Origin of the sequence: Pimelobacter sp. 30-1, from assembly GCF_018831735.1 — a bacterium.
Lineage (GTDB): Bacteria > Actinomycetota > Actinomycetes > Propionibacteriales > Nocardioidaceae > Nocardioides.
Map to the genome: position 1 here is coordinate 1 of NZ_NHTS01000009.1, position 51,936 is coordinate 51,936.

A 51,936-nucleotide genomic window follows, 5' to 3' on the forward strand; every position below is an offset into this window, starting at 1 on the left:
GCCTCCCCGCGCACGTGCTACCGGATCGTTACACGCCCGCTACCCGAAGCCCCGTCTTAACAGCGGGCGCGTCGTCAATCTTCCCTGCATCTCGACACCGACGAAGTGCCCGGTCGGGCTGCACCTGCCGGGCACTGTCGCGGCCGCGATCGGCCAGGTGAGCGGCCCCCGGCGGGCGCCGCGGCGAAGTTTCCGGTTCTTCTGCGGCCCCGCGACGGGGCGTGCTGTACTTGGCGCCAGAGCCCCAGGTGACCCGAGACGCCTGGGGCTCTCCCCTTGCATCGGGCACCCCATCGGGCCGGCTATCGCCCGAGCCGTCCGGCCGCGATCCCGCCGGAGAAACGAGAAAGCGGTCCCCGTCCTTACTCGAGGACGGGGACCTGTTTCTGACGCGGAGCTAGGGGGTGACGCCGACGCCGCGTGGGCTCATGTAGGTCGCGACCGGAACGATGCTCAGGTGCCAGGTGGTGCCCCACTCAGCGAAGGTCGAGAAGCCGCCCGGCCCCTGCTTCTCCGCGGCCACGATCGCCTCCCCGTCGCGGGCCATACGTGCGATCCACTCGGCCGGGTGGTCGTCGCCGAGCTCGCCATCACGACCACCGGCGGCTCGGCGACGAACTCACACCCTCGGGAGCCTCGGTGAGGCGACCCCAGACGTTCTCCATGCCCTTGCCCGTCACTGGGTCAGCACCTGTGCCTCGCCGATGCGGATCGGCAGCGGGTCGGTGGTCAGGTCGAACTCGATGGTTCCGGACTGGCCGCCACCGGTCCACTCGACAACCCAGTGGCTCGTGGCAGTGACCTGGTAGGCGCCGTCGGGCTGGCCCGTCGACATCTTCGCGTAGCGGTGCCCGCAGGTCGGCGAGTCCTGCTTGCCGTAGTGATCGGCGTACGGGGTGCCCTTTCCGGTGCAGTTCACCTTCGTCCCGTCCCCCATGTCCCACACGATGCTGGAGACGCTGGCGGTGGCACTGACCGACACCGACCCCTCGCTGGCCGATGCAGTGATCGGGCCGAACGTGTCGTCGGTGGGGCTGTCGACCCACATCCACACCGGCAGCCCCACGAGGCCGACCCGGTTTGGGCCAGACTCGGGGACAATACCGATCTTGATGGGGTCCAGGTCCATCGAGGCAATCGCTCGCTGGGCGAGCACTACCGGGTCGATGCCGACTTCACCGGTCTGCACCCAGGTGTACTCCCAGGACGACCCGGGCGGTGGGAAGTAGCAGACGTGCCAGGCGCCGTCTTCCTTCGTCTGGCCATCCGGCGGAACAAGATCCTCGCCCAGCTCCTCAGCAGACGGTCCGATCCAGCACTCGTGCAGGCTACTCCACACCGACCCTCCGGGGCCGGTGCACGGAATCTCGCGGCCGTTGTAATTGCAAGTCGACGAGCCACCCATGTTGCCACTGCCGTTGTCACCGCCATTGCCGCCGCCGTCCTCGTCTTCACAGACGACCTCACCGGTCTCCTCGTCGACGTCGCAACCATCAGCGTTTGCTGCGGGCGCCACGGCAACTGCGACTACGAGCGACGCCCCAAGCATTGCCAGAAGAGCGAGAAATCGTCTCAGCATGACTCGTCCCACAGGAGATCTGACTCGGACACCTTCCACGTGCCCTTGTCCTTGATGAGGGTGTACTTGACCGGCACAGGGTTGCGAAGAGGGTTGCCGTCCGGAGCGGTGTAGTCAGGCTTCCGCACGTTGCCCTTCACCTTCACCGTCACGCCAGAGCGGTCCTCGCAGTCGGTGATCTCGATCGAGTTGCCCCGGTTTCGGGGCTCACCGAGCGTGTGGACGAAGCTGCCGGTCTTGGTGACATCTGCCTTCTTCATGCCGACCACGGTTTCCTGCAGTTCGAGGAACTCGTCGCCCGTCGCGACCGGGTTGAGGGTCTTGAAGTCGATCGTCCGCTTACGGTGCGCCAGGTCCCTCACCTCCAGGTATCGCGTCAGCTGCGCGGCCGCCTTCTCCTCATCTGTCTTCGGAGTCGGCGAGCTGGTGGGCGTCGTCGGTGATGGGGACTGGCTCGGGGTCTCCTGGCCCTCAGGGTCAGTGTCGTCGCCGCCGCAGCCGGTGAGAGCCAGGGCGAGGGCGAGGGCCACTCCCCCGAGTGCGGAGTGGTGCTTCCTCATGCGGTGTCTCCTCCTGTGGTGGGCGGGGCCATGACGGATCGCTGGTTGACGTCGTTGGCGATGTGCTCGAGGTGTTCTTCGGCGGCGTCGACGAGCTCGGCGAGCGAGCCGTTGTCGGCCGGGTCGAACCCGAACTTCTTGTCGGCGTTGTAGAGGGTTCGGATGGTGTCGCGCACGAACACGGCCCGGGCAATACGGCGGGCGTCGAGGTCAGCGTGGTCGGCGCCGGCCGCGGCGTAGCGGCCGGTGAGCTCTTGGTCGAACGTTGCCATGTGCTGGTGCTCCCTTCCCCGAGTCAGCTCGCGAGCCAGCCGTGCGTACGGATGATTGTCTTCGTGCGCTCCGACAGCTCCATGGGCGCGTCGCCGTCGTCGGACCGGTTGCAGATCTCCTCGCGCAGGATCCGGTCGGCCTCGAGCTGGTCGCCCTCGGCCTTCATGACGTGGGCCAGGCACAGGCGGGTGCTCTCACCGTCGGGGTCGGCCCGGTTGGCGACGTACGCCGCGGAGCGGGCCTTGACCAGGTCGCCGGCGGCGAGGGCCTCGGTGACGACGATGAGGGCGACGTCGGCGATCCAGCCGCCCGCCATGAGGTCGACGCGGTCGGGTTCGTTGGCCAGCCAGGCCCACCCTTCCTCGCGCAGCTGGCTGAACGGCTGAGCCTCGCCGACCAGCTCGAGCGCGGTGCACAGGTCCGCGACACCTTCGGCGCCGCCGCGGGCCTGGCCGCGCTTGCGGAGCCGGAGGAACAGGTCGAGGTCGACGAGCAGGCCGTCGTCGACCTGGTAGACGTTGACCCCGGTGACCTTGGCCGCCGGTGCCTTGTCCGCGTAGGGCAGGTGGTCCTCGCCGGTGCGGGGGTTGGTGCCGAGCCAGTCGCGCACGATGTTGGTGTAGTCGCGCACCTTGCCGTCGGAGATCGAGAACGCCTCGCGGATCTGCTCGCGGGTGGCGCCGTGCTTGCGGTGCAGGGCGAGGAAGGCCAGCAGCTCGGTGAAGTACGGCTTGCGCTTGGCCAGCGCCTTGCCGTGGGTGCGCGCGGTGACCGGGCCGAGCAGGGTGAGCCGCGGACGGTCGCAGTCGGTAGAGAACCAGTCGGCAATGTCCTGGTCGAGGGTGGGGTCCTTCTCCTCGACCTCGGCGCGGACGTGGGCGGGGACCTTGGGGGCCAGGGCCTCGAGGTCCTCCTGCACGATGGCGCTCTCGCGGATGTACTCCTCGTCCTCCCCCTCGAGCAGGGAGGACATCGGCTCGTCGACGGCGTCCTCGGGGGTGTTGCGCGGCAGGGTGTACTCGCGGCGCAGGGCTCCGGAGGAGTCGGTGTAGGCCTCCCAGCCGTCGGTGGCGGTCTCGTCCACCGGGGTGTCGACGTACTCCGGGGTCTCGCTCTGGGCATAGACCAGGGCGCAGCCGCGGGCCTCGTCGCTGGTGAGCCCGACCGCGATCAGGTTGAGGCCGGCGTGCTCGAGGACGACGCGGCCGGTGTTGGTCATGTGCAGCACTGCACCGGGAGTGTTGGGCCGCTCGCCGGCGACCACGATGGAGGTCGCGGACTGACCGACGTGGTCGTTGACCAGTTGGAGCAGCTGCTCGAGGTCGGCGGGGTCCCCGGCCGCGGCGTCCAGCAGCAGCATCCGTGCGGGCCAGGTGTCGTCGTCGACGCTGCCGGTGCGGGCCGTGGACACGTCGGTGTCGTGTCGCTTCGCACGGTCGACTGTGGTCACCGCCGCGGCGAGGATCTCCGCGGTTGCGGGCGTCCCGGCCGCGCCGGTCGGGTAGTAGGTGATCCGCTCGTCCATGACGACGGTCTCTTCGGCCACGCCGATGCAGTCGACCTGGACGCGACGCGACCACGGGTTGACGGCCAGCTGGGCGGCGAGGTGGCGGGCGAAGTCGCGGCCGTAGGTGGGGTCGCCGCTGATGGTCAGCGTGGAGAGCTCCTCGCAGTTCAGCAGCCAGGTCTCGCCGGTGTCGCTCATGCCGATGGTGGCCAGCAGCGGGTAGGGCGGTTCGACGTTGCCGGTGTCGGGGCCGAGGACCTCGAACGCGGTGTCGGTGGTGACGTGCCAGTGGGTCTGGTCGGGGCTGCCCACCCAGGGAGCGGGTACGGCGGCCGGAGCGCTGAGGTGCAGCGTCAGCTTGCCGTGCGCGAGCTCCACCGCGGCGAGCGGCGGCATCGTGGTGCCCTGGGCTCCGACCGCGGCCGCGAGACGGCGCAGGGCCTCGTCGGCGAACTCCACGGTGGCGGCCGCGGCTGTGCCGGTCGCGTTCAGGGTCATCTCCACCGGCGCGAGCTCGGGCGGCGGGGCGGCGATAGCGCGTCCGGGCGGCCGGTTCCGGAAGGCGGAGCGCCGGCGCGACCGCAGGGCCATGAGGAGGGCTCCGGAGAGCAGGACGCCCCCGCCGGTGAGACCGGCGAGGACCCAGGGTGCCTCGAGGATCGAGTCGTCGGTGTCGTCGACCTGGTCGACGTCGGCGGCCGGCGCCGCCGGCTCCTCGGCCTGCGGGACCTCGGGTGCGGCGGTCTCCGGCGCCGGGGTCTGTTCGGCGGCCGGCGGGGTTTCCTCGGCCGGCGGGTCGACCGGCGGCTGCTCGTCCTTGGGCTCCGCGGGGGTCTGCGGCTTGTCCTCGCGCGGCTGCGGCGGGTGCTGTCGGTCGTCGGCCGGCGTCTCGGCGCCGGGGATGTTGAGCTTCCAGCCCACGTCGATCACGTCGGGGTCGGTCAGGTGGACTCCGCCGGGCTGGGTGATGGACGTGGAGGCCTTGTAGATCTCCGGCCACCGGTCGGCGTCTCCGAGCTTGTCGTGCGCGATGTCGCTGAGGGTGTCGTTTGGCTGCACGGTGTAGCCGTGAGCCGGTGCTGCGTCGGCGGGCGCCGGCAGCTTGAGCACCCATCCGGGCTCGAGGAAGCTGGGCTGGTTGCCGAGCAGGTCGCGGTTGAGCTCGGCGATCTCCTTGTAGCGGGCTCCGTCGCCGAAGTGGTCCTCGGCGATCGACCAGAGGCTCTCCCCCGGCTTCACGGCGTGGTCGACGGTCTTGGGGCCCTGGCGCTCTTGCGTCGTCTCGGCCTTGACGTCCTGGCGGGCGGGTGCCTGCTGCGCACCAGCGTGGTCGGCGCCGGCGGTGACGTGCCCCACCGTCGCCGGGGCCGCGGCCGCCGAGCTGATCGTGGTTGCCTGCGCGGCGATGGGGGCGGCGATGAACAGCAGGGCGGCCAGGCCGATCAGGTTGCGGGCGCCGGCCTGTGGGAGACGGAGGCCCGGCAGCTGGGGTGCCTGGACCTTGCGGAGCGCTGCGATGGCCTCCACGACGAGGCTGAGAGCCATGAAGGCCCACGCGACCCAGCCGATCACCTTGAACAGGCCGAGGACGAGTGTGCCGTCGTCGGGCGCCAGGAGCGCGTTCTTGACGCTGTCCAGGGTGGGCATCTGCTCGGGGATCGGGCTGGCGCCGATCGCGAGGAAGAGGGCGGGCAGGCCGAGGACGATGCCCAGCACGGCGAGCGAGGCGGCGAGGCCGGTGAGTCGCTGGCCGATGGTGGGGTGGGGCGTGGTCATCGTTCGATGCCTCCTTCGGCGCGGATGAGCCGCGCGGACGCCTCCCCGGTGACCTGCATGGAGTCCAGGCCGATGATCCCGAGGAACTTGCTGGTGTAGGTGTCGGTGGTGGTGACGATCAGGGTGTCGCCGTTGACGACGCGCGCGGTCCCTTCCACGCCGGCGGCGTGGAGGTAGTCCTGGGCGGCGGCCTTGGCGGCGTTGATGTCGACCCGGAGGTCCTCGCCGCGCACTGCCGTGGAGCCCTGGACCTCCTGGGCGCCGGTGCGGGCGGCCTGGGCTGCGGCGCTGCGGGCCTGCTGCTGGGTGTGGACCTTGCCGCCGAGGTCGACGGCCATCCCGACGAGGATGATCATCGCGAAGGACGCGGTGGCGAACCAGACGCTGATGGAGCCGCGCTCATCGCGCGCACGTCGCGTTCCGAGGCGGCGCAGGTGGCTGATCATCGGCGCTCCCGGTAGGCGTCGACGGGGCTGCTGGCGGTCGCGGTGATCGTCCTGGTGCCGGGCAGACCGGGGATGGCAAGGTCGGCGATGTCGACCTTGCAGGTCACCGTGGCGGTCACCTGGGCGGTGGTGCCCAGCGGGGCGTTGAACGCCGCGGCGTTGACCGTCACGTTGGTGGTCGCGCACTGCAGGCCCTGGTCGTTCAGGCTGCTGTTGGCCGCGGACTTGCCGGAGCTGATCGCCTCGCTCTGGGTCCGCTCGATGGACGCTGCTCGAGCTGCCTCGTAGGCGGCGGCCTCCACCGACTGCTTGGCGATCTCGACGCGTCCGCCGAGGATGATCATCGCGATGAACAGGCCGAAGGCCGGGACGCCGATCGCGGCCTCGATGGCCACGGATCCGCGCTCGTCCCGGCGCCGTCGGGAATCATGAACTCGCCAGGTCATTCGGTCAGCCTCTCGACCGGGACGCTGGCGCTCTGCCTGACGGTCACCTGCCAGCCAGGGATCACGCTCAGCGACTTGCCGGTGACGATGATCGTTGCCGTTGTCGTGGTCCGTGATCCGGAGACGCTGGTGGAGGTCATCACGTCGGATCCGCCTGCGTCGTCGAGGAAGGTGTTCGCCGTGGCGACACCGGACTCGCGGGTTCCGGTCTCGCTGCCTGCCTCGCGGGCGCCCTCTTGCGCGGCCGCGAGCGCTACCTGCTTCGCGTGGTAGTACAGGGCTCCCTGGAGGCCGAGGAACATCAGCAGGAACAGCGCGGGCATCAAGAAGACCATCTGGATAGTCACTGACCCGCGCTCGTCCCGGCTGCGGCGCTGAGAGCTGGCGAACATGACGGAACTCGGTCCTGCCTACTTGATCTTGCCGGACTCGCTGGTCACGAAGGCCTTGATGGCTGCGACGACGATGGCCACGATCGCGATGGCTGCCACCGCCCAGAGCACTTCCTGAATGGTGACCGAGCCGCGCTCGTCGCGCTGCCTGGTCGCGCGGTCCTCGAGGGATGCGAGCACGGTCATGGCCGCCATCTGGAGGGCGATGAAGAGCTTCAACATCGGGGTTCTTCCTTCCTGGTTTGGTTTCGGTTGCGGTCTGGGGTGACCCGGGGTGCGAGGGGTCGGTGTTAGGTCGGTCAGGTGGCGAAGCGGAGCATCGAGGGGGTGACGAGGATCGCCATGAAGACGATGCCGAGCAGGCTGGCCGGGATGTACATGCGCTCGGAGGCGGCGTTGGCCTTGCCGAGCTCGGCGCTGAGCATCGCCGAGCGAAGCGCCGCGGCGCGGGCCCGGAGGTTGTTGTAGATCTGGGCTCCGTCCTGGCCGGACTGCTGCATGATGTCGGCGAGGTCGTCGAGCTCGGGGACGCCGAGCTCGTCGGCCAGGCTGTGCAGGGAGTCCCATGGTGCGCGGGTCATGTAGCGGGCGCGGCGCAGCTCGCTCTCGATGCGCTTGAACACCCACTTGTCGCCGACCTCGGCGGCCGCGCGCAACGCCTGCTGACCGCTGGATCCGTCGCGGACGCCGGTGGCGACCATGTCGATGTAGGCGCCGAGGGCCCTGTTGAACTCGATGCGGGCCTTCTTGGCGTCGTCGGTGGCGTTGTAGTTGGGCATGAACCAGAACAGGGCAGCCAGGGCCAGCGACCCGAGCGTGGGGATCGCGAACGGCAGCGGCAGGCCGATCAGCGAGAAGAAGGTGGCCAGCAGCGGCGGCATGACGAGGCCGAGCAGGGCCCAGACGACCTTCTCGCCGTAGAACCGGGTCTCACTGATCTGCAGGATGGCCAGGTCCTTGCGGGGCGTGTGTGCCCACGCGCCGCCGGGCAGGTTCTTCATCGCCCACAGGCCGATCCGATCGACGGCCGAGCCGGTGTCGGTGCCGGCCTCGTCGACGCCTGGGGTGCCGCGGCGGGGCACGACGCGGTCGGGCGAGAGCCGGTCCAGCGCGTCGACCAGGTCGGGGTCGGAGGGCGCGAGGCGCCACACGAGCAGGGCGAGAGCCAGACCGAGGAGGGTGCCGCTGGCGAGCGCGAGCTGCAGGCCGGTCATGCCAGTGCTCCTTCCTTCTCGCCCGGTGCTGTGCGCTGGGCGGCGCGGTGGGCGTTGCGGGCCTGGAGGTCGAGGAACCGCGGGAGCGGCTTGGCAACGGCCATCCGTCGCATCCAGAGCAGGGTGGCCACGTACGCGGTGAGCAGAACGGCGAGGACCACCTGACCCAGCGGAGTGCCGTAGGGCTCGATGTAGTCGCCGGTGAAGGCGAGGATGCCGAGCACGCCGAGGGTGATGACGGTGACGGTGCGGGCGGTGGTGCGGGGCTTGGCCTGGTCGGCGGCGATCTGGCGGCGGGCGCGGACGTCGGCCGCGACGGTCTCGGCGAGGGCATCCAGTGCTTTCGACAGTCCGGCCTGTCCGCGGCCGCTGGCGGCCAGGATCAGCTGGCTGGCCACAACGTCGCCGGTGGAGTCGTTGAGGTCCTCGGCGAACGCGCGCAGGACGTCCTCGGTGGAGGAGGTGTTGTTCCACAGCCGCGAGACCATCAGCCCGACCTCGCGTTCGATCGGCTCCGGTGTCGACTGCAGCGACTTGATGAGCGCCGAGCGCAGCGACTGCCCGGCGGTCAGCTTGCCGGACAGCGACCGGGTCCACTCCTCGAGCGCCTCGAGCTTCTCGATGCTCGCGGCCGCCGGCGGGGGCGTGAGCAGCAGCGGGATGCCGACGATCGCGGCCGGGACGAGGACGATGGCGATCACCCAGCCGGTCACCAGCGCGACCAGGAGGCCGGCCACGGCCCCGCCGATCATCAGCATCCGGGTACGACGGTCGAGCCGGACGAACCAGCTGCCGAGCCGTCCGAACGGGGTGGTGGTCCGGGCCGGCTTCGGCGGCTTGGGCGGCGCCGGGATCATCGCGTAGACCATGCCGATCAGGCCGATGACGATGAGGGCGCCGAACACGGCGGGCAGGAACCCCGATGACATTGGGCTCATGAGGTGGCCACCCCCGGGTTGGCCTGGGACTCGGCCTTGTACGCCTCGAGGTCGAATCCGTGGCGGGCCAGCTCCTGGGCGAGGAAGTTGTCGAGCTTCCCGGTCGCGACGGCCTGGCCGAGCTGGTTGGGCGCGAAGATCGGGGTGGTGGCGTACCCGCGGGCGGCGTCGATGCTCGGCTGGACGACCAGGACCTCCTCGACCCAGCGCTGCTTGCGGAAGGTGCCGTCGCCGTTGGGGACGACCTCGGAGCGCAGGTACATCACGATGTCGATCGCTGCGGCGAGCTTGCTGATAGCCAGCTCGCGGGTGACCTGCGGGCCCTTCTCCATGGCGCAGGAGACGAGCTTCTCGATGGTGTGCTCGGCACTGCGGGCGTGGGTGGTGCTGATCGAGCCCGGACCGGACTCCATGGCCTTGAGCATGTTCCAGACCTCCGGGCCGCGGACCTCGCCGACGATCTGGCGGGCGAGGTTGAACCGGAAGGAGTGGTGGATGGCCTCCTCGAGGCTGAACTCACCGGCCTGGCGGCCGTCGATGCCGACCTCGCCGGATCCGGGGCGGTGCTCCCAGGCGTGGACGATCTTGTGCCGGTCGACCAGCTCGTGCAGGTGCAGCTCGAACTCGGTCTCGAAGGTGCCGATCATCTCCCAGGGCGGGATGCACGAGCACAAGGCGCGGACCCAGGTGGTCTTGCCGGAGCCCTGGACGCCGGAGACGACGATGCTCTTGCCGGCGCGTACGCAGGCGGCGAGGAAGTCGGCCAGGACCGCGGTGCAGGCCTTGCGGTCGTAGACCATCTCGTCCATGGAGACCTCGCGCATGCCGTGGCGGCGGATCACGACCGAGGTGTAGGCCATCACCCAGGAGCCGGCCGCGAGCCGCGCTCCCCCGGGCAGCCGGAGGTCCAGGTGCGGGCGGGCTTCGGTGAAGGGGCGGTTCTGCCGGGCGCCGAGGTCGGCGAGGAATTCGCGCAGCTCGTCCTCGGAGTCGGCGATCGGGTCGGCCTCGACCAGGGTGCCGTCGACCAGCTCCAGCCACACTGCGCAGACCGGGCCGCGGGCGATGACGATGATGTTCTCGACGTCCTCGCGCTCGACCAGGGGCTGCAGGCGGCCCAGACCGAACAGGGCGGCGTGGAGGGCGGCCTTGAGTGCCTTCTCCTGGTCCTTGGTCCACGGGGGCCGGCCGGTGGAGACCAGCGTCTCGGCCTCGGACTTGATCAGCTCCTCGATGACGTCGAGGCCCATCTGCTCGCGGTCCTCGTCGGTGACCCGGCCACCTTCCTTGTCGAGCCGGGCGGTCAGTCGCGAGGAGATCTCGGCGCGGTACTGCGCGATCAGCTCCCAGTCCAGCTCGACCCGGCCGTCCGCGCCGGGGACGTTGTGGTGGTGCTCCTCCGGTGCGGGCGCCACGAGCGGGCGCAGGCTGAACTCCGAGCGAGCACGGCCCGGAAGCTCCTGCTCGCTGGTCCAGGCGCCGGCGAAGATCGGCAGGGAGGTCGGGTCATGGTCCTCGACGACCGGCGGCGGGGGCGGCGGGGTGCCGTTGGTGCTGCGGCCGCGGGCGAAGGGCGAGGTCTGCTCCCGGTTCGCGGCGTGACGGGCCTCGAGCCACTCGTCGGCGCGCAGCGGGTCGCGGCCGTTGGGGTCGTGGTGGTGTCCGTTGGTGCTCATGCGTGGCCTCCGTTCGTGGGAGCGAGGGCGGCCTGGTTGGCGCCGAGGATGGACTGGATGGCCGCGGCGCTGGCCCGGTAGCCGCGCAGCAGCCCGGAGGACTCGAACTTGCGGGGCTTGCGGGCGCCGTGGGAGTAGACCTCGGCCACCTCGGGCTCCCATTCCACTGAGGCGACGACGGGGAGCTGCAGGGCCTTGGCGATGTGTCGGGCGCTGTAGGGCCGGACTCGGGCGCCGGTGGGCATCGCGGGCCAGCGTCGCTCCTCGTCGACGAGGAGCACCCCGAGCCGCGACAGGCCACCGACGCCGGCGAACTGTGCCCGCAGGGTCTTGGCCCAGCTGGTGGCGCCGGCCAGGGCCGGCAGCGAGCTGCGGGTGACGAGCAGGGTGAGGTCGGAGGCGGCGATGAGTGGCTGGGGCCAGCCGGCGAGGCCGAGCCGTCCGGCGTCGACGATGACGTCTTGGCCGTTGCGCTCCAGGGCGCGCAGCTGCTCGGTGAGCGGCTCCCACAGGGGCAGCAGGCTGGGGGCCTGCTCGTGGGCCCGGATGCCGGGCAGGAACCACGCCGAGCGCTCGGCCGGGGCCTCGGGGTCCAGCAGCAGCGTCTCGCGCGGCAGGGCCTCGGCCAGCGTTCCCTCGCGCAGAGAGAGGGCGAGGTTGATCAGCCCGCCGGTCGGCTCCTGGGTGCCGTGGAAGAGGCCGGCGAAGACCGAGGAGGAGCCGGTCGGGTCGGCGTCGACCAGGAGCACCGGTCGGTGCCAGTTGAGCGTCAGCCCGAGCGCCGTTGTGGAGACGCCGGGCGAACCGCTCGCGGAGGCCAGGACGATCAGCGCCATGCCTCAGCGCTCCCGGGCGTCCAGGACGAGCGCGACTCGCCCGGTGGCGGCACGGGCAGCCAGGTCGGCGGCATCGGACTCGGGCACCGAGACGTCGACGACGGTCTCCCCTGTCTCCTCGACCCGGCTAACACCAACGACGACTGCCTCGACGGTGACCGGGTCCTTGTCGGTGACCTCGCCCTGATCACCGGGCGTGGTGACGATCCGGACGGCGTCGCCGCTATAGAGCGGCTCCGAGGGCATCTGGCCGGGCGTGAGGCTGATGCCCACCAGGGACTCCCCCTCCCCCGGCACCAGGTTGTCGGTGACGGCCTGCTCGCTGAGCAGCGTGCCGGCCCACAGGTCGACCGCGGCGCGGCTTCCCTCGAGCTCGGCCTTCTGGCTGCCCGGGACCGGAGTCAGCGCCGGGTCGACGCTGACCCGCACGACGGCGAGGTCACCGGCCTCGATGATCTCGCCGCGCTTGATGTCGTTGCTGACGACGAGGACCTCCTGGGTGTCGTTGACCGAGGTGAAGGCGAACGCGGTGCCCAGGGCGCCGGCCGCGACCAGGGCGGCCATCAGGGCGAACACCCACGGCCGGCGTCGTGCCTTGACCCGCGCGGTCGCGACGGGCGCAGGCGGCGTCTGGGCCTTCGGCGGCGGGGGCGGTCCCCCCGCGGTGGTCTGTGCGGTGTCCAGCGACATCAGTTCCGAGTCCTCTCGTCTCTCGATCACCTATGTGTCAAGACGGGCCTGGGCGATCACGATGACCCAACTTGCGAACACCACACTAGTGCAGTTGTCTCGCTGAGTGGGTTGTCCACGGGTGGCAGATTCCGAGATGTCATCGCCCGATCCCTCTGACGGGTGGTCGCGGCTCACTCCCCCGATGGAACTGAGCGTCTACGCGCCGAACGGCCTGGGCCCCATGGGACCACGCATTCGGTCTCCCTGAGCGACGATTGTGCCCTGCGTCACCTAGGGCTGAACCTCCGTTTTGCTACTCAGTCGCCGGCTTCGGGGTTGCGCCGGCGCCGGCGGAGCCGTTGCGCCTCGTTGAAGGCGGCGGCGACGACGTCGGCCGGCTCGCCGAAGACCTCCGCGAGAGCCTCGATGACCGGCGGCGGTGGGAGGCGGGTCCAGCGCCCGACCTCCCAGGAGTAGTAGGTCTTCACGGCCATGTTCGTCCGCGCGGCCAGCTCGGACACGGTCAGGCCGGCCTTGAGTCGGAGTGCCCGCAGGTCGGGGATAACGCCGTCGAGGTGGATCAGCCGCAACGTGGGGATGTCCAGGGCCCGCGCGAGCTTGACCAGGAAGTCGGGCCGGGGCACCGACGTGCCCAGCTCCCACCGCGAGACGCGCTCTCCCCCGGCCGCGCCGACGAGTCGCGCCAGCTCGTGCTGAGTCAGGCCCGCGTTCTCGCGGGCAGCCCGCAGCGCTGAGGGGTCGATACCGGAAACCATCGCCGACGAACACTAGCGTTGTTCGTCGGGCGCGAAGGTCAGTCAGCCAGGGCGGCGCGGAGGGCGGCGCGAATGAGTTGGCTGCGGCTGTCGGCTTCGGTCTTGTCGACAAGGGCGTCGATGACCTTGAGGTTGGCCTCGGTGGTGTCGAAGTTGATCGTGGTGCGCTCCTCGACCTGCGAGCGCGCTGCGCTTCGGTCAGGGAAGAGTCCCCCGCTCGTGCGGGGGGCGGGCTTCTCGGCTTCCACTAGTTCCTTCAGGCGATGCGCGTTCGATTCGATCGCGTTCAGGATGAACTGGACCTGGGTGACCTTCCGGTCCGTCTCCAGGCTCGCCCGCATCTGCGCGGCCAGTCGCAGGGGGATGCTGATCGTCGTCCGCTTCATTCCTCCCGTGCTGGCGGAGCTGGCTTTGGGGCGGCTGGCCCTCTTGGCCTTGGGCTCGTCCGGAGCCTTCTCGCTGCGGTCGGCCTCCGGACGCGCGGCGTCACTGGGCGCTGTCGCCGGCGCCTCGGTGACCGGCGTGGGGCGGCGGGGCGGCGGGCCGTCGATGCGGTCACGAACTAGGCCGAGGGCCGGTGCCAACTTCGGACGGTCGTTCACGCTGTCGCCGCCTCTTCGGTCCTAGCGGCCGCGGCCTCTTCGGCGTTTCCGATGCGTCGGAGGAGTTCATCGGCCAGCAGCACGTAGTCCTCCGCCAGCGCCGGCGCGGATCCGGCGATCCGTTCCGGTCGGCGGCCCTCCTTCAGTGCCTTCCAGTAGGGCTCCGCGTTGTGGACGACTTCGGCGAGCTCATGGATCAGCCGCCCCTTCTCCCGAGCGTCGTCGGCTGCGGCCTCGGCGTGCCGAATGACGGAGTCGAAGAGCAGAGAGCCGTCCCCGAGGACGTCTCGGACGTCCTCACGGGCGAACCGGCGGCGGGCGGTGGCTGATGCGCCCATACCGAAGAGGACTGCACCCAGGACGTCGATTTCAGGGTTCACCTCGCGGATGGTGACGACCTGCTCGGCCAGGACTCGGAGGCCCTCGATGCTGGAGCGGTCTGACTTGGTCGGGATCACGATCCATCGCGCGGCAGCGAGTGCGAGCAGCACCAGGGCTGAGCGTCGGGACGGCGGGGTGTCGATGATGACGAGGTCATAGTCCTGGGTGATGCCGGCCAGGGCGTCGCGCAGGAGTGTGCGGCCGTCCTCCCCTCGACGCTGTCGCCCGAGCACGAGGTCCTCAAGGTCGTCGAGCTTGCTTCCGCCGGGGATGACGTCCAAGTTGGGGCGTACCCCCTGGAGGACGGGATTGAGCGTCCCGCCTGTGAGGAGCGTGTTCACGAGGTGAGCGCCGTTGTCGGCGCCCTCGTTCTCGGAGAAGCCGAGGTCGTGCCCGAGGTTGGCTTGGGAGTCGAGGTCGATCAGCAGGGTCCGCCATCCGGCCTGTGCGGCAAGGCCTGCGACGTTGGCAGCGCAGCTGGTCTTCCCGGTTCCGCCTTTGCCGGTGGCGAAGGTGATCACGCGCGACAGATCGGTCATGGGGCGATTCTCCTACGAGCGGCGTTAGCGGCGGCGTTACGACACGCCGTATGTGTTGCGTACCGGCCCTCGTACGCGCCGCGCTAGGTGGCGCGTTAGTGCGGTTCGTCATGTGTGCCGCTAGTGCTCCCGCTACGAGCCTCCGTCACTTGCTCCCCTACTGGTCCCGCTACTTTGGCCGCTACCGCTTTGCGCTAGGCGCCCCGTTATCCTGACCCGTTATGCGGTCGCGTAGCGGGCGGCGTATGTGTCCCGCTATGTGTCCGCCAGTCGCGGGACTCTGGGCAGGTCCGGGCGCACGGCGGGGGCGTCGGACGCAACGAAAGGAGCGCAGGACGGTCTCCAACGGCCTTCTCTCGGGCGTTCGGCACCGCGAAGGCACCCGGACATGGTCTGGCTGCCGATCGGCCCTCAGATCAGCAGCCAACGCGAAGCCGTCTGTCCGTCGGCCATGGCCCGGGGGAGTGGCACCCGGGACGCGGAGCGCCCCTTAGCTCGCCGCCGGCTGACCCTGGCCCAGCTCGCCAAGCAGGTCGCCCTGCCGCTCCAGGAACGCCGAGTCCCGGGCGGCAGGGCCGTCGGGGAGCAGCGCCGCCTGCTCCATCAATGCCGTCCGCGGGCCACCCGACACAGCCTTCTCGCGCTGCGACGTGAGGCCGAAGCGCACTCGGTGCCGGTTCCATGCCGCGATCGATGCGCCGCGCTCGGCGGGGGAGAGGCCGCGGAAGCGGTGCTTTCGTTCCAGACTCCGCGCGAGGTACTCGTCGGCAGGAAGGCTCCGTACCCACGTCTGATAGGCCAGCGACTCCTCGATGCCCGCGCGGCCGCGTCGTTCTGCGAGACGGGCTTTGAGTGCCTCCTGTTGGCTGATCGACATCTGGTCGAACTCGAGCCGCTTCGCCGCCGCCCGCTCAGCACGTGCCGCGGGGGAGAGGTTGTCCCACCAGGCCTTCTCCTTCGCACGCTGAGCCTTGATGGCCCGGGCACGTCCCGCGGTCCAGCTCGACGTCACGCCGGCTCGGTAGGCCGCGCGTTCCGCTTCGACGGCTGCGAGCTGCCGGCCGTACGCCTCACTCGCGTCCTGCTCAACCTGGACGGATCGGGGCCTGGTGGCTGCTTCCCAACGCCCGTTCTCGTCCACGCGAGCCATCCCGGCCTTGCTCAGCGCCACCAACGCCGTCTTCGCGGTGGCCTTCTGTGACTTCGAGGGGTCATCGGCAGGTGTCTCTGTCAGCCCTGCCTGCACTACCAACTCTGGGAGCTCCAGGGGCTCTCGGGAGGACAGCAGTGTGCGCCAGAGGCTGTGGCTGGAGCGGGGGAGGGTGGCCCAGAGGCCGCGCACCGGCGGGGGTGGGTCAAACACAGGTGGGGGGATTTGCCGCCCCTCACCGCCACTGGCGTCGTTGATTTCGAACTCATAGCTCGTGGAGTCCCGCTCGGTCAGGGACAGGCAGTCGGTGTGGAGCGTCCCGAGGCGCCCGTTGAGCCACGCCAGGGCCGCTCGGATGGTCTTGCGGTCGCCTAGGCCGGTGTCGAGGAGTAGGTCTCGCTCCGGGCAGGGGACGCGGAGGTTCCCGGTGCGCTGGACGCGGTCGAGCAGCTGGTGGCCAACCAGCAGGAGGGCGGCCCGGCGGCGGGAGGGGACCGTCCACTTCAGCCGGTCCAGCTCGAGCCTGGCTACGGCGACCGCCTGAAGGACCTCCGCCGGCGTCGTCGGGGCCTCGCGGGGCTTCTCGGTGGTGATGCTGGTGGTGAGCTGGTTCGCCGAGCGGACGAGGTCGTTCCAGACGTAACCGAGCCACCACGAGTAGCCCTGGTGCTTGGCCTTGGTCATCGCGCTGGGGTGCGACTCACGAATCAGGCGCCATGCCGTCTCGGGGTCACCGATCGCCCAGACCATCTCCCTGGTGCAGGCTGCTTCGACGAGGGATCGGTCGACCTGGACGGCTCCGCGGGACCTGGTCGCACCAGCGCTCCAGACTCCCGGCGGGACCTGGCCGGTCAACAGGTACCGGCGCCATTCGCCTCGCAACTGGCGCTTCCACCGCTGCAGCGCCAACGGGACGACCCGGCTCGCACCGGCAGCGTCGGCCGACGAGGCGGGTGACTTGATCTTGGCCCGAGGCCGCAGCGGTGAGGGGGCGGGCGGGGCCGGGATGAGCTGCTTGAGACCGCGCAGCGCCTGGCGGAGATCGCCCTTCGGCCGGGTGAACGCGCCGTGGCGGTGGGGCGAGGAGAGCGGCCGGACGGCGTCGCGGAGATCGAGTTCTCGGCGCGGGACCTTTACATCGTCGGCGAGGGCCGTGAGGAAGTCGGTGACCTCAGCCGCAAGCCCCGTCCGGCCAGCGGTGGGCGCGTAGTGGAAGTCTGGGTGGGCGAAGAAGACGTGCGCGCGCCCCTTGGCGCCGCCCGAGGGGCGGTGGAGAACCCAGCAGCTACGTCGCGTCAGCCAGTCGGTGATCTCGGCGGCGAGGAAGTTCCCGAACTCGCCGGGCACGTCGACGTCGACCACGCCCACGCCGTCGCGGAGGTGTCCGACCAGGGCCGCAACACGGCCCTTCCCGATGAGCTCGAGCCCGTCGGCGAGCGACGGGACGACGGTCCGGGGGACGGCGGAGTTGCCGGCATCGATCAGCAGCCACTGCGAGGCGTCGGGATTGAACAGGTGCTCGTCGAGCGCCAGCAGCGTCGGGTCGACACGCCGGCCTGCATGAGGGTGTGCGGCATCGCGGCGCGACGCCGGTACAGTGACCGGCAACAAGTGGAAAGCCTCCTCTCGGAGCAACCCGGGTCGATCCCAGTTGGCGCTGGTTCCCGGACTTCACGAAGACGATCAGGTCCTGTTGGCGCAGGGCCTTTCGTCATTTCTGGGGCGACTCAACTCCGCGGCCGGCGGCGTCCACCTCCCTCCATCGCTGGAGCAACGCGGTGGCACTGTCGGGTTAGGACCCCAGGTCGCGACTGCGTCGCGCGATGTGTGGAGGAGGCAGCCCACCTGGTGAACGTGCGGGGGGCCGGCGGCAGGGTGTGGGTGAACGCGAGATCGCGTTTTGGCGCGGCCGTTTCGCGTGCAAGATCCGACTTGTTGTCGGCGCGCGGTGTTACCGTGGGGAGCACGAAGCACCCTCCTGTCGAGGTCTGGCACCCATCACGTCATCTCCGGCAAAGAGCTGAGTTGGGTCTCTGCTTCTCCGAAGGGCGGCCGTTGGCGCGGTCGCCCTTCAAGCTTTTTCGGGTCCTGCCCGAATCGGCTAGACGGCGATGTCGAGCCTCCCTTGTCCCTGTGCGATGTAGTCGAGCATCTCGACCATGTCGTAGGCCTCCAGGCCGTCGCCAAGGAGGAACTCCAACACGTCCTGGTAGGTGCGGGCGTTGGTCTGTGCCAGGTCGAAGATCTTCTCGGCCTGCGCCATCGGCAGCTGGAACTTGACCGCTCGACGCTCGCCCTTGTGACCGACGAAGTCGGCCAGCGAAGCCAAGAGCTCTTCTCGGGGCCGCGCTGCTAGCGCATCGGTGGCGACGACCTCGACGACTTCGACATAGGTCCGCTCGTTGATCCGCGAGAGAAGATGAATCTTGTCCACCATGTCCGGAGACAGCTTCACGAGGAATGCGTGGCGCTCGCCCTTGTGGGGTCGTCCGGCCTTCCGTGCCCGTGTCGTCTGCATGCATGCGATCCTGCCGTAGCGACCGTTTCCGGAAAGGACAACACGCCGGTGGCATTTCCGGAAATGCCGTGGATGCCTTCCCCGCAGCCGGTGTCGGGTCGCCATCCGGTGGAATCACCGGCGCGGGCCGAGGGCTGACCGGCCGAGCTCGACGGGCCTGTCCTCGGGCATCCGGTCGCGGTTCCGGTCCGGCATCGAACCTGCTGACGCAGTCTCGCGTTGGTGCAGTGTCGCGACGGCGGACGCCGTGCTGGTGGCCTCGATCGTGGCGTCACTGGCGGCTCGCAGGGTCTCTGCGACGGGCGGGGGGAGTGGGACCATCCGCTTGGCGAGGATGTCGGCGGGGGAGACCCACACGATGTCGCCCTCGGCCGGCGGGCTGGCCAGTCCGGACTCCACGTCGTTGTGTGCTCGGCGGGAGAGAGCACGCGCGGGCCCCGTCAGGTTGGGGGTGTCGGCCTTCTCGGCGACGACGTGCGCGAGCTCGGAGCCGGCCTCGATCGCGCGGAGGGTCGCCACGGTGGCCTGGGGGAGTCCGGGCCGGGTGGCGATGACCTCTGGTGTCGCCAGCGTGGTGGTGTCGTGGGTGATCTGGCGATAGGCGGCTCGGACTTCCGCGGCCGCGCGGGCCAGGGGTTCCTCGAGGCGGGCGCCCGGGGGAGCGAGGTCTCCCCAGCGGCTGGCCAGGTTGCTCCAGGAGCGGCCTGCCTCGGCGATCGCGGGGACCAGGCGCTCCGAGGGCTCGAGGACGCCGGCGGTCGCGGCCGCGTCGACGAGGACCATGCTGGCGCCGGCGATGAGTCCTTGAGTGCGGGTGATGAGCAGGATGTTGGCCGGCGCGAGGTCGCGGGCCAGGGCACGGTGGGACTGGATGTCCCAGTTGGCCAGCGCCTGGGCCAGTCGGCCCGGGTCGTCGACAGGCCGGATGGCCTCGCCGACGAGGGCGTGGGGGAACCGGTCGGTCAGGTAGCTGCGGGCGGTGTTCTCGCACGCGGACATCCGGTCGACCCAGACCCCGGTGGGTGCCACCGCGTAGGGGGAGTGGTGCTGGGCCAACTGGACGCGGCGGCCTGATTCGCGGGCGTCAGTGACGCGGTCGCGGCCGTTGTCGTGCAGGGCGACGTTGACAGCGTGGGCGGTCAGGTAGAGGCCGTGCATGATCCTGGTCCGCGCCGCCTCGAGGTCGCGGTGGGACTCGGTCTGCTCGTGCGGGATCTCGGCGCCGTAGCGGCGGACCAGGGCGGCGGCGTTGAGGAGGGTCTGGGTCATCTGGTCGACGCGGGGGTTCGTCGGGCCCTGACCCGGCCAGGCCCTCCGGCCGGACAGGCTGGACTCGATGGTCGCGGCCTGCGCCGAGAGGCTGGTGATAGGGCGGTCGCGCTCGTCGACGCCAGGTCGCCGGCCGGGCAGGGAGGCCCACAGGTCCTCCGCGGCCGCAACCATCGTCGGCCAACTGCGCAGCAGCGTGCCGGCGTCGTCGCCTCCGACGTCCATGAGCAACTGGCGGGCCAGGTAGTCGACGTCGAAGAGCATCTCGCCGACGCTGCGCACGTCGCGCGAGGTCATCGGGATCTGGTCGACGTCGAAGAGTTCCTCGTCGATGTCCGCGTACGCCAGGCGCAGGTCAGTAGCCAAGGCCGCGGGCTTCCCGGATGAGGTCGCACAGGTCGACGACCAGCTGCGAGCCGTGGACCAGATCCGGCTGGTGCAGCGGCAGTGGGCGGGTCAGCTCCTCGGCCTCGGTGAGCAGCTGCAGCGGGGTGCGCTCCTCGAGGTCGGCGAGCAGGTCGACGTCCTCGGGCAGCTCGTAGTCGTCGGGCAGCAGGGCGCTGGCCCGGGAGTGCGCGAGGTAGACACCCAGCCCCAGGTCGTGGAGCGGGGAGTCGGCGGCGGCCGCGTCGGCGTCGGTCCACACCTGGGTAGCGGCCTGGTGCAGCAGCTGGGCGATCGAGCCGAGGCGGTCCCAGGTGCCGTCAGCGTTGAGGGTGTCCACGGGCGTTCCTTTCGGTTGGAGGTCGGTCTGGCCCATGAACCCACGTCCCGGCCGCGGCCCGCTGCGCCGAGCGGCGGGCTGTGGATAACTCGGGGTGCTGTCGGCACCTGGGCACAAACTGGTCTCGTTCGCCTATGTCGTCCGGCGGGTGTCGGACGATCACCGCGAGCAAAGTCAAGAGATCCGCACTAGTGCTGGAAGATGGAGGAGGGTCGAGATGAGGTTCCCGATGACCGTGCTGAGGGTGGTGACGCTTGGGCCGGCACTGCTGGTGAGCTTCGTCCTCACCGTGGTGGTGTGCGCCCTGCTCCCGCCGGCGCTTGGGCTGGTGGTGTTCATGGCTGCGGGCGGCCTGCTGGTCGCGCTCGCGCTCGGGCAGCTGCAGGAGCCGGCGATCGCCGCGCTGACCAGGTCGCGTCCGGCGACCGAGGCCGAGTACGGCGTGCTGGCACCGGTGCTGGCCGAGCTGGGCGGCCGCGGCGTCGACGTCGGGGCGTTGTTCGTACGCCGTATACAGCGGCCGAGCACCCCGGTCGCGGTGGCGATCGGCCGGCGCACCGTGGTGGTCAGCCCTGGGCTGGTCGAAGCGACGTACCGCGGTGGCGTGACTGGCGCGGAGGCGGCCGCCGCGGTGGCTCATGCTGTCGGCCGACATCAGGCGCTCCGGCCGAGGCTGGAACTGGCGGTGCTCGCGGCGACGACGCCGTGGCGGGTGGTCGTGGCGACGTTCCGCGGCGTGGGCCGGGCGTTCGCCTGGCTTCCGTTCATGCGGCTGGCCTGGACGCTGCGGGGCGTCGTGGGGGTCATCTGCGTGGTGCAGTCGGTCGCCGAGGGCCGTGCCGCGCCTGGGCTTCTCGGCGGCGCGGTCGTCGCGTTGACCTACCTGGTGCCGGCAGCAGGCCGGCGGATCGAGCTCCGCGTCGAGGCCGAGGCCGACCGGTTCGTGCACGCGCGCGGTCTCGGTCCCGTGCTGGCGGGCCTGCTGCGGCGCTTCGGGCACCCGATGACGCTCGAGCGGATGCAGCAGCTGGAGGCGGCCGTCGAGCAGCCTCAGCGGCCGCGGCTGCACCTGGTGCACGGCTGAGGCTGTTCGCTGGCGGGTCTCGCGGCGGACCGACGTGGGCTACTCGTCGTCGGCGAAGCCCGACGTGGAGTGATGCACGCAGCCGCGGCCGTCGCCCTCGTGCGGCTTGTGGTTCATGCACGGCAGCGAACCCAGTTTGTGCGAGCAGTCGACCCAGCGGACGGTCGAGGGTCCGGTGGTCGGCGCGAGTGCGGTCGCCATCGCGGCCTCCTACCGGCGCGGGCCGCGGCGGCGGCCGAGCTGGGGCCGCTGGTAGGCGGCGGTGTCGGTGTGGTCGTGCTGGCGGCCGGACCGGTGAACCTGCGCGATCTCGGCGTCGGGGGAAGGGCCGGTGTCGGCGGCCGCGGCCTGGGCGGCTGCCTCCTCGCTGGCCCTGATCTCCTCGGCGCGCTGTCGTGCCTCTTCCTCGAGCGCGGCTTCCTCGCGAGCGGCGTCACTCATCTGAACTCCCATGGATCCCGTGGACCGGCACCGGCTGCGCCGGTCCTCCTGGTCACCTATGTGCGGGGCGAGGGTCCGGGCGATCACCGCGGCCGAACTCCTTGGAGGCGTGTCGCCCAGAGGGCTCAGGCAGGCTGGGCCAGCAGCGTGGCGCCCAGCAGCTGCGCCGCGTGCTCGAGGACGGTGTGCGAGCCGGACGCGCCCGGGCGGTCGCAGCACGGATGGGTGTCGTAGCCCTCGTCAACGACGATGCGGTGCAGCTGGCCACCGCAGGCGCGACAGCGTCGACCGGCGTGGGTGGGGCACTGCTCGGCCGCCACGGCGCAGGGAAGGCACGCCGCGGCCGGCGGGGGAGTGACCTGGTGGTCGCGGTCCCAGTCGCGCCGCTGGCGCAGCAGCATGGCGGTCTGATGCCACAGCGCGTGTTCGAGGTGCGGCGGCGCAGGTCGGCCGATCGCCTGCTCGACGGCCTTCTTGAGCAGCTGGTCACCGCAGGTGAGGATCCGTTCGTCGACGCCGCGGCCGTAGCACCAGCGGGCCAGTGTCTTGGCGGCCGTCATCAGCTGCTCGTCCATGCCGGGCCCGCCCTCAGCAGGTGCCCCACAGGCCGCGGTCGGCCTCCTGGGCGTCGTCGGCGGCCGCGGAGTAGGAGTCTTCCCGGGCGAGGTCCTGGGCGGCCTCGTAGCGGCGTGCGGTGCCCCGGGCCAGGAGCTCGTGGGCTACGTCGACGTCGTCGTGGTCGACGTAGCGCAGCAGACGGTCGTATCGGTCGCGGTCAGGCTGTCCGCTGTCGGCGACGAGCTGGACGGTGCTGCCGACCGGCGCGAGGTCCTCGAGCAGGCCGGTTGCCTGGTCGGCGTAGCACTCCGCCGGCGCCGGCGGGTGGGCGACTTCGGGGGCGTCGATGCCGAGCAGGCGGACTCGGCCGAGCGGGCGACCGGCCAGGTCCTCGACGCGCAGGGTGTCTCCGTCGACGACGGCCGTCACCCTGACCTGGGTGGCCTTGCCCTCGGCTGGGTCGGGGCCCGTGGGGGTGCCGGGGAGGGCTGCGGTGATGCCGCCGGCGGTCAGCGCGGCGATGGCAGCGGCGGCCAGGCCGATGAGGGCCTTCACCGGGCGACCCTCAGCTGCGGGCGCTCGCCGGCGACGGGAACCGCGCGCTCCTGGGCCCGGGCGCCGGGGGAGCGGTGGCCGGGCTCGGGGATCTGCTCGTCGACGTCGGCCGGGCGGGTGCTGGCACCGGCCGGCTCCTCGGGGAGCTCGGCGGCGATCTTCGCGGCGAGGTCGCGCAGCGGCGGGGTCTTCTCGATCCGCCGGGTGGCGTGGAGCACGGTCGTGTGGTCGCGCTCGAAGTGCCGCGCGATCGTCGGCAGGCTGTGCCCGTGGATGCGGGCCGCGGTCATGGCCACTGCTCGGGCGTCGGCGGCCGTCCGGGTCCGATCGGCGCCCAGGAGGACCTCGGGTGTGGTGCCGAAGGCCTCGGCGGCCGCCACGACGGCATGCTCGACCGGGCCATCGGGCTCGAAGGCCGACGCGGGCTGGTCCTGGTGGAGGCTGACGACGGTAGCCTCGGGGCGGGGGAGTCGGGCGGTGTAGCGGTCGTTGACGTGCTCGGTGACCCGGGCCGCGGCGTCGGCCAACCGGGGACGATCGGCGGTGCGGCGCACGGCGTGGATCACAGAGCCGTGGTCCTTGTTGAAGTGCTCAGCGATCGCCGGCAGGGACAGGCCTACCTCGCGGGCGGCGGTCATGGCCACGGCGCGCGCGTCGCTGACCGGACGGCTGCGCTCAGCGCTCAGGATCGCCTCCGGGGTGGTGCCGAACATCGGCGCGGCGGCGTTGATGGCCAGCTCGCACACCGCTGCCGGGCCGGTTGCCGGCGCCGACGGCAGGGTCTGGTCGACCTGGACGGCGAGGACGGCCACCAGTAACCGGAGCTGGTCGGCGTCCAGCGGCGCGACCAGGTCGGCGACCTGGTCATGCTGCCCGCGGCCGGCGGCATCGAGGATGAGGCCAGCCAGCTGGCGGCCGCCCTGATCGAGGTCCATGACCGTCCTCCCGCCTACCGTGCCGGGGACCCGACGACTGGCGACGCCTGGCGGGGCACCTGGCCGCGTCCCTGTTCGGCCATCCGCCGGCGGGCGTTGTCGGTGATGTCGCTGGCGATCCCGGCCGACTGCCGGGCGTTGGCCGCGGCGTGGTCGACGACGTTCTCGAGCAGGCGCACGTCCTCGTCGGCGCGGCCGAGCTCCTTGCCGGCGGTGGCGATGCTTCGCTCGAGGGTGACGGGCTCCAGCAGCGACGGCGGAGTCACCTGCTGTGTCGCCAGCTGCGCGCTGTCGACGTGCTGGGCGGTCAGGCGCGCCATCGGCTTGGCTAGGTCGATCATCTCGCCCACCACGGCGAGGCGCGGCTTGAGCTGCGCGACCTCACTGGCGATCTCGGGATCGGAGGTGTCGGCGTCCTGGAGGAGGTCATGGGCGTCCGCGATCGCCTGGGATGCCCTCTCCAGGTGTCCGGTGAGCTCGTCGGCCAGCTCGGCGTTGTCGCTGCAGCGCCGCTGCAGGCGGCTCAGGTGCTCGCCGGCGGCCTCGAGGTAGTAGTCACGGCGGTCGCTGAGCCGGGCCTTGGCCGAGTCGAGCTCGGCATCATCGAGCACCCGGAGCGCGGAGTTGATCGTGGTGTGCAGCTCGTCGACGACCCGGCGGGCACGTCCCACGGCCTGCTCGGCCATGAAGACGGCATCGGCGGCCTGCAGAGCGGTGTCGGTCCTCATGCAGACTCACCGCCTCCCGTGTCGGGCAGGGGCGTGCTGCTCGACGGGGGCAGGACCTCGCGGAGACGGTCGAGCGCGGCCAGCGCCTGCTCGAGGTGTTCGCGGGCCTCCTGAACCGGGTCACGGTCGGTCGCGACGGAGGGTGAATCGGTGGGCGTGCTCACGGGCAGCTCCTTGGTTGACCGGGGTCATCTCTCAGTCACCAAAGGAAGGTCGACCCGCGCGGGCGATCACCGACCGCGAGAAATCTCGCCGCGAACAGCTCGCCGCGAACAGTCAGGGCTGGTCCCAGGGCATCGACTCCTGCCCGTCGTCGACGCCCTGGCTGATGATGTGCGCGGTGGCGTTGCGGGCGGCGTTGAGGTGCTTGTGGAGGTCGACCGCCAGGCCGCGGGCCTCCTCCAGATGGAGCCGCGCGACGCCGATCGCCATGGCGGGGTCGGACTCGTCGGTCATCGCATCCATGCTGAGCACCTGGTCGGCCAGGGCCCGCTCGAGCGTGCTCGACAGCTGCGAGAACGCCTGGGGGAGCGCGGCCGCGAGGTCGGCGAACTCCGCGAGCTCATCCGACGTCTCGGCCGGGATCTGGTCGCGCTCCCACATGGTGGTGCGGTTGAAGCCGTAGATGTGTTCGCGGGCCGCCGTCGCGTGCCCGCTCGCCTCGAGCTCGTCGTTGCCATCCACCAAGGTGCCCTTCCTGCCGAGGAGGTCTCGTCGGCGTTGAGTCTCGTGGATCTCGCCGGCGCACGCTCGGCCGCCGATGCCGGGCTGTGGATAAGCCGCAGGGGTTCCCTCCCGGGCCACCGAGCGGGGAGACTTCGGCCATGGACGACCAGGCGGCCTTGATCGCCCGACGCGTGGCCATGGCGGCGGCCGCCTGGTTCAACGCGCCCGCCGACATCGAGGCCTACCGCCGGCTGGCGGCCGCGGTGGGGGAGTGGAACGCCTACGGCGCACCACAGCTGGATGCCGTCGACGGCGACGAACTGCTTGACGACCTAGCCGACGCGGCGCCGCCGGTGCCGCTGGGGGAGGGCGTCGCCGAACTCGAGGCGGTGCTGCGGCGGCAGGCTCGCCGCAAACTGTGAGACCTTCAGGGGTGGATGTAGGTCATCGAGGACGAGTCGCCGCGCCGAATCTTTCCCGGAGTTGACTGCGCGGCCCCGGCCGGCCAGGAGGACTCAAGCAACCCGGCCGACCGGATGTGACTCAGTGGCTTGGCAGTTGTCCGGTCAGCCGCTCGTGGATGTGACTGCTGGCCTCGTTGAGGCCGACGATCTCCACGGTCTTGTCCTTGCGGGCGTACTTCTGCACAATCCCGTCCAGAGCCGCGACAGTCGAGGCGTCCCAGACGTGCGACTTGCTGAGGTCGATGACCACGCGCTCGGGATCGTCGGCGTAGTGGAACAGGTAGACCAGATCGTTGCTCGAGGCGAAGAAGAGTTCCCCGGTCACGGTGTAGCGGGCGTAGACGCTGCCGTCAGCGTTCTCGATCAGCTCGCGGTCAACACCGACGAGGTGGTAGACGCGGCGGGCGAAGAGCATGAAGCCGAGGATCACACCAGCGGAGACGCCGATCGCGAGGTTGTGGGTGGCGACAACGAAGACGACGGTGGTGAGCATCACCATGGTCTCGGACCGCGGCATCCGCTTCAGCGTGGACGGCGCCACGCTGTGCCAGTCGAAGGTTCCGATCGCGACCATGATCATCACGGCTACCAGGGCGGCCATCGGGATCTGGCCGACGAGGTCACCGAAGCCGACGATCAGCACCAGCAGGAACACGCCGGCGAGGAAGGTCGAGACGCGGCTGCGCGCTCCGGAGGCCTTCACGTTGATCATCGTCTGGCCGACCATCGCGCAGCCGCCCATACCCCCGAAGAATCCGGTGATGACGTTGGCCGCGCCCTGACCCCAGGATTCGCGGGACTTGTTCGAGTGGGTGTCGGTGATGTCGTCGACCAGCTTGGCGGTCATCAGCGACTCGAGCAGGCCCACCATCGCCATCGCGAAGGCGTACGGCGCAATGATCTTCAGCGTCTCGAAGGTCAGCGGCACATCAGGAATGAGGAGGGAGGGAAGGCTGCGGGGCAGCTCGCCCTCTCCGCGCACCTCGGGCACGCTCAGCCCGCCAAGCATCACCAGGGCGGTGAGGACCACGATGACCACGAGGGGTGCGGGGACGGCGGTGGTCAGCTTCGGCAGCGCCCAGAGGAGCAGCAGTCCGAGCGCCACGAGCGGGAAGACCATCCACGGGACACCGACGATGTGCAGGCCGCCGTGGGTCTCCAGGCCGAGCTGGGGGAGTTGGGCGAGGAAGATCAGGATCGCCAATGCGTTGACGAAGCCGACCATGACGGAGCGGGGGAGCAGGCGCATCAGCTGGGCCGTGCCAGCGAGGCCGAAGATCACCTGGAGGATGCCGCCGAGGATGACGGTTGCGAGCAGGTAGTCAAGGCCGTGGTCCCGCGCAACCGGGGCGATGACCAGGGCGATCGCCCCGGTGGCCGCGGTGATCATCGCCGGACGTCCGCCGAGGAAGGCGATGGAGACCGCCATCGTGAAGCTGGCGAAGAGGCCGACCTTCGGATCCACGCCCGCAAGGATCGAGAACGAGATCGCCTCGGGGATCAGTGCGAGGGCGACGACAAGGCCGGCCAGGACCTCTCGGCGCAGGAGGCGGGGCGAGCGCAAGACGTTGGCCACGCTGTCCTCGTTGAGGGCAGGCGTGGGCGGGGCAGCGTGACGCAAAGAAGGGACTCCGTCCGGGTTCTGAGAAGGACAATCGCTCAGGGCCCGCGGAGGCGGTCGAGCGGAAAGTACTCGGCATGTACAGGCCCGGCGCGTGCGTAACGCGGCCGGGCCAAGCCTGACTCTACCCTCACGTGAGGTTAGAGACCGAATCCAGCGGCGGCCCGGCCGGTGTGATGTGGCCCACCCGTCGGGCCTACTTCACGCCGATTCCGAGCCGAGTGCGAGAACGAAACCTGCCGCGCTCGCAAGCAGAAGCGGCACGACCGCGACGGGGCTGAGCCCGAGAATCGCGGCGGCGGCGGCGGAGACGAAGGCCGCTGCCGCCGAGGCTCGCGCAATGCGGAACCCCGACCGCCTCCAGGCGGCCAGATACGCAGCCAGCCCGAGGACGGCGATAGCCGCTAGCGCGATCGTCAGTGCGTTCCTGTCCAATCCTGCTCCCTCAGGTGCTCCGCGGCTCGCGCTTCCTGCCCGACTGTCCCGCGGGTGCCCGGTTCTCGACGACTCTGTCCTGGGTGCCATCGAATGTTGCGCAGAAGTGGGCGTGTGATCCGTCGGGCGCTTCCTGCGCATCCAGCTGCAGGGACACGAGGATGTCGGGACGGCTTGAGCGAAGCTGTGCGTGGAGCGCGCGGGCTCGCGCCTCTCCTCGCGAGCCGCTCCCATAGCGGATCGCGATCCGCCGCGGCCGCGGGCAAGGGCAGCAGACGGCGCGACGCACGAGGGCCTCGATGGCGACGTCCGGGGAGTCCTGGCGGTCTTCGGCGCTGCTCATTCCGTTTCGCCTCCGGTCTCCGATGAGGTTTGCCCACCGGGCAGAACTCTACCGTAACGTGAGAGTAGGGTAGTGGCATGGCGCGACGATGCCGCGAGACAGGAGCGAGATGGGTAGGCGGGATTGTGAGCGGCCGGACCTGGCCCCGAGCCTTGCGATGGTGCTCTCCCGAGCCTTCACGCCGCCCGCGGCGGGGGTGTCGCGAGATGAAGTGCTTCGAGCGGCTCTCGAGGTATGGGCTCCAGCGGAGATCCTGGCGGCGGTGCAGGCGCTGCCAGATGCACGCTTCGATGCACCGGAGGACGTGATGGAGCTTCTCATCACAGGGTCGGAGAGAGCCGAATGAGCGGCCGCTTCGCCGAGCTCGACTGGACGGACACACCCTGGGGGACCTTGAGTCTTCGTCGCCGGTGGGACTCAGTCACCCGACGCGAAGTTGACGAGGTGAAACTCGACGACGACTTCCTCATGTCGAGCCAGTTCACCGTGGCCGAGCGAGAGCTCGCCCGCCTCGGCCTGGCGGCCGTCGACGGAGACGGTCTGCGCGTGCTGGTCGCGGGACTCGGCTTGGGGTACACCGCCTGGGAAGCCCTACGCGACCGGCGCGTCGACGATCTCGTGGTGGTCGAGGCCCTGGACCGGGTCATCGACTGGCACCAACGGCAACTCTTCGCGGACACCCAAGGCCTCGCCAACGACCCGCGGACTCGCCTCGTCTGCGACGACTTCTTCGACCTGGTCCGCACGCGCCGCTGGCAGCAACCGGTTGACGTCCTGCTGGTCGACATCGACCATGCCCCCGACCGGGTTCTCCGGGAAGACCACGCCGACTTCTACACCTCCGACGGGCAAGCAGCGGCGGCGGCCATGCTCACCGAAGGCGGTGCGCTAGCCCTGTGGTCCGACGAGCCGCCAGACGCCGAGGTGATACACGTGATGCTGACGGCCTTCGCCGACGCCCAAGCCTTCGAGGTCGCTTTCGACAACCCACTGACCGGGGGCGTCTCCAGCAACACCGTCTACCTTGCGAAAGGACCCCGGCGACGATGACCTCCCGCGACGTCCCCACGAGCCCCGATGAGGACGCCGCGACGCACGCTGACCACTACCGTCGCCATCAGGTGCGAACGCTGATTCTCGCGGCGATCGCCTTCGCGGCATCCGCGCCGGGACAGTCCTTCCTGATCTCGGTCTTCGTCGATGACTTCATTGCCGGCACCGGGCTGACGCGCACCTGCTTCTCGGGGCTGTATGCCGCCGGCACGGTCGTTTCGGCGGCGGCCATGATGGTGCTGGGGCGCCTCGTGGATCAGCGCGGACTGCGCGTCGCGTGGCTGGTGGTCGCCGCAGCTCTCGCTGCAGCCTGCGGCCTTGCCAGCATTGCGACCGGTGCCGTCCTGGCGTTCCTCGCGCTCGCGCTCCTGAGGACGTCCGGACAGGGTTCGTTCACCCTGGTCGGGACCCTGTTGGTGGCTCGCAGCTTCGAGCGCCGACGCGGCCAGGCCGTCGCGGCGGCCAACCTCGGGCTCACCGTGGCATCCGTGGGACTTCCTCCGCTGGTCGCCTTCTTGATTGTGACAACGGACTGGCGCACCGCCTACCAGATCCTCGCCATCGTGATGCTGGTCGTGGTCTTGCCGCTCGGGCTCCTCGTCCGGCCGGCACCGCCGCGCCGACCTTCCACGCCCGAGAACAGCGCTCGAGATGCGCCGGAGCCATCCTTTCCGGCCCCCGTGCGACGAACTCGACGCGGACTGCCGGACCTCCCGACCGCGATCGCTACGCGGCTTCTCCTGGTGTTGGCCGCACCGCCCCTTATCGGCACCGCGGTGATCTTCCATGCCGTATCGATCCTCGACCAGCGCGGGATCGGCTACCTCGCTGCCGGCGGGGTGATCGGCGTCCTCGGTGCCACCTCCGCGCTGGGGGTCGTCGTTGCGGGAGCACTGGTCGACCAACTCCGCACGCGAACAGCGCTGCTGCTGTTGAGCTCGACGATCCTGGCCGGGACTCTGGTTCTCCTGGTCCCCGTTGCCTTGGCGGCATACGTGTCGTTCGCGGTTCTCGGCCTCGGGATGGGCTCGGTCGGCGTGGTCAACGGCACCGTGTGGGCTCGCACCTTCGGGACGGGCCAGCTCGGGCGCGTGCAGGGCATGGCGCAATCGTCGATGATCACCGCAGCGGCCCTCGCGCCGCTGATCCCCGCGCTCTCGTTGTCGCTCACGGGAACGCACCAGCCCGGGATCGTGCTGCTCGCGGTGACGGCAGGCACGGCCGTGCTGCTGGCGACCGGCGCCCCGGGTCGTGGTCGTAGAGACAGGGGAACTGCTCGGCCATGAACGTTGGACTACTGGCGACGGTCCTCGCTGATGCTGCGGTGGTCGTCCTTGGCCTTGGCCACGTGGTGCTCGGCAATCGGCACTGGCCGAGAGTGCCTATGCGTGTGGCGACTTCGTCCGTTGCGGTCGTGATTGCCTGGCTCACGAGTGAGCTGATCAAGGTGAGCGTTCGGGCGCCGCGTCCATGTCACGACGTTGTGGTCGGCGGCTCCTGTCCGGGGCCGAGTGACTGGTCGATGCCGAGCAATCACGCGACCATTGCCGGAGCACTGGCCACGTGCTGGCTGCTGCTCTCGCCGCGCACAGCACCGTTGGCGTGCCTGCTCGCCCTGGCCGTCGCGGGAGCACGGGTTGTCGGCGGTGTCCACCACACGAGTGACGTCGCGGCGGGGCTGGTGCTGGGCGCCGCGGTGGTATGGCTCGCCGACCGTACGTACCTTTGGCGTCGCCGTACGGGTGATCGGACAATGGACTCATCATGACGCTGGGTGCCGTGATTCGGAGGGGGGCCCGTCGAGGCCGAGCTGGGTCGGGAGCGGTTGACGGTGCACGACGGTGAGGTGGGAGACCGCCCGGGTCAGGGCGACATAGAGATGGCGCAGTCCAGTCTCGTCATGGGCGGACTCGACGAACGCGGCAGGCTCCACCACGATGACGTGGTCGTACTCGAGGCCCTTCGCGAGCCGGTCGGGGACCAACTCCACTGTGCCGCCGGTGGGCACGACGTCGCGCAAGTCCTCGACGAGCGGTTCGGGGGCGATGACGCCGATCATGCCGTCCTCGGTCAGGGCCTTGGCCAGCGCTTCCCGCACGCCGGTCGCGAGGTCCTCGGTCTCGACCAGGCCCACCGAACCGTCGGGGCGTGCCGACCGCGCGGGTGCCACGTCGACGCCGAGGTGGGGGAGCAGCCTGTTGGCCAGGTCGATGATCACCGCGGGCACGCGGTAGCCGGTGGTGAGCTCGGTGTGCTCGGCCCCGGGACGGCCCAGGTGGCGCGTCTGGGTCGCCCAGTCGGTGGCTGACCACGGCGTGGTGCCCTGGGCCAGGTCACCGAGGACGGTGAGTGAGCCGTTGGGGCAGCGTCGGGCGATCGCGCGGCACTCCATGGGGGAAAGGTCCTGGGCTTCGTCGACAACGATGTGGCTGTAGGTCGTGGCAATGGCGGGAGAGCCCAGATGGGCCGCGATCTCGTCGAGGAGAACGAGGTCGGCCGGCGTGTGCTTGTGGCCGGGCTTGTGGCGAAGGAGTCCGGTCTCGGCCTCGGAGAGAAGACCCTCGGTGGCATGGGCGCGGAACGCGTCGTCGGTGTAGAGCCGGCGCAGGACCTGCTTGGCCGACAGCCGGGGCCACAGGGTGTCGATGAAGGCCTTGAAGACCGGCTGCTGTCGCAACTCCTTGGTCCACTGGCTGTCCTTCGAGCGGCCAGTGCGGTCTTCGGCCTGGCGAAGGATCGCCCGCACCATCGCCTGCTCGAAGGCCTTGCGCCCCGGGTTCCAGGTGCGGCCCTGGGTCCGTGCTTGTTCGAGGGCATGGTGCACCTGATCGCGCTCGAGGATCCAGGGGATCCCGCCGTGCGGAATCGGTGCATCGCGATCGAGGCGACCGAGTTGCGTCCACACCGCTCGCTCGCAGACCTCAGCCACGCGGGCATCGTGCTTGAGGCGGGCGACAGCCGTGGGGTCGACGCCGCGGGCTTCCTCGGTGCCGATCAGCTCGGCGGCCGTCAGCTGGGTGACCGACGTCTCGCCAAGCGTTGGGAGCACGCCGGCGATGTAACTCAGGAAGTTCGCGTTCGGCCCCACAACCAGCATGCCGCTGCGCTTGAGAGTCTGCGGGTAGCTGTAGAGGAGCCAAGCCGCTCGGTGAAGCCCGACCGCGGTCTTTCCCGTCCCTGGAGCACCTTGCACGCACAGCGTCGTCGCGGCCTCGCGCCGGATGAGCTCGTCCTGCTCGGGCTGGATGGTGGCCACGATGTCCCGCATGGGTCCGGTGCGGGGACGCTCGATCTCAGCGGCGAGGAGTCCGGACGCCGCGGTCTGGCCCGGGTCGGCCACGGTGGTGAGGTCTTCGTCCTCCAGGCTGGTGAGGTTGCTCCCCTGAAATCCGAAGCGGCGACGCCGCACCACGTCGAGCCGGTGGTGCGGGGAGGCGCGGTAGAAGCGCTCCGCCAATGGCGCGCGCCAGTCGACCACGAGTGGCACGGAGCGGTCGTTCTCATCGCGGACCTGTCGGCGGCCGAGGTGATAGTCCTCACCGGACTCGAGCCACAGGCGTCCGAAGAAGAGCGGGAGGTCGCGGTCGACGAGGTCGTCGAGGCGTGCGGCCCGGTACTGGGCCATCGCGAAACCCATGTTGTGATCGGGCCGGGCATCGCCTGGGCGCCGATTGCGGCGACTCTCGGCGAAGTCCTCCGCGTAGTGCTCGGCAAGGTCGGCGACGGTGCGACGCATCGCCCCCATGGCAGTGCGGACGCGCTCGTGGTGCAGCCGCTCGGCGTAGAGAGGGTCATCGGTCAAGGGGAGGCTCCGGGACAAGCGAAGTGGGTGGGTGTCAGAGCGGTTCAAGCAGCGCGGTGCGCACCTCGTCGAGGTCTCTGTAGCAGCGATCGCGCAGTGCCGTGAGGAGGGCCAGGGCCGGAGCGGGAGCCCAGCCGTTGGCTGCCGTCCAGAGCAACTCGTTCCTGGTCCGGAAGCTCCTGCCGCGGAACGCCGGCTCCACGGCGAGACACGCCTGCTCGACCAGGTCTCGACGCTCCGTGGCGGGCAGATCGGTGACGTTCACTCGGTCTTCCGTGCCCGTTGGCGAACCCACCGATGGGATCCGTTGTGCTCGGTGACTCGCCGGCGAATCTCGGCTACGTCCGTGGCCGGGACCTCGAGAACGGTCGTCCAGTCTGTCCACGCCTCGCGCGGGCGGTGCTCGAAGATCACCCGGTCTCCGGCGTGGGTCATTCGCTGCGCCTCGACGCTCTTGCGGGTCCCATCGACCATGTCGACTTGGAAGTGCGGCATGTGGCTCCTTAAGCGGTGTTCCCAACACCACTACTCTACCGTTACGTAAGAGTAGAGTCGAAGTCAGGCGTCGATGACGATCGGGATGATGAGCGGCTGCCGGCCGAAGGCGCGTCGTGCCCAGCGGCTGACGTCGCGGCTGATGAGTTCCTCGAGCTGCCAGGGGTCGCCGATGCCCTCGGTGGCTGCCCTTAACAGGGTCTCCTCCACCACCGGGGTGGCGGCGTCGAAGTCGCCGGGCTGGTGGACGAACCCCCGCACCACGAAGTCGGGCGGCTCGGCGAGCTTCCCGGTGTCGGCATCGACGATGGCAAGCACGGTCACGACCCCTTCGGCGGCGAGGGTGCGCCTGTCCCGCAGTGCGGCCTCGGTGACGCCGCCGATGGCCCGAGCGTCGAGGTAGACGTTGCCTGCGGGCACCTTCCCGACGATCCGGGCCTCGCCCCGGACCAGGTCGACCACGACGCCGTTCTCGGCGATGACGACGTGCTCTGGTGGGACACCCGTGCGTATCGCGATGCGCGCGTTGGCGTCGAGGTGGCGCCATTCGCCGTGGACGGGCAGGACATTCCGTGGCCGGATCAGGTTGTAGCAGTAGGCGAGCTCGCCGGCGCTGGCGTGTCCGGAGGTGTGCACTCGCGCGTTGCCCTTGTGGACGACGTGGGCGCCCCAGCGAGTGAGTCCGTTGATGACGGTGGAGATCGCGTTCTCGTTGCCGGGGATGACCGAACTGGCCATGAGGATGGTGTCGCCGCGCTCGATACGGATGGAGTGGCTGCGGTTCGCCATCCGGGCCAGGGCTGCCATCGGCTCGCCTTGTGAGCCGGTGCAGATGAGTGCGGTGCGGGCGGGTGGCAGCTTCTCCAGCTCTCCGAGTTCAACGAGGACGCCCGGGGGAATCCGGAGGTAGCCGAGGTCGCCGGCCAACTTCATGTTGCGCACCATGGAGCGCCCCACGAAGGCGACCTTGCGGTCGTGGTCCTGGGCGGCGTCGAGGACCTGCTGGATGCGGTGAACATGACTGGCGAAGCTCGAAACGATGATCCGCTGCGGTGCGTCACGGAACACCGCGTCGATGGCAGGGGCGAGCTCCCGCTCGGAGATGGTGAATCCCGGTACCTCCGCGTTGGTGGAGTCCACCATGAACAGGTCGACGCCTTCCTCGGCCAGTCGGGCGAAAGCGCGCAGGTCGGTGATCCGACCGTCGAGAGGAAACTGGTCCATCTTGAAATCACCGGTGTGCAGCACCAGGCCTGCGGCGGTCCGGATGGCGACTGCCAGGCCGTCGGGGATGGAGTGGTTCACCGCGACGAACTCGCAGTCGAATGCGCCGAACGTTGACCGGTGGCCCTCCGCTACCTCGACGAGCGTCGGGCGTATCCGGTGCTCCTTCAACTTGGCCGCGACCAGAGCGAGCGTGAGCCGGGAGCCGACGACGGGGACGTCGGGCCTCTCGCGCAGCAGGTAGGGGAGACCGCCGATGTGGTCCTCGTGGCCGTGGGTCAGCACGATGGCAGCGATGTCGTCGAGTCGGTCCCTGATCGCGGTGAAGTCGGGAAGGATGAGATCCACGCCGGGGTGGTGCGGTTCGGGGAACAGGACGCCACAGTCGAGCACCAACAGTTGCCCGCCGTGCTCGAAAACGGTCATGTTCCGGCCGACCTCGCCCAGTCCGCCGAGCCCGACGATGCGCAGTGCGTTCTGGTCAAGGGGCGGTGGGCTGCTCAGCTCGGGGTGGGGATGGCTCACGGTGATCCTTCGTGTGGGAATGCTGGTCAGGGGAGCCCCGGCGAACGAGGCGGAAAGTTCGCGCAGACCAGGGGAGTGGGGCGATCAGGTGCTGCTGGCAGGAAGTGGCTCGAGCAGGAGCTCGGGGTGTTGGCGGCGTACGGAGTCCAGACGCCACTTGTCGGGGAACAGCGCCAGCTGCTCGCCGTCTGAGCGGCGCAGGACCTCGACTCCGGGTGTTCCGGCCAGGTGTGGTGCGTGATCTTCGCTTGTTCGCTGTGCGAGCGTGTAGGCGAGCTTCTCCAGGTGGATCGGCGCGTTGAACTCGGCCGCCATGCGCGCGGCGGCGACCTCGAACTGCATGGGGCCGACGGCAGCCAGGACGGGGGCCTGGTCACCGCGCACCTCGGAGCGGAGCACCTGGACGACGCCTTCCTGGTCCAGTTGCTCGATGCCTCGTCGAAACTGCTTGTAGCGCCCGGCGTCAAGGGCGCGGGCGGTGGCGAAGTGCTCTGGTGCGAAGCTGGGCACGCGAGGGTACGTCACTGGCGCTCCGTCGTAGATGGTGTCGCCGACCCGAAGCGCGGTGGCGTTGATGAGTCCGATGATGTCGCCTGGCAGGGCCGTGTCGATCGCTGCACGGTCCCGGCCGAAGACGGCCTTGGCGTACTTGGTGGCGAACGGCCGGCCGGTCTGCGCATGGGTGACGACCATGCCCCGCTCGAACACCCCGGAGCACACGCGTGCGAACGCGACCCGGTCGCGGTGCGCTGCGTCCATGCCGGCTTGCACCTTGAAGACGTACGCGCTGAACTCGTCCTCCGGGCACCGAGCTACACCGTCCTCGGCGAGGTTAGGTCCCGGTGCAGGTGCCAGGTCGAGCAGGACGTCGAGCAGTTGGGCGACGCCGAAGTTCAGCAGGGCCGAGGCGAACAGCACGGGTGTGGTCTGACCGGCGAGGAACAAGTCCTGGTCATGGTCGGCGCCGTCGGCGGCCAGCAGATCGCTGGCCTCGACCGCGTCGTGCCAGTCGGCACCGACTTCGCGGCTCGCCTGCGCGGCGGGGAGGTGTTCCTCGGGCGCGCGGGTCGCTCCGCCGGCCGTCCGGGTGTAGCGGATGAAGTCGCCGTCGCGCCGGTCGAGCACTCCGTGGAAGTCCCCGGCGATGCCGACCGGCCAGGTCAGCGGGGTCGGCTTGAGGCCGATGCGAGTCTCGATCTCGTCCATCAGAGCCAACGCATCCAGGCCAGGCCGGTCCCACTTGTTGATCACCGTGATCACGGGCAGGCCACGGTGCGCGCAGACCTGGAAGAGCTTGAGCGTCTGCGGCTCGAGCCCCTTGGCGGCATCGATCAGCATCACAGCCGAGTCGACCGCGGCAAGGACTCGATAGGTGTCCTCGGAGAAGTCCGCGTGGCCAGGAGTGTCGACCAGGTTGACCACATGGTCGCGATAGGCGAACTGCAGCGCGGCCGAGCTGATGGAGATGCCGCGGGCTCGCTCGATCTCCATCCAGTCCGAGACGGTGCCGCGTCGCCCCGCCTTGCCGTGGACGGCGCCCGCCTCCGCGATCACTCGTGCATGCAGTGCCAGTGCCTCGGTCAAGGTCGACTTGCCGGCGTCGGGGTGGCTGATCACGGCGAACGTGCGCCGTGGGCGGTCATCGGGATGCATCGCCCACAACACTACCGTGACGTGAGAGTAGACTGTGCCGCGGCGGTTTGCCACGGCGGCAGGACGGAGGAGACGGCTGGAATGCATGAGACAGCGTGCCCGGCCTGTGGAGAGACCGAGTCCCTACGCGGCCGCCCGCACGAGGGTGACATCGCGGTTACCTGTGAGCGTTGTGGTGCTGAGTGGATGCGTGGCGCGCCCCGGTGCCGCAAGTGCGGCCGTCCTGACGGCGTGGAACTGCCCCAGCGCATGACGAGACATCCCCGCGGCACGCTGCTCGCCGTGGTCGGCGTCCGCCATGTTCCGCTGTGTGTCGAATGTGACGACGAGGTCGTCGGGCCGGCCTTGCAACACCGACGCGCGATTCCCGAGGGGTACGTCTCGCGATTCCTGTACGGCGAGCCCTCACGCGACCAACGTCCGGCAACTGCGGCGCGATCGAAGCCCGCTCCGCGTCGCTCCCAGGAGCGCAGGCAGCAGGTGCAGCAAGTCGTCCAGACTCCGTCCCCGGCGGTTCGGCCCGAGCCGCAGGTCACTGACCCCACCCTGAGGCAGGCGACGGAGGAGTTCCTGGAGGCCGCCGGCGGTGGCGCGGACTCCCTGACCATGGTGCTGCTGGGCAGCAAGCTCGGGCCAAGCACTCGCTTGAGCGCCCTCGACACCGAGAAGACCGCGCTCTTCCTTGCCGCATGGGTCGAGGGAACATTCGGTAGTCGAGAAGACCGGCGGCGGCAGGCCGTCGCCACGCTCCGCCAGGCAGTTGCCTACTGGCGGGAGCGGAGCTGGATCACCCGGGGGCTCGCCGACTGCATCGAGTGACGAGTCGCCGACCGGGACCAACCACTCAGGGTCGCGCCTTGATGCTCCGGCGTTGGCGACTGAGCTCGGACTTCAGGTCGGTCGCGAATCCCTCGGCGATCGCCAGTTGCGACCGCACCGCCTCGACGCGCGCCTTCGCTGCGCTGTGGAACATCTCCAGACGCCCCACGAGCTCGGCCCGTGCGTCATCGGTGAGGTCGTCGGCGTCCAGCGCGTCCATGACCTCAAGGAGATCGCGCGTCTCCTCCAGGCTGAACTCCAACGGCTTCATCCGCTTGATCAGCTGGAGCCGGGCAACGTCGGAGTCGGTGTAGAGGCGGAAGCCGCCCGCACTGCGCGCTGACGGCACCACGAGCTCCATTTCCTCGTAGTACCGGATGGTGCGCAGGCTCAGCCCGGTCTGGCTGGCGACCTCTCCGATCTGCATGTGCTGCAGTCCCATACTTCCCAACTCCGCTGGTGGCAGTGATCGCTTGAGTCTAGTGGCGGCCAATCGTCGACGAGGACTCCTGACCGCTACCTACTCTACCCTTACGTTACGGTAGAGTAGGTATTGCCTCCGCGGCGAGCGAATGGAGGGCGTGGCCGGAAGCGCCGTTCCCCACGCCCACGGGAGCCGCCGGAGCCCCGATCGTTGAAGGAGGAAGAGCCCATGGATGTCACCCGCATCGAGATCGCCGACCTGGTCGGCGATGCTTTCGGCCCCGGGGGAGCGGACCGATCAGCAGTTCTCGCCATAGCGGCTACGAAGAATGCGCCGCCGCGCGTGCTCGAGACGCTCCGCCAGTTGCCGGACATCAGGTATCCCAGCATGCGGGACCTCTGGGACCACCTGCCGGAGGTGCCCGTTGGCTGACGCGCCCACGCTTGACCGACCGGTCGTCTCGTCCGTGACTCGCCTTGCCGGGCATGCCCAGCGTGTCGTGGCGGGCTGCGAACACGGTGCGGACGAGGCGGCAGTCTGCGTCCTGCGTGGGTTCGACGGAGACAGTCGGCGCATGGCGGCGGAGGTCCGCGCGCGTCTGTCGCGAGCGAACATCAGCACCCTCGACGTCCCCGCGCCCCTCTTTGCCTCCGACGCGGAGATGGAGCCGACCGGGCACGTCTGCGTCTACATCCAGGTCAGCGACGGAGGCGTCGAGGTGGATCGCGTCGCCGCAAGCCACCGCACTCCGCTCATCAGACTCGCCACGCCTGACGAGACGCCTCCCGCCTCCCAGGAACTCGCGGCGATGCGCGCCACGTGGCTGCACGCCGCGCCCGACGGTCGCGCGTTCCCATCCGCGGTGGGCCGCGTGCCCGGCCTCGCCTTCGAGACCCTGCTCATCGCACCGAATCAGCCCGAGACAGGCGAACTGACTGTGCGTGTCGGCGAACCATGGGGTCGCAGCCTGCCCCCGGGCACCTCGGTCCAGATCCGGTGCCTTCCCGAGGCGCTACTCGTCGAGGCAATCGGCATCCATGGCACCGCCACGACTTGGTTGGCCGGCACCATCGAGGTCATTCAGCGCGCAGGCCTCCACCGGGTCTTTCGCGACGGACGATCGGTCGCAGATCTGGGCGCCGGTCTTCGGGTCGACCACCTACCAAGCTCCCTCCGCTTGCACATCGTGTAACGACTGCGGGGCAACCTCAGACCACGAGCGGAGACGCGGGGGATCGCTGATCTACACGGGGCACGGGTGCTGGCCGGCCGCGAGCAGCAGCAGAACCGAATCCGAGGCTACCTGAGCCGCATCGGCACCTACGGCGAGATGGGCGGCCCCCTGCTGGTCTTCCAGGGCCCTCGCGGGGTGGGGAAGACGTCTCTGCTGCGCGAGGCGCAGCGTGACGCCGAGGCGCATGGCTTCATCACCGCCTGGGTGGCCTGTCGGCGCAACGCACCGTTCCTGCCCGACCTGGTCAGTCGCGTCGGGAAGGCGATCGAGAGCGCGGACATCCTCCTCAGGGCCGAGAAGGGCACCTGGAAGCTCCGCCTCGAGAGCATTGGTCTGGAGTTCGGCCTGCCGAGCGTGGTGAAGGTGAGCGCGACGGCGGCCGCCGACCGCTCCGGGGCGGACGCGCCTCAACGAGGTGCCCAGATCTCAGCGCTGGAGGATCTCCTAGCAGTTCACCCGGGGCCGTAGGGGTTGGGCAGCATCAGCAGGTCTCCCATACATTCTGTTACATACCGGCGTTGTGTAACGACGTGTATGCCGTCGTGTCGGGCCAGCGGCCGACGTCGAAGCCGCGTGTCCCGGGCCCGCCGATGGCGCCCGGTGTGCGCGCTCCGAGGCGGCGGTGAGCGGCCTCGTCGGGGCTCTCCGGCGCGGGCCCGAGTTCCTCGACCTCCGCGCGGCCGGTAGCCGCCGGCCGTGCGGGCGTGCTGAGGGTCTCGGCCAGGTCCTCGATGTCGGCTTCCAGGACCCGCTCGAGGAGATCGGCGATGCTCGCCGGGGAGCCGTCGCTCTCGGCCACCAGAGCGTCGGCCAACTGGTCGAGAGCAGCGTCTCCGCGGGCGGTGAAGGTGACGATTCCGGGGACCGGGTCCTCGGTTGAGGAAGTGCTCATGGGGTCCACCTCGCTTTCCTGGTCACCTATGTGCGCAGGAGGCCCCCAGCGATCAACCCGTGGCGACTGGCTCGCGCTCGACCCGCAACGCGATGATCCGCCACCCCTCGGAGACGCGGCGCCGTGCGGCCTCGAGCGCCTGGTCGTAGTCGACGTCCTCGACGACCAGCTCGTCTCGGCCGAGCGTGTAGCCGCCACGGTGGTCGGGCGGAATCTCCTGCACGGTGGCGTAAAGGGTCAAGGCTGGTGCGGTGGTCTCGGTCACGATCGCTTCTCCTGGCCGGCCATGGTGCGCAGGAGGTCGACGTCGCGTCGGAAAGCCGAAGGGAGCCCCTTGCCCTCTTCGGGGTCCGCCTCGTAGCCGACCAGGCCCGCCTCCACCAGGTCGGCCGCGGTCTCGAGGGAGCGTGCCGCGCGCAGCAGCAGTGCGGGTGGCATCTGGACCGAGGGCTCGTCGTAGAAGTCGATGGTGGCGACCTGGTCGGTGAGAAGGAGGCCCAGGTGGCTCTGCGTATGGGCGATCTGGGCTACCCGATCGCGGGTGTGCTCGAGGTCGTCACGTTCGACCATGAAGATGCGCTGGACCTCGCCCAGGCCGGCCACGACGCGGCCGAGGAACCGCACCGGCACGGCGGAGGTTCGCGGTGCGCTCATCAGGTCTGCGCCGGGGGTCTCGTCGACGAAGCCGAAGACGATCTCGCGGGCCATGCCCGCCAGGGCCTCCTCGGTGAGGTAGATCCGCGCGGTGGCTGGGGTGACGCGCATCTGGTTCGCCACGAACTGCACCCGCTCGTCGAGCAGGTCGCCGGCGGCGGCGCGGGACATCGTCATGCCGAGCTCGGAGACGGCTGCCAGGAGGTCGTCGATGCGCGCCTCGCGCCAGGATCGCGCAGCCACTCCCGTCAGCCGGCCTTGGGTGAGTGGGGGCGCAGCTCCTGGTGGTCGCGCCAGACCTGCTCACCGTCGTCGTACTCGACGGTCCACTCGTCGACCGCGGTGCGCTCCACGATGGTGGCCGGCACCCAGCTCCTGGCGTCGTCGCGGTCCAGGACATCGACGCGCAAATCGTCGGGGAAGGGGTTGTGGCTGCCGAGGTACTCGCTGATGGTGTCCTTGAGCGGCCCGGGGCCGTCGGGTGCCGCGTTGACCCAGCGCTCCAGTGGGTCGCTGGCGGCCCACTCGATCGCAAGGGCAGCGACGTGGGAGGGAGCCTCGGCCGTTGCGATGGCGAGGTTGTAGGCGTCCGTGATCATCCCGACCCACAGCCCGAGGGGGAGTTCGTCGCAGCGGTGGAGTCCGAGGAAGTACTTCTCGATGACTTCGGCCGCGACGCCGCGCTGTTCGAGGGCGCTCTCGACGGTCGCCAGGTGCTCGGTCTGCATCCGGACCGGGACGGTGCTCTCACCTGGCCGGGTCAGTGGGAAGGTCGCCATGGCCACCAGGTCGTCGCGCGTTGCGGGAGGGGTGGTCATGAGTCAGCTCTCTTCGCGGGCGAACAGCTGCTCGACGTAGCACTCGCGGTCGTGGTCGGCCGCGTGCTCGAGCTCGCTGGCGACGCGGTCGGCCTCGGTGGAGCCGAACGGCCCGGCGAACCAGGTCTCCCGGTCGTCGCTGGCGGGCCGTTCGATGACCCGAACGATGTAGTGAATGGTGTGCCGGTACTTGGCCATGTCCTCAGATCTCCGATCAACGCGCCGCGCGGTCGAGCGCGGCCTTCGCCTGGGCGATCAGTTGGCGGGCCTCGCGGGCCGCTTGGCTCTGTTCGCGGGTGGGCCCGGTGCCGGAGCGCCAATCTGAGCGCAGCTCGTCCTCGGCGTCACCGAGGAGCCTGTGCGCCCGACGGCGCATCTCCTCGAACGTGGGCAGCTCGGTGCTCATCGCGATCTCCTGTCCTCGAGCTGTTCTGCAGTCTGGCTCATGCGTCCGACACTCCGTTCGTTTTCCACAGCGAGGGGTTCGCTCAGCGACGCTCGCTCGGGTAGTTCGACTTCCCGCCGGGCCAGCGGTAGTAGACCTGCGCGGCCGAGTCCGGGGGGTGGTTGGGGTAGTAGATCGAGTAGGTGTTCGGCCAGTCGCGGTCTTCTGGGTGCTCGGTGTCGGTGTGGTCGTCGGCCCAGGCCACGAGCTCGGCCTGGTCCTCGCTGGAGAACGTCGCATCGCAGAAGCCGCAGCGGTAGGTGGTTGCTGTCTCATCCGCGATCGGGGCGGCCTCGGCAAGTGCCGCGAGGGCGTCGTCGATCGCCGCGCGGGCGGTCTTGAGGCGTTGGACGACGTCGATCGTGCGGGCCCGGGGGGCTGTACTGACCACGAAGGCTCCGACGCCTTGGCGGGTCACGATCATGCCCTGGTCGAAAAGGACCTGCTGGGCCTGCCGGATGGTGCCCAGGCCGGGCACGTCGTAGTGCTCCTGGAGCGTGGCGATGGACGGCAGCTGATCACCTACTTCGAACTCACCCTCGATGATCCGGCGGCGCAGATCGTCGGCGATCTCTCGGTAACGGGCCATGCGAGAAGTGTACTACCTAACTTGTGCTCTCATGCGCTCTGTCATTATGTTGACATAATCACTGTTATCAGCGGTGTGATGTACCCTGTGATTTCACCCGCGATTCGCTATTGGATTGCGGTGCTCCGGGTGGCACACTGCAGGTATGAGCACCCAGTCGACCATCGCCCGCGGCGACCTGCGCGCCTACGAGGAGTCGGTGCGGCTGCCCACGCCGGAGCTCGTCGAGCGACTGCGCGACCTGCTCGGCGCCAAGCTCGTGGCCTACCTGGGCTCGGTCCAGGAGACCCGCGCGGTGCGGCAGTGGGCCGACTCGGCCGACGCACGCACCCCGTCCACCGAGGTCGTCAACCGGCTGCGGATGGCGTACCGGATCGCAGCCCTGCTCCGCGAGAAGGATTCGGCCGCCGTCGTCCAGGCGTGGTTCCAGGGCATGAACCCTCGCCTCGACGACGTCGCGCCGGCCCGGCTGCTGCGTGAGGGCGACCTGGAGCAGGTCGGCCCCGAGGTCCTGGCGGCCGCGCGCGCGTTCGCTGCGGCCGGGTGACTCCACTGGTGACCGAGGCACCTCAGCTGGTCGTCGTCGACGCCGCCGAGACGGTCTGGCGCGTCGGCTTCAAGCCGGAGCCCTGGGCCTGGTCCGGCTGGGAGTGGGCCGGCGCCGACGGCCGGTTCCACGGTCGCTGGGACGACCGGCAGGGCAACTTCCGCACCATCTACGCCGGCTCCACGCTCCTGGCCTGCCTTCTCGAGGTCCTCGCTGGGTTCCGGCCTGACCCGACCCTCGCGCTCGAGCTCGACGACATCGAGGAGGACGACGAGGACGCCGCGATGCACCCGACCGGGCGCGCCGGCGAGATCTCCTACTCCTGGCTCGAGCCGCGCTCGGCGGCCAGCGCGACACTGACCGGTCGCTTCTGCGCAGTGACGGCCGCGAAGTCGATCGCGGCCCTGCGCCCGCAGTTCGTCGCCCTGGCGCACCTGCTGAACCTGCACGACTTCGACGCGGCCGCGCTCAAGGACGGGCGCCCACGAGCGCTCACACAGTCGGTGGCGAGCTACCTTCACGCGACCACGGAGCTCGACGGCGTCACGTTCGCCTCCCGCCACGGCGACGACCTCCCGCTCTGGGCGGTGTTCGAGCGCGCCGAGGATCCCGCAATCAGCCGGACCCTCGACGCCATCGAGCACCACGCCCTGTCCCCCGAGCACCCCGACGTCCAGGAGGCCTTCCGGATCCTCGGCCTCAGCTGGGCGGAAGTCTGATGGAGCCACGGGTCGTCGCCGTCGACGTGGGCTCGGTACGGAGCAACTTCGCCTGGGCTGCCCTCGACCTTCCCGGCCGGCGACCGGTCGGCGAGGGAGGCAGTCACCCCGAGGGGGCGGCGCTCGCCGTCCTCGAGGCGCTCCGCGCCGGTGTCCCGGTGGCACTCGGGTTCGAGGCTCCGCTCATGGTTCCGGTCAGTCCGGTGGGACCGGCCGACAGCTGGAAGACGCTCGGACAGGCGCGGCAGGGCGAGACCGTCGACGGACGTTCCAGGCCCTGGTCGGCCGGCGCCGGCAGCGGATCCCTGGCCACGGGGCTAGTCCAGCTCGCGTGGCTGCTCGAGCGCGTTGGCTCCGGAATGCCCGGGCTGAGGTGCACCACCAAGCCAGAGCCATGGCTGGCCGGTGAGGCCGAGCTGTTCGTCTGGGAGGCCTTCGTCTCCGGTACAGGCAAGCCCGTTCCCGCAGGGATCACCCAGCACGCGGCGGATGCGGCCGCGGCCGCGGCCGCGGACACCTTCGCGGATCGACTCGAGGACGGCTCGTTGAGCGTCTCCGACGTCGTCTGCACGCCGGCGTCGTCGTTCAACCTGGCGGCGGCCGCCGCGGCGTACGCCGGCCTGGCGATCGCCAGCAACGAGCTGCGCGATCAGGTGCAGGTCTATCGCACCCGCCCCGCCCTCGAGCCGTCATGACGCATTGGGAAGTCCTGGCCTCCTTCACCCGGATCCGCGAGACCGCCGAGGCATACATGGACGAACTCGACGAGCTCGGACACGGATGGGTCGAGGAGTCGGTGACCGACGTCGCGGTCCATCGCGGGTATCCGCACGTGAAGGTCATCAAGTTCAACCGACGCCAGGAGGCTGTCGTCGGCGGCGACTACCTGTGGTGGTGGCTGGACAGTTCGAGCAGCCTGTGCTTCGGCATGCTGGTGCAGGCCAAGCGGCTCAGCCGCGAAGGCTCACGATGGCATATCGACATCAGCCACAACGACGGCCAGCAGCTGCGCGACTTGCTGAGGGCAGCGGAGCAGCTTCAGGTGCCGGCGCTGTACGGGGTTTACACCGGCGGGCGGGTATTTCGCGCCGACCTGCCGTGCTTCCACTCCCAAGAGGCGGACTGCCTGGGGTGCCGTCGGATGGCCATCTCGATGATCACCGCCTATCAGTTGAGCGGCGGCTGGTCGTGGCCCTCTCCAGTTGACACAGCGAACCTGGTGCTCGACGAGGGTCTCCCCCTGGAGGACCTCGTCGACCCAGAACGACAGAGCGGCCCAGTCCGGGACATCAACCTCCCAGAGATCCCTGAGGGCCAACTACGCGCCTTCCTACTGGACGATCAGGCCGGGCCGCGAGAGGTCGCCAAGCGCATCTTCCGGGCGGTCAGCGACCACCGTCGTGGAGCTTTCCGGGCGGCGAGCGCCGCGCCCACCGGTCTCCCCGGCGCGCCCCTCTTCCCGGAGGTGCCGGAGGACCCGGGACACTTTCCCGGCTCCTACTACCGGCACGTGCTCCAAGGGCTGAGGACGCGGCCGCCGCGGTATGTCGAAGTTCTTCGGCGCCGCACAGACATCGATGACGGCTCGATGAGCTACGTCGTCGCTGTGGGGCCGCCCGGTCCGCGGCGACCCCGGGAGCTCGCTGGCCTCAACATCGCGGGCGTCGTCCTGGTCACGATCTAAGGCGCGCTGCTGAGGGCCGACGAGCCACATGCACCCGCGAGAGTGATGTCCTAGCGTCGAACCCCTAGCACCTTGGCATCATCCAGGAGGCCCTCAGGTGCTGCGCCTCAGCTGGGTCGCCGACCGACCACGCCGAGGGGCTGTCATCGACATCGCGTTACTGTCCAGCAGGCGGAGTTCAACGGCTCGCGCGTACTCCTCAGACCTGCGTCAACTCCAACGCCAAGGCGTCACGAAAGGCGATGGCCGGGTGGCGACGCGAGGTGCAGCGCTGCCAGCGTGACGGGTGCCGCGGCTCACCGCCGACCCAGAAGGTCGGCTGTCCATGTGTCCTGAGTGCCGAGTCCAGCCAGTTCAGCTGCTCGTGGCGCCAGTGTCCGGCCGCGCCTCGCGGCGAATCGAGGCCGTAGGCCAACAGGACCCCATCGGCTCCGCAGAGCTGGTTCTCGATGGGTTCGCGGGCAGCGGTCCATGGCGCAGCCGTCTGGCCGAGCTCTGCAATCTGTCGCGTCGACCGGCTGGGCAGCGAGAAGAGGTTCGCCACCAGGAAGTCGTCGAAGCCGAGGATGTCGCAGGCCAGACGCACTCGGCCCAACGTGCGCTCGCCGCGGGTGGTCGGCGGGTTGCTGAGGACCGCAAGCAGTGTTCCTCCGCCTCGGGGTGGGCTCACCCTTCTCCGGCAAGATCGAACAGGCTCTGCAGATGCGCCGTGGTGGTGACCGTGCGGACCTGGTTCCTGATCTCACTTCTCCGCAGGTCCAGGGTCACGCGCCGGTTCTGCTCGCGGTCGTAGACGATCATCAGAATGCGTCCGAACGCGGTCCCATGCTTCATGGCGTACTCCGCGAACGCCCGCGCCTTCGCTGGGGCGTCCTCGAGATGCAGCCCATGAGGGTCGAGGATGTCTACGGCGATGCGGTCCTGGTCGGCCCTTCGGAACACCAGGAAGTCCGGATACATGGGGGCGGTCTCGCCGCTGCTCTTGGTGTAGGGGATGGCCAAGGAGCCTCGGCCGCGGGGTCGGTTCCGTAGCCAGCAGATCAGAGACTCGGGGTGAGCGAGCTCAGCTTCAATGGCGTCGCGCTCCCACTCGTTGAGTCGCTCGGGGTACAGCTCGTTCTGGTCCACGTACAGGTGGTGCGGCCAGTCGACCGACCGGTTGTCGCGTCGGGCCCGGATGGAGTCTGGGAGGGCGATCCGGGTCTTGGACGGTTCGTCGGCGTGCTCGCGGAGCTCGTCAACCTCGCGCCGCTCGTCGTCGCCGAGCGCGTCGATGGCGTCCTCGTGCTCGGCCATCCAGTCGTCGAACAGCTGCGTGGCCTCCGAGTTGAGGGCTCGCTGGGTGTTGGCGTCGCCGAGGGTGGCGATCACGTAGAGGCGCGCGGTGTCGCCATCGACGTCGCCGTCCTGCCGGATGCGGCGCCAGAGCTTGTCGTGCAGTGCGGCACCGGCCTTGCGGCCCACCTGGTCATAGAGGCGCTCCAAGGAGCGGGAGGTGGACTCCACGCGCAGCTGCTGGGTCTCGGTCTCCCCGGTCAGGTACGACAGGGTTGTGGCGTCGAGGCCGACTTCGCGGCTCCGCTTGACGGCCTCCTCGAACTCGGCGCTTCCCCTGCGGGTCTCGAGCCGCTGCCACAGCAGGCCGACAAGGCGCTCGTCCACCTGGTCGGGGGCGTCCTCGAGAATGCCGGCGTCGCTGAGTGCGCCCGCGAGTGCCTCAAGCCGGGTCACTGGGGGCATGCGCCGGGCTCGTGGGACGACGTAGCTGACGATGCGCCCGATGGCGGCGCGGATCTGGTCGGAGGCTGCCTCGTCTCGATCGCAGAGAACTTGGCCCTCGCCTTCCTCGACGTCGACAGCCGGGAGGGTGTCGGGGTCGCCGGCGCGCAGCTTGGTGATGATCCGCTGGAGGGCGCCGCGGTCGTACTTAGGTAGGTAGAGCGCGACGCCGTTGAGGGCGTCGTCGCTCTCGATGCGTCGCGCGAGCGGCGTGCGGACCAGTCGGCCGACCAACTGAGCGATCAGCGTGTCGTCCTGGGCTCCCCGGAACGACATGATCACCTCGGCCCGGGGGCAGTCCCAGCCGGTGGAGAGGCTGGTTTTGAAGAACACAATCGTCACTTCGGGGTCGGCGTCGATGTCGGCCGGCCGCAGGTAGCGAAGGCGACGGCTGGTGAGGTTGATGGCGGCCGGGGCGTCCCCGAAGCTGTGGGCGTAGGCGTCGGGGCTGAGGGGGCCGGTGACTTCCTCGATCGCCTCGATGGCCTGCTCGAGGTCGGTAGCGCTGATCGAGGTGGCGGTCTTGTCCTCGACCTGGACGACCATCACGGGGCGTACGGGCCGGGTGCCGTGCTGGGCGGTGTGCCGACTCCAGCGGACCTGGTAGTCGAGCAGGCTTTGCGCAGCCCGTTGCAGCAGCGTCATGTCGGAGTGCTCCAGGCCGTGCTCGGGACGCCAGACCACGATGCGGTCCTTCAGCAGGCCCGACGCGCGTACGGCAGCAACCGGCGAGGTGGCCTGCCTGCGGGTGCGGTTCGTGGAGGCAAGCACCGCGTCGAACCGTTCGGGAGTGGCGGAGATGCCGACGACGATCGGCACCTGCGGCATCTCGCTGAACCCGAGGACGAACCGCTGCACGATCGTGGCGGCCTCGTCGCTGGCACCGTTGGACCGCTCCATGCCCCGGTGTGCCTCGTCGATGATCAGCAGGAACTTCGCCGGATTGCGCCGGATGGTCCTGGTGAGGATCTCCCAGATGCTCGCGTCGCGGTCGTCGCCCGGGCTCACGAGGTTCGTGTTCGCGCCGAGCTTCTGGGTGTTGAGGAAGTACACGTTGCCTGCAGCGAGCTCGTCACCGCGGAAGTCGTTGTCGATCCGGATCAGCCGACCGGTGAACCGCTCCGAGGCGGTCTCGATCTTCTGCATCGTCTGCTCGTTGACGTTGGGCAGGTCCGAGAGCCACACCACGGTCAACTCGTCGTCCTCTCCGACTGACTGGCCGTCGCCGAAGAGCAGGTTTTCCAGGGCTGCGGCGGCCATCACGGTCTTGCCGGCGCCGGTGGGGGCGACGAGCACGACGGCCTGGTCCCGGCCGCCTCTTTCCACCTCGTCCATGCTGTAGCGGATCTCGGAGACCAACTCGCCGACTGTCGTCTCCTGGAACGGCAGGAGGGTGAACCTCATCGGTACGCCTCCAGGGTGTTGATCCGGAAGTTGCCCAGGTAGTCGCGGTAGAGCATCGAGGTGGTCAGGCCGTCGGGGAGCTTGGCTCGCATCTGGTTGAAGCTCGATTCGGAGTCGGTGACCAGATAGAGGTGCGTCACCTGCGGGTTGGCCTTCAGCTGGGTGAGGAACCGGCGGAAGGCCTTGCGGTCGAAGAGCACGGCGTAGTTGCTGTCCTCGTGGAAGGCGAAAGGTTCGGTCGGATCGGAGCTGGGCCTGCTGCCCACTCCCCCAGCCGCCAGCCACAAGCTTGGCTCGACCGCTGCGAACTCGGCACCATCGCGCACCGAGTCGCGGTCCAGGTAGACCAGGTCGTAGAACTCGACGTTCTCCTCGAACCCGTCGGCGAAGCTGCGGTCGATCCCTTGGTAGGCACCGTCGATGGGCTTTCCGTCGCGCCGGCCCGTGATTGCGGCCTCGACCCGGGGGCGGGTGGCCTTCCAGAAGATCCCGTGCTTCTCGTACTCCTCGTCACCCGGCAGGTGACCGGCGCGCAGCAGCCGGTCTGAGGTCTTTGCCGCCACCTCGTTGTTGGACACCAGGATGCATCGCCGGCTGCCGCCGTCGAGCGCGTTGATCAGGGCGGTGGCATGCAGCGTGGTGCCGGAGCCGGCGAAGAAGTCGAGGATCAGCGCGTTGGGTCGGTCGCGGACCACGGTCAGCAGGGTGTCACGCACGGCGTACAGCGACTTCGGGAAGGGAAAGGCGGTCCGGTCGCCGAGGAGCTTGTGGAGCATCGACGTCCCGTGCGTACCGGCGTCGTGAGAGGTGCTCCACCACACCGTCTTGTACTTCTTCCGCTGGGTCTTTGGCACCCAGTAATTGACCGTCCAGGACTTGCCGTCGGCCGAGGCCTGGCCGAGCACGACGAAGCCGCCGTCGATCTTCTTCTGCATGCTCTCGGGGATGTAGCGCCAGCAGCGCTGGTTGCCTTCCTTGTCGATCGGCCACAGCGGCACCAGGCCGTCCACCGGCTCGAAGGATGGCTCCCGGTCCAGTGGCAGTGCCTCGCCGGTGCCGACCACCCGCCCCGCCTCCGGGTCGACGTAGAGCGGATAGAACTGGTTTGGTCGCTGATGGCGGTAGCTCGACTCGCCCCCACGGCGGCGGGCGTGCCTCAGCTCCCACAGGTGCAAGTCCTCTCGGGGGAACGGCAGCGGCGCCTCATCGGCGATCTCCTCGTCGGTCACCTCCTCCTCGTCGGTCACCACGCCTTCGTCAGCAGCCTCGGCTTCGTCATCCTCGTCCTGCTGGTCGACGTGCTCGACGTGCCGCTTGCCCGTGAGCATGTCCGCCTCTTGCTCGGGCAGCCCGGTAACCACGCTCTCGGTGGTCTTGGGCAGGCAGAACAGGGCGTACTCGTTGACGCGGGCAAAGTTGATCTTGCCGGTCCCCTTGGGGTTCATCACGATCGTGATGGTCTGGAGCAATCGCCCAGGGAAGACCTGCTCCAGGAGCACCCCGAGGTGGTGAACCTCGTGCTCGTCGATGGTCACGATGAGCACGCCGTCCTCGCGGAGCAGGTCCTTGGCCAGCACCAGCCGCTTCTCCATGAACGACAGCCACTTGCTGTGGCGCCAGCGGTCCTTCTCGTCGATGTACCGGTTGTTGTACTGCCAGTCGCGATCGCCGGTGTTGTAGGGCGGATCGATGTAAATGCAGTCGACCTGGCCCCGGTAGAGGTAGCGCAGCAGTTGCAGGGCGTGGAAATTCTCCCCGTTGATCACCGAGTGGTAGGGCTTGGTCTCGCTGCGGGCGATCCGCCCCTGCGGCTTCAACGCGGGGTACGCAGGCTCCCCGAACTTCTTCAGGACCACGACGTCGTTTGCTGGGAGCTTGCGCTCCTCACCCGAGCTGTCGGTGGCGGTGACGGTCCGCGTGTTGGCTCGCACCACCCGGAACTCATCGCTCTCCGCCGCCGCGGCACGCATCTGAATGGTGTCGCCGGGACGCGGCGGCACGCCGTAGAGCCGGATCGACTCGGGAATGTGCTTTTCGAATACGAGCCCAAATCTCAGCTGCCGGCGGAGCCCCTCGACTGAGGCAGTGAGCTGAGACCGCAGACCTTCGTCCTCGATCTGGGTCAGCAGTTCATCGATCTCAGCCATAATTCCTCTTCTTCGAGCCCACGTGCACCTCCGCGGGCAGCGTAGTCGCCACCACCGTCACGCGTGGCAGGCCGCCCCGATTCCGCTCGGCCGTCGCCCCGCCCCGACCTGCTCGACCAAGGGCAGGTCTACCGCACGCGGCCGGCCATCACGCTGCCATGAGGCCCTCCTCAACCCGGTGCGCGCCCCGACTGCCATGCTCTAGCGTCGAGACCGTGAGCAACGACATCCACGACAGCGTCTACGACGCGATCGAGGTACGGATCGACGCCCTTCGGTCCGGGGCTCCGGCATCGGGTGCTGAGACCGGTGCCAGGACGCAGGACGACGTCGACGCCGAGCTGGGCAAGCTGGAGGCTGACAAGGCGCACCTTCTCGACCACTGGAAGACGCACGACGGCGTCGTGGGCGCCACCCCTCCCTCGGCCGTGCGAGCGCGCGCGTGCGGCCAGGCGCAGCCCTGTCCCCATGTGCTCGGCCTGGCTCAGACGTACGGAGTTGTGTAGCGCCATGGGCCTCTTCAAGCGCTCTGAGAACGTCAAGGCCAAGAAGATCGCTGCGCGGGCCCGCTACGTCGACGAAGACGTGCAGAGGGTCGACGTCAAGATCACCAGTGCCGACGGAGAGTCTGTGACCGTCGACCTGAGTCTCGACCAGACCCGTCAGCTGGTCATCGACCTGACCAACGCCTACAGCGCCTGCCGCCCGGCGCTCCTGGACCAGAAGCAGGTCGACCGGATCACCTCGTTCTTCGGGATGCAGTAGCCCACTGCCGCCGGCTCCAGAAGGTGCCGGGGTAGCTCGCCGCCGGCAGCTGCGGAGCGGCGGGTATCTCGACCTCGAGGAGGACGATCCGCTGCTCCGGCCTGAGTTCGGACATTCGGCTTAGTGCCTGAGTTGTGAATGTCAGGTGAGGGCGTCGAGG

At 69.6% G+C, this 51,936-nt stretch carries 61 protein-coding genes; 16 read left to right on the forward strand and 45 right to left on the reverse strand.

Annotated features, from left to right (window positions below; all coding sequences use genetic code 11):
* Positions 1-397 precede the first annotated feature (397 nt).
* From CCO04_RS21390 to CCO04_RS21490, 21 genes are all read right to left on the reverse strand, one after another.
* Entirely contained in the window at positions 398-547 is a 150-nt protein-coding gene (locus tag CCO04_RS21390; RefSeq protein ID WP_215816204.1) for a hypothetical protein, read from the reverse strand.
* Positions 548-676: 129 nt separating this feature from the next.
* Positions 677-1,516, reverse strand: a complete 840-nt coding sequence (locus tag CCO04_RS21395) for a hypothetical protein (RefSeq protein ID WP_215816205.1) — start codon at positions 1,514-1,516, stop codon at positions 677-679.
* 56 nt (positions 1,517-1,572) lie between these two features.
* Complete coding sequence (locus tag CCO04_RS21400) at positions 1,573-2,139, reverse strand: IseA DL-endopeptidase inhibitor family protein (protein WP_215816206.1); 567 nt, start codon at positions 2,137-2,139, stop codon at positions 1,573-1,575.
* Positions 2,136-2,411, reverse strand: a complete 276-nt coding sequence (locus CCO04_RS21405) for a hypothetical protein (RefSeq protein ID WP_203048476.1) — start codon at positions 2,409-2,411, stop codon at positions 2,136-2,138. Before CCO04_RS21405 ends, CCO04_RS21400 begins: the two co-directional genes overlap by 4 nt.
* Positions 2,412-2,434: 23 nt before the next feature.
* Entirely contained in the window at positions 2,435-5,695 is a 3,261-nt protein-coding gene (locus tag CCO04_RS21410) for a LysM peptidoglycan-binding domain-containing protein (protein ID WP_215816207.1), read from the reverse strand.
* Positions 5,692-6,141 carry a pilus assembly protein TadG-related protein gene (locus CCO04_RS21415; RefSeq protein WP_203048478.1) on the reverse strand — a complete coding sequence of 150 codons (450 nt, stop codon included), beginning with the start codon at positions 6,139-6,141 and terminating at the stop codon, positions 5,692-5,694. Before CCO04_RS21415 ends, CCO04_RS21410 begins: the two co-directional genes overlap by 4 nt.
* A complete protein-coding gene (locus tag CCO04_RS21420) occupies positions 6,138-6,536 on the reverse strand; it encodes a TadE/TadG family type IV pilus assembly protein (protein ID WP_308281427.1) in 399 nt (132 codons plus the stop codon). The genes CCO04_RS21415 and CCO04_RS21420 overlap by 4 nt, the downstream gene beginning before the upstream one ends.
* A gap of 47 nt (positions 6,537-6,583) precedes the next feature.
* Positions 6,584-6,979 (reverse strand): TadE/TadG family type IV pilus assembly protein, encoded by a 396-nt coding sequence (locus tag CCO04_RS21425; RefSeq protein ID WP_215816209.1) that lies wholly within the window; start codon positions 6,977-6,979, stop codon positions 6,584-6,586.
* Between the two features lie 18 nt (positions 6,980-6,997).
* Positions 6,998-7,201 carry a hypothetical protein gene (locus tag CCO04_RS21430; protein ID WP_215816210.1) on the reverse strand — a complete coding sequence of 68 codons (204 nt, stop codon included), beginning with the start codon at positions 7,199-7,201 and terminating at the stop codon, positions 6,998-7,000.
* Positions 7,202-7,278: 77 nt separating this feature from the next.
* Positions 7,279-8,193, reverse strand: coding sequence for a type II secretion system F family protein (locus CCO04_RS21435; protein WP_215816211.1), 915 nt, complete (start codon positions 8,191-8,193; stop codon positions 7,279-7,281).
* Complete coding sequence (locus CCO04_RS21440; protein ID WP_215816212.1) at positions 8,190-9,122, reverse strand: type II secretion system F family protein; 933 nt, start codon at positions 9,120-9,122, stop codon at positions 8,190-8,192. The genes CCO04_RS21435 and CCO04_RS21440 overlap by 4 nt, the downstream gene beginning before the upstream one ends.
* 5 nt (positions 9,123-9,127) lie before the next feature.
* Entirely contained in the window at positions 9,128-10,807 is a 1,680-nt protein-coding gene (locus tag CCO04_RS21445) for a CpaF family protein (RefSeq protein WP_215816213.1), read from the reverse strand.
* A complete protein-coding gene (locus CCO04_RS21450; protein WP_215816214.1) occupies positions 10,804-11,643 on the reverse strand; it encodes a ParA family protein in 840 nt (279 codons plus the stop codon). The genes CCO04_RS21445 and CCO04_RS21450 overlap by 4 nt, the downstream gene beginning before the upstream one ends.
* Positions 11,644-11,646: 3 nt before the next feature.
* A complete protein-coding gene (locus CCO04_RS21455) occupies positions 11,647-12,333 on the reverse strand; it encodes an SAF domain-containing protein (protein ID WP_215816215.1) in 687 nt (228 codons plus the stop codon).
* A gap of 299 nt (positions 12,334-12,632) precedes the next feature.
* Positions 12,633-13,091 (reverse strand): helix-turn-helix transcriptional regulator, encoded by a 459-nt coding sequence (locus tag CCO04_RS21460; protein ID WP_215816216.1) that lies wholly within the window; start codon positions 13,089-13,091, stop codon positions 12,633-12,635.
* A gap of 38 nt (positions 13,092-13,129) precedes the next feature.
* The gene (locus tag CCO04_RS29920) at positions 13,130-13,693 is read right to left on the reverse strand and encodes a ribbon-helix-helix protein, CopG family (protein WP_215816217.1); all 564 of its coding nucleotides are present in this window, start codon (positions 13,691-13,693) and stop codon (positions 13,130-13,132) included.
* Positions 13,690-14,613 (reverse strand): ParA family protein, encoded by a 924-nt coding sequence (locus tag CCO04_RS21470; protein WP_215816218.1) that lies wholly within the window; start codon positions 14,611-14,613, stop codon positions 13,690-13,692. Before CCO04_RS21470 ends, CCO04_RS29920 begins: the two co-directional genes overlap by 4 nt.
* A 490-nt stretch (positions 14,614-15,103) precedes the next feature.
* Complete coding sequence (locus tag CCO04_RS21475) at positions 15,104-17,374, reverse strand: hypothetical protein (RefSeq protein WP_215816219.1); 2,271 nt, start codon at positions 17,372-17,374, stop codon at positions 15,104-15,106.
* A 490-nt stretch (positions 17,375-17,864) separates the two neighbouring features.
* Complete coding sequence (locus CCO04_RS21480) at positions 17,865-18,281, reverse strand: hypothetical protein (protein ID WP_215816220.1); 417 nt, start codon at positions 18,279-18,281, stop codon at positions 17,865-17,867.
* A gap of 114 nt (positions 18,282-18,395) precedes the next feature.
* Positions 18,396-19,916 (reverse strand): hypothetical protein, encoded by a 1,521-nt coding sequence (locus CCO04_RS21485; RefSeq protein ID WP_215816221.1) that lies wholly within the window; start codon positions 19,914-19,916, stop codon positions 18,396-18,398.
* Positions 19,906-20,274: a hypothetical protein gene (locus CCO04_RS21490; protein WP_109691898.1), complete on the reverse strand. Its 369-nt coding sequence runs from the start codon at positions 20,272-20,274 to the stop codon at positions 19,906-19,908. The genes CCO04_RS21485 and CCO04_RS21490 overlap by 11 nt, the downstream gene beginning before the upstream one ends.
* Before the next feature lie 229 nt (positions 20,275-20,503).
* Between CCO04_RS21490 and CCO04_RS21495 the strand changes: the two genes are divergently transcribed.
* The gene (locus CCO04_RS21495; protein ID WP_215816222.1) at positions 20,504-21,358 is read left to right on the forward strand and encodes a hypothetical protein; all 855 of its coding nucleotides are present in this window, start codon (positions 20,504-20,506) and stop codon (positions 21,356-21,358) included.
* A 39-nt stretch (positions 21,359-21,397) separates the two neighbouring features.
* Here CCO04_RS21495 and CCO04_RS21500 read toward each other — a convergent pair whose 3' ends face one another.
* The 8 genes from CCO04_RS21500 to CCO04_RS21535 all read right to left on the reverse strand — a co-directional run bounded on the left by CCO04_RS21500 (position 21,398) and on the right by CCO04_RS21535 (position 25,259).
* On the reverse strand, positions 21,398-21,559 hold the full coding sequence (locus CCO04_RS21500) for a hypothetical protein (RefSeq protein WP_215816223.1): 162 nt from the start codon (positions 21,557-21,559) through the stop codon (positions 21,398-21,400).
* 9 nt (positions 21,560-21,568) lie between these two features.
* On the reverse strand, positions 21,569-21,799 hold the full coding sequence (locus tag CCO04_RS21505) for a hypothetical protein (RefSeq protein WP_141003383.1): 231 nt from the start codon (positions 21,797-21,799) through the stop codon (positions 21,569-21,571).
* Between the two features lie 125 nt (positions 21,800-21,924).
* A complete protein-coding gene (locus CCO04_RS21510) occupies positions 21,925-22,374 on the reverse strand; it encodes a hypothetical protein (RefSeq protein WP_215816224.1) in 450 nt (149 codons plus the stop codon).
* 13 nt (positions 22,375-22,387) lie between these two features.
* The gene (locus CCO04_RS29925) at positions 22,388-22,912 is read right to left on the reverse strand and encodes a thermonuclease family protein (RefSeq protein ID WP_215816225.1); all 525 of its coding nucleotides are present in this window, start codon (positions 22,910-22,912) and stop codon (positions 22,388-22,390) included.
* Positions 22,909-23,847 (reverse strand): helix-turn-helix domain-containing protein, encoded by a 939-nt coding sequence (locus CCO04_RS21520; RefSeq protein WP_215816226.1) that lies wholly within the window; start codon positions 23,845-23,847, stop codon positions 22,909-22,911. The genes CCO04_RS29925 and CCO04_RS21520 overlap by 4 nt, the downstream gene beginning before the upstream one ends.
* Positions 23,848-23,861: 14 nt before the next feature.
* On the reverse strand, positions 23,862-24,575 hold the full coding sequence (locus CCO04_RS21525; protein WP_215816227.1) for a hypothetical protein: 714 nt from the start codon (positions 24,573-24,575) through the stop codon (positions 23,862-23,864).
* Positions 24,572-24,739: a hypothetical protein gene (locus CCO04_RS21530; RefSeq protein ID WP_215816228.1), complete on the reverse strand. Its 168-nt coding sequence runs from the start codon at positions 24,737-24,739 to the stop codon at positions 24,572-24,574. The genes CCO04_RS21525 and CCO04_RS21530 overlap by 4 nt, the downstream gene beginning before the upstream one ends.
* A 112-nt stretch (positions 24,740-24,851) precedes the next feature.
* Positions 24,852-25,259 (reverse strand): hypothetical protein, encoded by a 408-nt coding sequence (locus CCO04_RS21535; RefSeq protein WP_215816229.1) that lies wholly within the window; start codon positions 25,257-25,259, stop codon positions 24,852-24,854.
* Between the two features lie 140 nt (positions 25,260-25,399).
* On the opposite strand from CCO04_RS21535, the gene CCO04_RS21540 reads away from it, so the two are divergent.
* Entirely contained in the window at positions 25,400-25,663 is a 264-nt protein-coding gene (locus tag CCO04_RS21540; RefSeq protein ID WP_215816230.1) for a hypothetical protein, read from the forward strand.
* Positions 25,664-25,784: 121 nt separating this feature from the next.
* Here the strand turns inward: CCO04_RS21540 and CCO04_RS21545 are convergent, their stop codons facing one another.
* On the reverse strand, positions 25,785-27,281 hold the full coding sequence (locus tag CCO04_RS21545) for a SulP family inorganic anion transporter (RefSeq protein WP_215816231.1): 1,497 nt from the start codon (positions 27,279-27,281) through the stop codon (positions 25,785-25,787).
* Between the two features lie 980 nt (positions 27,282-28,261).
* Here CCO04_RS21545 and CCO04_RS30115 point away from each other — a divergent pair.
* The 4 genes from CCO04_RS30115 (at position 28,262) to CCO04_RS30120 (ending at position 30,925) form a co-directional block, all read left to right on the forward strand.
* Positions 28,262-28,450 (forward strand): DUF2795 domain-containing protein, encoded by a 189-nt coding sequence (locus CCO04_RS30115; RefSeq protein ID WP_374197020.1) that lies wholly within the window; start codon positions 28,262-28,264, stop codon positions 28,448-28,450.
* Positions 28,447-29,154: a spermidine synthase gene (locus tag CCO04_RS21555; protein WP_215816233.1), complete on the forward strand. Its 708-nt coding sequence runs from the start codon at positions 28,447-28,449 to the stop codon at positions 29,152-29,154. Before CCO04_RS30115 ends, CCO04_RS21555 begins: the two co-directional genes overlap by 4 nt.
* Positions 29,151-30,443 (forward strand): MFS transporter, encoded by a 1,293-nt coding sequence (locus tag CCO04_RS21560; protein WP_215816234.1) that lies wholly within the window; start codon positions 29,151-29,153, stop codon positions 30,441-30,443. Before CCO04_RS21555 ends, CCO04_RS21560 begins: the two co-directional genes overlap by 4 nt.
* A 98-nt stretch (positions 30,444-30,541) precedes the next feature.
* On the forward strand, positions 30,542-30,925 hold the full coding sequence (locus tag CCO04_RS30120) for a phosphatase PAP2 family protein (protein WP_374197021.1): 384 nt from the start codon (positions 30,542-30,544) through the stop codon (positions 30,923-30,925).
* On the opposite strand, the gene CCO04_RS21570 is transcribed toward CCO04_RS30120, so the two are convergent.
* The 4 genes from CCO04_RS21570 to CCO04_RS21585 form a co-directional block, all read right to left on the reverse strand.
* A complete protein-coding gene (locus CCO04_RS21570) occupies positions 30,920-32,959 on the reverse strand; it encodes an ATP-binding domain-containing protein (protein WP_215816236.1) in 2,040 nt (679 codons plus the stop codon). The two genes, CCO04_RS30120 and CCO04_RS21570, sit on opposite strands and share 6 nt — an antisense overlap.
* A gap of 34 nt (positions 32,960-32,993) precedes the next feature.
* The gene (locus CCO04_RS21575) at positions 32,994-33,224 is read right to left on the reverse strand and encodes a hypothetical protein (protein WP_215816237.1); all 231 of its coding nucleotides are present in this window, start codon (positions 33,222-33,224) and stop codon (positions 32,994-32,996) included.
* A gap of 293 nt (positions 33,225-33,517) precedes the next feature.
* Positions 33,518-35,203 carry a ribonuclease J gene (locus CCO04_RS21580; protein WP_215816238.1) on the reverse strand — a complete coding sequence of 562 codons (1,686 nt, stop codon included), beginning with the start codon at positions 35,201-35,203 and terminating at the stop codon, positions 33,518-33,520.
* Positions 35,204-35,287: 84 nt separating this feature from the next.
* Positions 35,288-36,856, reverse strand: coding sequence for a peptide chain release factor 3 (locus tag CCO04_RS21585; protein WP_215816239.1), 1,569 nt, complete (start codon positions 36,854-36,856; stop codon positions 35,288-35,290).
* A 231-nt stretch (positions 36,857-37,087) separates the two neighbouring features.
* On the opposite strand from CCO04_RS21585, the gene CCO04_RS21590 reads away from it, so the two are divergent.
* The gene (locus tag CCO04_RS21590; protein WP_215816240.1) at positions 37,088-37,675 is read left to right on the forward strand and encodes a hypothetical protein; all 588 of its coding nucleotides are present in this window, start codon (positions 37,088-37,090) and stop codon (positions 37,673-37,675) included.
* Between the two features lie 25 nt (positions 37,676-37,700).
* Here the strand turns inward: CCO04_RS21590 and CCO04_RS21595 are convergent, their stop codons facing one another.
* Positions 37,701-38,117, reverse strand: a complete 417-nt coding sequence (locus tag CCO04_RS21595; RefSeq protein ID WP_215816241.1) for a MerR family transcriptional regulator — start codon at positions 38,115-38,117, stop codon at positions 37,701-37,703.
* 210 nt (positions 38,118-38,327) lie between these two features.
* On the opposite strand from CCO04_RS21595, the gene CCO04_RS21600 reads away from it, so the two are divergent.
* From CCO04_RS21600 to CCO04_RS21610, 3 genes are all read left to right on the forward strand, one after another.
* Positions 38,328-38,531, forward strand: a complete 204-nt coding sequence (locus tag CCO04_RS21600) for a DUF2795 domain-containing protein (protein ID WP_215816242.1) — start codon at positions 38,328-38,330, stop codon at positions 38,529-38,531.
* 142 nt (positions 38,532-38,673) lie between these two features.
* Complete coding sequence (locus CCO04_RS21605) at positions 38,674-39,291, forward strand: hypothetical protein (RefSeq protein WP_215816243.1); 618 nt, start codon at positions 38,674-38,676, stop codon at positions 39,289-39,291.
* A 66-nt stretch (positions 39,292-39,357) separates the two neighbouring features.
* Complete coding sequence (locus CCO04_RS21610; RefSeq protein WP_215816244.1) at positions 39,358-39,801, forward strand: ATP-binding protein; 444 nt, start codon at positions 39,358-39,360, stop codon at positions 39,799-39,801.
* 37 nt (positions 39,802-39,838) lie between these two features.
* Here CCO04_RS21610 and CCO04_RS21615 read toward each other — a convergent pair whose 3' ends face one another.
* From CCO04_RS21615 to CCO04_RS21645, 7 genes are all read right to left on the reverse strand, one after another.
* Positions 39,839-40,234 (reverse strand): hypothetical protein, encoded by a 396-nt coding sequence (locus tag CCO04_RS21615; protein ID WP_215816245.1) that lies wholly within the window; start codon positions 40,232-40,234, stop codon positions 39,839-39,841.
* A gap of 43 nt (positions 40,235-40,277) precedes the next feature.
* Positions 40,278-40,490, reverse strand: coding sequence for a hypothetical protein (locus CCO04_RS21620; RefSeq protein ID WP_308281431.1), 213 nt, complete (start codon positions 40,488-40,490; stop codon positions 40,278-40,280).
* Positions 40,487-41,122, reverse strand: a complete 636-nt coding sequence (locus CCO04_RS21625; protein WP_215816246.1) for a hypothetical protein — start codon at positions 41,120-41,122, stop codon at positions 40,487-40,489. The genes CCO04_RS21620 and CCO04_RS21625 overlap by 4 nt, the downstream gene beginning before the upstream one ends.
* A 5-nt stretch (positions 41,123-41,127) precedes the next feature.
* Positions 41,128-41,697: a tudor domain-containing protein gene (locus CCO04_RS28800; protein ID WP_252373704.1), complete on the reverse strand. Its 570-nt coding sequence runs from the start codon at positions 41,695-41,697 to the stop codon at positions 41,128-41,130.
* 3 nt (positions 41,698-41,700) lie between these two features.
* Positions 41,701-41,895 carry a hypothetical protein gene (locus CCO04_RS21635; protein ID WP_215816247.1) on the reverse strand — a complete coding sequence of 65 codons (195 nt, stop codon included), beginning with the start codon at positions 41,893-41,895 and terminating at the stop codon, positions 41,701-41,703.
* 16 nt (positions 41,896-41,911) lie between these two features.
* Positions 41,912-42,103, reverse strand: coding sequence for a hypothetical protein (locus CCO04_RS21640; protein WP_215816248.1), 192 nt, complete (start codon positions 42,101-42,103; stop codon positions 41,912-41,914).
* An 82-nt stretch (positions 42,104-42,185) separates the two neighbouring features.
* Positions 42,186-42,731 carry a winged helix-turn-helix domain-containing protein gene (locus CCO04_RS21645; RefSeq protein WP_215816249.1) on the reverse strand — a complete coding sequence of 182 codons (546 nt, stop codon included), beginning with the start codon at positions 42,729-42,731 and terminating at the stop codon, positions 42,186-42,188.
* Positions 42,732-42,876: 145 nt separating this feature from the next.
* Between CCO04_RS21645 and CCO04_RS21650 the strand changes: the two genes are divergently transcribed.
* The 4 genes from CCO04_RS21650 to CCO04_RS21665 all read left to right on the forward strand — a co-directional run bounded on the left by CCO04_RS21650 (position 42,877) and on the right by CCO04_RS21665 (position 45,681).
* Positions 42,877-43,278 (forward strand): hypothetical protein, encoded by a 402-nt coding sequence (locus CCO04_RS21650; RefSeq protein ID WP_006901488.1) that lies wholly within the window; start codon positions 42,877-42,879, stop codon positions 43,276-43,278.
* 8 nt (positions 43,279-43,286) lie between these two features.
* Positions 43,287-43,997, forward strand: coding sequence for an RES domain-containing protein (locus CCO04_RS21655; protein WP_215816250.1), 711 nt, complete (start codon positions 43,287-43,289; stop codon positions 43,995-43,997).
* A gap of 185 nt (positions 43,998-44,182) precedes the next feature.
* A complete protein-coding gene (locus CCO04_RS21660; RefSeq protein WP_215816251.1) occupies positions 44,183-44,692 on the forward strand; it encodes a hypothetical protein in 510 nt (169 codons plus the stop codon).
* Positions 44,689-45,681, forward strand: a complete 993-nt coding sequence (locus CCO04_RS21665; RefSeq protein WP_215816252.1) for a DUF6615 family protein — start codon at positions 44,689-44,691, stop codon at positions 45,679-45,681. The genes CCO04_RS21660 and CCO04_RS21665 overlap by 4 nt, the downstream gene beginning before the upstream one ends.
* Before the next feature lie 199 nt (positions 45,682-45,880).
* Here the strand turns inward: CCO04_RS21665 and CCO04_RS21670 are convergent, their stop codons facing one another.
* The 3 genes from CCO04_RS21670 to CCO04_RS21680 are packed head-to-tail and all read right to left on the reverse strand — an operon-like array spanning position 45,881 to position 51,011.
* Positions 45,881-46,351: a DUF1643 domain-containing protein gene (locus CCO04_RS21670; RefSeq protein ID WP_215816253.1), complete on the reverse strand. Its 471-nt coding sequence runs from the start codon at positions 46,349-46,351 to the stop codon at positions 45,881-45,883.
* Positions 46,348-48,864 carry a DEAD/DEAH box helicase gene (locus CCO04_RS21675; protein ID WP_215816254.1) on the reverse strand — a complete coding sequence of 839 codons (2,517 nt, stop codon included), beginning with the start codon at positions 48,862-48,864 and terminating at the stop codon, positions 46,348-46,350. Before CCO04_RS21675 ends, CCO04_RS21670 begins: the two co-directional genes overlap by 4 nt.
* Positions 48,861-51,011 (reverse strand): site-specific DNA-methyltransferase, encoded by a 2,151-nt coding sequence (locus CCO04_RS21680; RefSeq protein WP_215816255.1) that lies wholly within the window; start codon positions 51,009-51,011, stop codon positions 48,861-48,863. The genes CCO04_RS21675 and CCO04_RS21680 overlap by 4 nt, the downstream gene beginning before the upstream one ends.
* Before the next feature lie 215 nt (positions 51,012-51,226).
* On the opposite strand from CCO04_RS21680, the gene CCO04_RS21685 reads away from it, so the two are divergent.
* Together CCO04_RS21685 and CCO04_RS21690 are read left to right on the forward strand one after the other, a co-directional pair.
* The gene (locus tag CCO04_RS21685; RefSeq protein WP_215816256.1) at positions 51,227-51,517 is read left to right on the forward strand and encodes a hypothetical protein; all 291 of its coding nucleotides are present in this window, start codon (positions 51,227-51,229) and stop codon (positions 51,515-51,517) included.
* Positions 51,518-51,521: 4 nt separating this feature from the next.
* Positions 51,522-51,776, forward strand: a complete 255-nt coding sequence (locus tag CCO04_RS21690) for a hypothetical protein (protein WP_215816257.1) — start codon at positions 51,522-51,524, stop codon at positions 51,774-51,776.
* Positions 51,777-51,936: the final 160 nt, after the last annotated feature.

Bases quoted from the DNA above. Each gene is read 5' to 3' on its own strand.
- CCO04_RS21690 (WP_215816257.1), top strand. From the start codon at position 51,522: ATGGGCCTCTTCAAGCGCTCTGAGAACGTCAAGGCCAAGAAGATCGCT.
- CCO04_RS28800 (WP_252373704.1), bottom strand. From the start codon at position 41,697: ATGACCACCCCTCCCGCAACGCGCGACGACCTGGTGGCCATGGCGACC.
- CCO04_RS21510 (WP_215816224.1), bottom strand. From the start codon at position 22,374: ATGGACGAGCAGCTGATGACGGCCGCCAAGACACTGGCCCGCTGGTGC.
- CCO04_RS21660 (WP_215816251.1), top strand. From the start codon at position 44,183: ATGGTTCCGGTCAGTCCGGTGGGACCGGCCGACAGCTGGAAGACGCTC.
- CCO04_RS21600 (WP_215816242.1), top strand. From the start codon at position 38,328: ATGGATGTCACCCGCATCGAGATCGCCGACCTGGTCGGCGATGCTTTC.
- CCO04_RS21415 (WP_203048478.1), bottom strand. From the start codon at position 6,141: ATGATCAGCCACCTGCGCCGCCTCGGAACGCGACGTGCGCGCGATGAG.
- CCO04_RS21460 (WP_215816216.1), bottom strand. From the start codon at position 13,091: ATGGTTTCCGGTATCGACCCCTCAGCGCTGCGGGCTGCCCGCGAGAAC.
- CCO04_RS21585 (WP_215816239.1), bottom strand. From the start codon at position 36,856: ATGCATCCCGATGACCGCCCACGGCGCACGTTCGCCGTGATCAGCCAC.
- CCO04_RS21405 (WP_203048476.1), bottom strand. From the start codon at position 2,411: ATGGCAACGTTCGACCAAGAGCTCACCGGCCGCTACGCCGCGGCCGGC.
- CCO04_RS21445 (WP_215816213.1), bottom strand. From the start codon at position 10,807: ATGAGCACCAACGGACACCACCACGACCCCAACGGCCGCGACCCGCTG.
- CCO04_RS21470 (WP_215816218.1), bottom strand. From the start codon at position 14,613: ATGACCGATCTGTCGCGCGTGATCACCTTCGCCACCGGCAAAGGCGGA.
- CCO04_RS21455 (WP_215816215.1), bottom strand. From the start codon at position 12,333: ATGTCGCTGGACACCGCACAGACCACCGCGGGGGGACCGCCCCCGCCG.
- CCO04_RS21400 (WP_215816206.1), bottom strand. From the start codon at position 2,139: ATGAGGAAGCACCACTCCGCACTCGGGGGAGTGGCCCTCGCCCTCGCC.
- CCO04_RS21540 (WP_215816230.1), top strand. From the start codon at position 25,400: ATGGACGACCAGGCGGCCTTGATCGCCCGACGCGTGGCCATGGCGGCG.
- CCO04_RS21520 (WP_215816226.1), bottom strand. From the start codon at position 23,847: ATGGACCTCGATCAGGGCGGCCGCCAGCTGGCTGGCCTCATCCTCGAT.
- CCO04_RS21605 (WP_215816243.1), top strand. From the start codon at position 38,674: ATGGCGGCGGAGGTCCGCGCGCGTCTGTCGCGAGCGAACATCAGCACC.
- CCO04_RS21410 (WP_215816207.1), bottom strand. From the start codon at position 5,695: ATGACCACGCCCCACCCCACCATCGGCCAGCGACTCACCGGCCTCGCC.
- CCO04_RS21505 (WP_141003383.1), bottom strand. From the start codon at position 21,799: ATGAGTGACGCCGCTCGCGAGGAAGCCGCGCTCGAGGAAGAGGCACGA.
- CCO04_RS21425 (WP_215816209.1), bottom strand. From the start codon at position 6,979: ATGTTCGCCAGCTCTCAGCGCCGCAGCCGGGACGAGCGCGGGTCAGTG.
- CCO04_RS21430 (WP_215816210.1), bottom strand. From the start codon at position 7,201: ATGTTGAAGCTCTTCATCGCCCTCCAGATGGCGGCCATGACCGTGCTC.
- CCO04_RS21390 (WP_215816204.1), bottom strand. From the start codon at position 547: ATGGCCCGCGACGGGGAGGCGATCGTGGCCGCGGAGAAGCAGGGGCCG.
- CCO04_RS21500 (WP_215816223.1), bottom strand. From the start codon at position 21,559: ATGGCGACCGCACTCGCGCCGACCACCGGACCCTCGACCGTCCGCTGG.
- CCO04_RS21480 (WP_215816220.1), bottom strand. From the start codon at position 18,281: ATGCAGACGACACGGGCACGGAAGGCCGGACGACCCCACAAGGGCGAG.
- CCO04_RS21555 (WP_215816233.1), top strand. From the start codon at position 28,447: ATGAGCGGCCGCTTCGCCGAGCTCGACTGGACGGACACACCCTGGGGG.
- CCO04_RS21595 (WP_215816241.1), bottom strand. From the start codon at position 38,117: ATGGGACTGCAGCACATGCAGATCGGAGAGGTCGCCAGCCAGACCGGG.
- CCO04_RS21440 (WP_215816212.1), bottom strand. From the start codon at position 9,122: ATGTCATCGGGGTTCCTGCCCGCCGTGTTCGGCGCCCTCATCGTCATC.
- CCO04_RS21560 (WP_215816234.1), top strand. From the start codon at position 29,151: ATGACCTCCCGCGACGTCCCCACGAGCCCCGATGAGGACGCCGCGACG.
- CCO04_RS30115 (WP_374197020.1), top strand. From the start codon at position 28,262: ATGGTGCTCTCCCGAGCCTTCACGCCGCCCGCGGCGGGGGTGTCGCGA.
- CCO04_RS21680 (WP_215816255.1), bottom strand. From the start codon at position 51,011: ATGGCTGAGATCGATGAACTGCTGACCCAGATCGAGGACGAAGGTCTG.
- CCO04_RS21645 (WP_215816249.1), bottom strand. From the start codon at position 42,731: ATGGCCCGTTACCGAGAGATCGCCGACGATCTGCGCCGCCGGATCATC.
- CCO04_RS21525 (WP_215816227.1), bottom strand. From the start codon at position 24,575: ATGAGGACCGACACCGCTCTGCAGGCCGCCGATGCCGTCTTCATGGCC.
- CCO04_RS21640 (WP_215816248.1), bottom strand. From the start codon at position 42,103: ATGAGCACCGAGCTGCCCACGTTCGAGGAGATGCGCCGTCGGGCGCAC.
- CCO04_RS30120 (WP_374197021.1), top strand. From the start codon at position 30,542: ATGCGTGTGGCGACTTCGTCCGTTGCGGTCGTGATTGCCTGGCTCACG.
- CCO04_RS21435 (WP_215816211.1), bottom strand. From the start codon at position 8,193: ATGACCGGCCTGCAGCTCGCGCTCGCCAGCGGCACCCTCCTCGGTCTG.
- CCO04_RS21675 (WP_215816254.1), bottom strand. From the start codon at position 48,864: ATGAGGTTCACCCTCCTGCCGTTCCAGGAGACGACAGTCGGCGAGTTG.
- CCO04_RS21650 (WP_006901488.1), top strand. From the start codon at position 42,877: ATGAGCACCCAGTCGACCATCGCCCGCGGCGACCTGCGCGCCTACGAG.
- CCO04_RS21450 (WP_215816214.1), bottom strand. From the start codon at position 11,643: ATGGCGCTGATCGTCCTGGCCTCCGCGAGCGGTTCGCCCGGCGTCTCC.
- CCO04_RS21495 (WP_215816222.1), top strand. From the start codon at position 20,504: ATGACCGTGCTGAGGGTGGTGACGCTTGGGCCGGCACTGCTGGTGAGC.
- CCO04_RS21635 (WP_215816247.1), bottom strand. From the start codon at position 41,895: ATGGCCAAGTACCGGCACACCATTCACTACATCGTTCGGGTCATCGAA.
- CCO04_RS21665 (WP_215816252.1), top strand. From the start codon at position 44,689: ATGACGCATTGGGAAGTCCTGGCCTCCTTCACCCGGATCCGCGAGACC.